This is a genomic window from Corynebacterium sp. MSK008, from assembly GCF_030232585.1.
GTDB lineage: Bacteria > Actinomycetota > Actinomycetes > Mycobacteriales > Mycobacteriaceae > Corynebacterium.
In genome coordinates, this window is the sequence record NZ_JASPJX010000005.1 from 113,511 (window position 1) to 168,564 (window position 55,054).

Annotated in this window: 61 protein-coding genes (2 of these 61 only partly in view); 40 read left to right on the plus strand and 21 right to left on the minus strand. The window is 66.0% G+C overall.

What is annotated here, in order from left to right; all coding sequences use genetic code 11:
* The 6 genes in view from hemB to QP996_RS05580 are tightly spaced (at most 11 nt apart) and all read left to right on the plus strand, a layout consistent with a single transcriptional unit that may run on beyond the window.
* Positions 1-976, plus strand: partial view of a porphobilinogen synthase gene (hemB, locus tag QP996_RS05555; RefSeq protein ID WP_502870116.1) — the 3' portion only. It extends 26 nt beyond the left edge of the window; the window shows 976 of its 1,002 coding nt (coding positions 27-1,002); its start codon lies beyond the left edge, outside the window; it ends in the stop codon at positions 974-976.
* 10 nt (positions 977-986) lie between these two features.
* Entirely contained in the window at positions 987-1,592 is a 606-nt protein-coding gene (locus QP996_RS05560; RefSeq protein WP_284871640.1) for a hypothetical protein, read from the plus strand.
* A gap of 3 nt (positions 1,593-1,595) precedes the next feature.
* Entirely contained in the window at positions 1,596-2,090 is a 495-nt protein-coding gene (locus tag QP996_RS05565) for a hypothetical protein (RefSeq protein WP_284871641.1), read from the plus strand.
* A complete protein-coding gene (locus QP996_RS05570; RefSeq protein ID WP_284871642.1) occupies positions 2,087-4,693 on the plus strand; it encodes a heavy metal translocating P-type ATPase in 2,607 nt (868 codons plus the stop codon). Before QP996_RS05565 ends, QP996_RS05570 begins: the two co-directional genes overlap by 4 nt.
* 11 nt (positions 4,694-4,704) lie before the next feature.
* Positions 4,705-5,754, plus strand: coding sequence for a uroporphyrinogen decarboxylase (gene hemE / locus QP996_RS05575; RefSeq protein ID WP_284871643.1), 1,050 nt, complete (start codon positions 4,705-4,707; stop codon positions 5,752-5,754).
* On the plus strand, positions 5,754-7,187 hold the full coding sequence (locus tag QP996_RS05580; protein ID WP_284871644.1) for a protoporphyrinogen oxidase: 1,434 nt from the start codon (positions 5,754-5,756) through the stop codon (positions 7,185-7,187). The genes hemE and QP996_RS05580 overlap by 1 nt, the downstream gene beginning before the upstream one ends.
* On the opposite strand, the gene QP996_RS05585 is transcribed toward QP996_RS05580, so the two are convergent.
* Together QP996_RS05585 and QP996_RS05590 are read right to left on the minus strand one after the other, a co-directional pair.
* On the minus strand, positions 7,184-7,600 hold the full coding sequence (locus QP996_RS05585; RefSeq protein ID WP_284871645.1) for a type II toxin-antitoxin system VapC family toxin: 417 nt from the start codon (positions 7,598-7,600) through the stop codon (positions 7,184-7,186). The genes QP996_RS05580 and QP996_RS05585 overlap by 4 nt on opposite strands.
* Positions 7,597-8,016 carry a FitA-like ribbon-helix-helix domain-containing protein gene (locus tag QP996_RS05590; RefSeq protein WP_284871646.1) on the minus strand — a complete coding sequence of 140 codons (420 nt, stop codon included), beginning with the start codon at positions 8,014-8,016 and terminating at the stop codon, positions 7,597-7,599. Before QP996_RS05590 ends, QP996_RS05585 begins: the two co-directional genes overlap by 4 nt.
* Positions 8,017-8,116: 100 nt before the next feature.
* Here QP996_RS05590 and QP996_RS05595 point away from each other — a divergent pair, with 100 nt between their 5' ends.
* Positions 8,117-8,899, plus strand: coding sequence for a DedA family protein (locus tag QP996_RS05595; protein WP_284871647.1), 783 nt, complete (start codon positions 8,117-8,119; stop codon positions 8,897-8,899).
* A gap of 196 nt (positions 8,900-9,095) precedes the next feature.
* Here the strand turns inward: QP996_RS05595 and QP996_RS05600 are convergent, their stop codons facing one another.
* Positions 9,096-9,932 carry an NAD(P)-dependent oxidoreductase gene (locus QP996_RS05600; protein WP_284871648.1) on the minus strand — a complete coding sequence of 279 codons (837 nt, stop codon included), beginning with the start codon at positions 9,930-9,932 and terminating at the stop codon, positions 9,096-9,098.
* 20 nt (positions 9,933-9,952) lie between these two features.
* On the opposite strand from QP996_RS05600, the gene hemL reads away from it, so the two are divergent.
* Genes hemL through QP996_RS05640 form a run of 8 tightly spaced genes read left to right on the plus strand, consistent with a single transcriptional unit; the run spans position 9,953 to position 17,167 of the window.
* A complete protein-coding gene (gene hemL / locus QP996_RS05605) occupies positions 9,953-11,278 on the plus strand; it encodes a glutamate-1-semialdehyde 2,1-aminomutase (RefSeq protein ID WP_284871649.1) in 1,326 nt (441 codons plus the stop codon).
* A complete protein-coding gene (locus tag QP996_RS05610) occupies positions 11,279-11,881 on the plus strand; it encodes a histidine phosphatase family protein (protein ID WP_284871650.1) in 603 nt (200 codons plus the stop codon). It begins immediately after the preceding gene.
* Positions 11,882-11,889: 8 nt separating this feature from the next.
* Positions 11,890-12,462, plus strand: a complete 573-nt coding sequence (locus tag QP996_RS05615) for a TlpA family protein disulfide reductase (protein WP_284871651.1) — start codon at positions 11,890-11,892, stop codon at positions 12,460-12,462.
* A complete protein-coding gene (locus tag QP996_RS05620) occupies positions 12,463-13,236 on the plus strand; it encodes a cytochrome c biogenesis CcdA family protein (RefSeq protein WP_284871652.1) in 774 nt (257 codons plus the stop codon).
* The gene (gene resB, locus QP996_RS05625; protein WP_284871653.1) at positions 13,237-14,886 is read left to right on the plus strand and encodes a cytochrome c biogenesis protein ResB; all 1,650 of its coding nucleotides are present in this window, start codon (positions 13,237-13,239) and stop codon (positions 14,884-14,886) included.
* A 30-nt stretch (positions 14,887-14,916) separates the two neighbouring features.
* On the plus strand, positions 14,917-15,894 hold the full coding sequence (gene ccsB, locus QP996_RS05630; protein ID WP_284871654.1) for a c-type cytochrome biogenesis protein CcsB: 978 nt from the start codon (positions 14,917-14,919) through the stop codon (positions 15,892-15,894).
* Complete coding sequence (galE, locus tag QP996_RS05635; protein ID WP_284871655.1) at positions 15,894-16,913, plus strand: UDP-glucose 4-epimerase GalE; 1,020 nt, start codon at positions 15,894-15,896, stop codon at positions 16,911-16,913. Before ccsB ends, galE begins: the two co-directional genes overlap by 1 nt.
* A complete protein-coding gene (locus QP996_RS05640; protein WP_038609455.1) occupies positions 16,910-17,167 on the plus strand; it encodes a helix-turn-helix domain-containing protein in 258 nt (85 codons plus the stop codon). The genes galE and QP996_RS05640 overlap by 4 nt, the downstream gene beginning before the upstream one ends.
* Positions 17,168-17,465: 298 nt before the next feature.
* Here the strand turns inward: QP996_RS05640 and QP996_RS05645 are convergent, their stop codons facing one another.
* Positions 17,466-17,741: a hypothetical protein gene (locus QP996_RS05645; protein WP_284871656.1), complete on the minus strand. Its 276-nt coding sequence runs from the start codon at positions 17,739-17,741 to the stop codon at positions 17,466-17,468.
* Between the two features lie 40 nt (positions 17,742-17,781).
* Between QP996_RS05645 and QP996_RS05650 the strand changes: the two genes are divergently transcribed.
* Positions 17,782-18,093 carry a DUF4229 domain-containing protein gene (locus tag QP996_RS05650; protein ID WP_284871657.1) on the plus strand — a complete coding sequence of 104 codons (312 nt, stop codon included), beginning with the start codon at positions 17,782-17,784 and terminating at the stop codon, positions 18,091-18,093.
* 5 nt (positions 18,094-18,098) lie between these two features.
* On the opposite strand, the gene QP996_RS05655 is transcribed toward QP996_RS05650, so the two are convergent.
* The 5 genes from QP996_RS05655 to QP996_RS05675 are packed head-to-tail and all read right to left on the minus strand — an operon-like array spanning position 18,099 to position 22,791.
* Positions 18,099-18,857, minus strand: a complete 759-nt coding sequence (locus tag QP996_RS05655) for an ATP-binding cassette domain-containing protein (RefSeq protein ID WP_284871658.1) — start codon at positions 18,855-18,857, stop codon at positions 18,099-18,101.
* Complete coding sequence (locus QP996_RS05660) at positions 18,858-19,874, minus strand: ABC transporter permease (protein ID WP_284871659.1); 1,017 nt, start codon at positions 19,872-19,874, stop codon at positions 18,858-18,860.
* Entirely contained in the window at positions 19,871-20,860 is a 990-nt protein-coding gene (locus tag QP996_RS05665; RefSeq protein ID WP_284871660.1) for a substrate-binding domain-containing protein, read from the minus strand. The genes QP996_RS05660 and QP996_RS05665 overlap by 4 nt, the downstream gene beginning before the upstream one ends.
* Positions 20,861-20,913: 53 nt before the next feature.
* Positions 20,914-21,816, minus strand: a complete 903-nt coding sequence (locus tag QP996_RS05670; protein ID WP_284871661.1) for an AEC family transporter — start codon at positions 21,814-21,816, stop codon at positions 20,914-20,916.
* A gap of 18 nt (positions 21,817-21,834) precedes the next feature.
* Positions 21,835-22,791, minus strand: a complete 957-nt coding sequence (locus QP996_RS05675) for a 1,4-dihydroxy-2-naphthoate polyprenyltransferase (protein ID WP_284871662.1) — start codon at positions 22,789-22,791, stop codon at positions 21,835-21,837.
* 39 nt (positions 22,792-22,830) lie between these two features.
* Here QP996_RS05675 and QP996_RS05680 point away from each other — a divergent pair, with 39 nt between their 5' ends.
* From QP996_RS05680 to QP996_RS05690, 3 genes are read left to right on the plus strand one after another with little or no spacing between them, the layout of a single operon-like run.
* Entirely contained in the window at positions 22,831-23,670 is an 840-nt protein-coding gene (locus QP996_RS05680; RefSeq protein WP_284871663.1) for a glycosyltransferase, read from the plus strand.
* A 10-nt stretch (positions 23,671-23,680) separates the two neighbouring features.
* The gene (locus tag QP996_RS05685) at positions 23,681-25,057 is read left to right on the plus strand and encodes a TrkH family potassium uptake protein (RefSeq protein WP_070844916.1); all 1,377 of its coding nucleotides are present in this window, start codon (positions 23,681-23,683) and stop codon (positions 25,055-25,057) included.
* Positions 25,050-25,736, plus strand: coding sequence for a potassium channel family protein (locus tag QP996_RS05690; RefSeq protein ID WP_284871664.1), 687 nt, complete (start codon positions 25,050-25,052; stop codon positions 25,734-25,736). The genes QP996_RS05685 and QP996_RS05690 overlap by 8 nt, the downstream gene beginning before the upstream one ends.
* Positions 25,737-25,797: 61 nt before the next feature.
* Here QP996_RS05690 and QP996_RS05695 read toward each other — a convergent pair whose 3' ends face one another.
* Complete coding sequence (locus QP996_RS05695; RefSeq protein ID WP_284871665.1) at positions 25,798-26,145, minus strand: ArsR/SmtB family transcription factor; 348 nt, start codon at positions 26,143-26,145, stop codon at positions 25,798-25,800.
* Between the two features lie 115 nt (positions 26,146-26,260).
* Here QP996_RS05695 and arsB point away from each other — a divergent pair, with 115 nt between their 5' ends.
* Entirely contained in the window at positions 26,261-27,316 is a 1,056-nt protein-coding gene (gene arsB / locus QP996_RS05700) for an ACR3 family arsenite efflux transporter (protein WP_284871666.1), read from the plus strand.
* Positions 27,313-27,741, plus strand: a complete 429-nt coding sequence (locus tag QP996_RS05705; protein WP_284871667.1) for an arsenate-mycothiol transferase ArsC — start codon at positions 27,313-27,315, stop codon at positions 27,739-27,741. The genes arsB and QP996_RS05705 overlap by 4 nt, the downstream gene beginning before the upstream one ends.
* On the opposite strand, the gene QP996_RS05710 is transcribed toward QP996_RS05705, so the two are convergent.
* Positions 27,738-28,307, minus strand: a complete 570-nt coding sequence (locus tag QP996_RS05710; RefSeq protein ID WP_284871668.1) for a TetR/AcrR family transcriptional regulator — start codon at positions 28,305-28,307, stop codon at positions 27,738-27,740. The genes QP996_RS05705 and QP996_RS05710 overlap by 4 nt on opposite strands.
* 88 nt (positions 28,308-28,395) lie before the next feature.
* Between QP996_RS05710 and QP996_RS05715 the strand changes: the two genes are divergently transcribed.
* The gene (locus QP996_RS05715) at positions 28,396-29,391 is read left to right on the plus strand and encodes an ABC transporter permease (protein ID WP_284871669.1); all 996 of its coding nucleotides are present in this window, start codon (positions 28,396-28,398) and stop codon (positions 29,389-29,391) included.
* A 28-nt stretch (positions 29,392-29,419) separates the two neighbouring features.
* On the opposite strand, the gene QP996_RS05720 is transcribed toward QP996_RS05715, so the two are convergent.
* Entirely contained in the window at positions 29,420-29,575 is a 156-nt protein-coding gene (locus tag QP996_RS05720; protein WP_158407438.1) for a hypothetical protein, read from the minus strand.
* A 77-nt stretch (positions 29,576-29,652) separates the two neighbouring features.
* Positions 29,653-30,306 (minus strand): hypothetical protein, encoded by a 654-nt coding sequence (locus QP996_RS05725; protein ID WP_141764948.1) that lies wholly within the window; start codon positions 30,304-30,306, stop codon positions 29,653-29,655.
* Between the two features lie 363 nt (positions 30,307-30,669).
* On the opposite strand from QP996_RS05725, the gene QP996_RS05730 reads away from it, so the two are divergent.
* On the plus strand, positions 30,670-30,978 hold the full coding sequence (locus tag QP996_RS05730; protein WP_284871670.1) for a hypothetical protein: 309 nt from the start codon (positions 30,670-30,672) through the stop codon (positions 30,976-30,978).
* Positions 30,979-30,989: 11 nt separating this feature from the next.
* Positions 30,990-31,850 carry a class I SAM-dependent methyltransferase gene (locus QP996_RS05735; protein WP_284871671.1) on the plus strand — a complete coding sequence of 287 codons (861 nt, stop codon included), beginning with the start codon at positions 30,990-30,992 and terminating at the stop codon, positions 31,848-31,850.
* A 314-nt stretch (positions 31,851-32,164) separates the two neighbouring features.
* Here the strand turns inward: QP996_RS05735 and QP996_RS05740 are convergent, their stop codons facing one another.
* A complete protein-coding gene (locus tag QP996_RS05740; RefSeq protein ID WP_284871672.1) occupies positions 32,165-32,656 on the minus strand; it encodes a hypothetical protein in 492 nt (163 codons plus the stop codon).
* A 242-nt stretch (positions 32,657-32,898) separates the two neighbouring features.
* Here QP996_RS05740 and QP996_RS05745 point away from each other — a divergent pair, with 242 nt between their 5' ends.
* Together QP996_RS05745 and QP996_RS05750 are read left to right on the plus strand one after the other, a co-directional pair.
* Positions 32,899-33,276: a hypothetical protein gene (locus QP996_RS05745; protein WP_085956866.1), complete on the plus strand. Its 378-nt coding sequence runs from the start codon at positions 32,899-32,901 to the stop codon at positions 33,274-33,276.
* 200 nt (positions 33,277-33,476) lie between these two features.
* Entirely contained in the window at positions 33,477-33,842 is a 366-nt protein-coding gene (locus tag QP996_RS05750) for a hypothetical protein (protein ID WP_085956865.1), read from the plus strand.
* Positions 33,843-33,883: 41 nt separating this feature from the next.
* Here QP996_RS05750 and menE read toward each other — a convergent pair whose 3' ends face one another.
* Both menE and QP996_RS05760 read right to left on the minus strand, forming a co-directional pair.
* Entirely contained in the window at positions 33,884-35,026 is a 1,143-nt protein-coding gene (gene menE, locus QP996_RS05755) for an o-succinylbenzoate--CoA ligase (RefSeq protein WP_085956864.1), read from the minus strand.
* Positions 35,023-35,832 carry a YhfC family glutamic-type intramembrane protease gene (locus tag QP996_RS05760; RefSeq protein ID WP_284871673.1) on the minus strand — a complete coding sequence of 270 codons (810 nt, stop codon included), beginning with the start codon at positions 35,830-35,832 and terminating at the stop codon, positions 35,023-35,025. The genes menE and QP996_RS05760 overlap by 4 nt, the downstream gene beginning before the upstream one ends.
* A 273-nt stretch (positions 35,833-36,105) precedes the next feature.
* Between QP996_RS05760 and QP996_RS05765 the strand changes: the two genes are divergently transcribed.
* From QP996_RS05765 to QP996_RS05785, 5 genes are all read left to right on the plus strand, one after another.
* Positions 36,106-37,095 (plus strand): hypothetical protein, encoded by a 990-nt coding sequence (locus tag QP996_RS05765; RefSeq protein WP_284871674.1) that lies wholly within the window; start codon positions 36,106-36,108, stop codon positions 37,093-37,095.
* A 55-nt stretch (positions 37,096-37,150) separates the two neighbouring features.
* Positions 37,151-38,260, plus strand: a complete 1,110-nt coding sequence (locus QP996_RS05770; protein WP_284871675.1) for a sensor histidine kinase — start codon at positions 37,151-37,153, stop codon at positions 38,258-38,260.
* Entirely contained in the window at positions 38,257-38,895 is a 639-nt protein-coding gene (locus QP996_RS05775; protein ID WP_085956860.1) for a response regulator, read from the plus strand. The genes QP996_RS05770 and QP996_RS05775 overlap by 4 nt, the downstream gene beginning before the upstream one ends.
* A 64-nt stretch (positions 38,896-38,959) precedes the next feature.
* Complete coding sequence (locus QP996_RS05780; RefSeq protein WP_239307138.1) at positions 38,960-39,661, plus strand: ATP-binding cassette domain-containing protein; 702 nt, start codon at positions 38,960-38,962, stop codon at positions 39,659-39,661.
* Positions 39,658-41,073: an ABC-2 family transporter permease gene (locus QP996_RS05785; protein WP_284871676.1), complete on the plus strand. Its 1,416-nt coding sequence runs from the start codon at positions 39,658-39,660 to the stop codon at positions 41,071-41,073. The genes QP996_RS05780 and QP996_RS05785 overlap by 4 nt, the downstream gene beginning before the upstream one ends.
* A 7-nt stretch (positions 41,074-41,080) precedes the next feature.
* On the opposite strand, the gene QP996_RS05790 is transcribed toward QP996_RS05785, so the two are convergent.
* Positions 41,081-42,118: a hypothetical protein gene (locus QP996_RS05790; RefSeq protein WP_284871677.1), complete on the minus strand. Its 1,038-nt coding sequence runs from the start codon at positions 42,116-42,118 to the stop codon at positions 41,081-41,083.
* 151 nt (positions 42,119-42,269) lie between these two features.
* On the opposite strand from QP996_RS05790, the gene QP996_RS05795 reads away from it, so the two are divergent.
* Positions 42,270-43,634: a M20 family metallopeptidase gene (locus QP996_RS05795; RefSeq protein WP_284871678.1), complete on the plus strand. Its 1,365-nt coding sequence runs from the start codon at positions 42,270-42,272 to the stop codon at positions 43,632-43,634.
* On the opposite strand, the gene QP996_RS05800 is transcribed toward QP996_RS05795, so the two are convergent.
* Positions 43,631-44,563: a 1,4-dihydroxy-2-naphthoyl-CoA synthase gene (locus tag QP996_RS05800; protein ID WP_284871679.1), complete on the minus strand. Its 933-nt coding sequence runs from the start codon at positions 44,561-44,563 to the stop codon at positions 43,631-43,633. The genes QP996_RS05795 and QP996_RS05800 overlap by 4 nt on opposite strands.
* A 76-nt stretch (positions 44,564-44,639) precedes the next feature.
* Between QP996_RS05800 and QP996_RS05805 the strand changes: the two genes are divergently transcribed.
* From QP996_RS05805 to QP996_RS05840, 8 genes are all read left to right on the plus strand, one after another.
* Positions 44,640-45,803, plus strand: coding sequence for an ATP-binding protein (locus QP996_RS05805; RefSeq protein WP_284871680.1), 1,164 nt, complete (start codon positions 44,640-44,642; stop codon positions 45,801-45,803).
* A 65-nt stretch (positions 45,804-45,868) separates the two neighbouring features.
* On the plus strand, positions 45,869-46,831 hold the full coding sequence (locus tag QP996_RS05810) for an o-succinylbenzoate synthase (RefSeq protein ID WP_284871681.1): 963 nt from the start codon (positions 45,869-45,871) through the stop codon (positions 46,829-46,831).
* A gap of 49 nt (positions 46,832-46,880) precedes the next feature.
* Positions 46,881-48,461 carry an SLC13 family permease gene (locus tag QP996_RS05815; RefSeq protein WP_284871682.1) on the plus strand — a complete coding sequence of 527 codons (1,581 nt, stop codon included), beginning with the start codon at positions 46,881-46,883 and terminating at the stop codon, positions 48,459-48,461.
* A gap of 68 nt (positions 48,462-48,529) precedes the next feature.
* The gene (locus QP996_RS05820) at positions 48,530-49,069 is read left to right on the plus strand and encodes a hypothetical protein (RefSeq protein WP_284871683.1); all 540 of its coding nucleotides are present in this window, start codon (positions 48,530-48,532) and stop codon (positions 49,067-49,069) included.
* The gene (gene menD, locus QP996_RS05825; RefSeq protein ID WP_284871684.1) at positions 49,070-50,686 is read left to right on the plus strand and encodes a 2-succinyl-5-enolpyruvyl-6-hydroxy-3-cyclohexene-1-carboxylic-acid synthase; all 1,617 of its coding nucleotides are present in this window, start codon (positions 49,070-49,072) and stop codon (positions 50,684-50,686) included.
* The gene (locus QP996_RS05830; RefSeq protein WP_284871685.1) at positions 50,683-51,093 is read left to right on the plus strand and encodes a DUF3592 domain-containing protein; all 411 of its coding nucleotides are present in this window, start codon (positions 50,683-50,685) and stop codon (positions 51,091-51,093) included. The genes menD and QP996_RS05830 overlap by 4 nt, the downstream gene beginning before the upstream one ends.
* 64 nt (positions 51,094-51,157) lie before the next feature.
* Positions 51,158-52,381: a glycosyltransferase family 4 protein gene (locus QP996_RS05835; protein ID WP_284871686.1), complete on the plus strand. Its 1,224-nt coding sequence runs from the start codon at positions 51,158-51,160 to the stop codon at positions 52,379-52,381.
* Positions 52,382-52,413: 32 nt separating this feature from the next.
* Positions 52,414-53,091: a metal-dependent transcriptional regulator gene (locus tag QP996_RS05840; RefSeq protein ID WP_070474791.1), complete on the plus strand. Its 678-nt coding sequence runs from the start codon at positions 52,414-52,416 to the stop codon at positions 53,089-53,091.
* On the opposite strand, the gene QP996_RS05845 is transcribed toward QP996_RS05840, so the two are convergent.
* The 3 genes in view from QP996_RS05845 to QP996_RS05855 are tightly spaced (each overlapping or abutting the next) and all read right to left on the minus strand, a layout consistent with a single transcriptional unit that may run on beyond the window.
* Positions 52,992-53,915, minus strand: a complete 924-nt coding sequence (locus tag QP996_RS05845) for a metal ABC transporter permease (RefSeq protein WP_051106251.1) — start codon at positions 53,913-53,915, stop codon at positions 52,992-52,994. The genes QP996_RS05840 and QP996_RS05845 overlap by 100 nt on opposite strands.
* On the minus strand, positions 53,912-54,637 hold the full coding sequence (locus QP996_RS05850; RefSeq protein WP_034997179.1) for a metal ABC transporter ATP-binding protein: 726 nt from the start codon (positions 54,635-54,637) through the stop codon (positions 53,912-53,914). The genes QP996_RS05845 and QP996_RS05850 overlap by 4 nt, the downstream gene beginning before the upstream one ends.
* Positions 54,634-55,054, minus strand: partial view of a metal ABC transporter substrate-binding protein gene (locus tag QP996_RS05855; RefSeq protein WP_284871687.1) — the 3' end only. 503 nt of this gene lie beyond the right edge of the window; the window shows 421 of its 924 coding nt (coding positions 504-924); its start codon lies beyond the right edge, outside the window — the gene reads right to left on this strand; it ends in the stop codon at positions 54,634-54,636. The genes QP996_RS05850 and QP996_RS05855 overlap by 4 nt, the downstream gene beginning before the upstream one ends.

The window sequence follows — 55,054 nt, forward strand, 5'->3', positions numbered from 1 at the left end:
CCCCCGCCGCTTGCGGCAAACCCCCGCTATCCGTGAGTTTGTCACGGAGACGCGCCTGCACCCGGCCGACTTCATCCTCCCGCTGTTCATCGCCGACGGCATCGACGCTCCGCGGGAGATCCCGTCCATGCCGGGCGTGTACCAGCACACCCCGGAGTCACTGGTGGAGATCTGCCGCGAGGCGCTCGCGCTCGGCGTGAAGTGCGTGGACCTGTTCGGCGTGCCGCGCGAGGAGGACAAGGACGCCACCGGCTCCGTTGCCGTTGCCGACGACGGCGTGCTCAACCGGGCGATTGCGCTGTTGCGCAAGGAGTTCGGCGACGAGCTGATCATCATGGCGGACACCTGCCTGGACGAGTTCACCGACCACGGCCACTGCGGTGTGCTCACCACTGACGCACACGGCAGGGAGGTGGTGGACAACGACCCCACCGTGGAGATCTACTGCGAGATGGCGGTGGCCCAGGCGCGCGCGGGCGCGCACATTGTCAGCCCGTCCGGCATGATGGACGGCCAGATTGAAAAGATTCGCGGGGCGCTTGATCGCGCGGGCTTTGCCGACGTTGCCATCATGGCCTACTCCGCGAAGTACGCCTCCAAGTTCTTCGGGCCGTTCCGCGACGCGGTCGGCTCCTCGCTGAAGGGCGACCGCCGCACCTACCAGCAGGACCCGGCGAACGTGCGCGAGTCGCTTCTGGAGACGGAGCTGGACATCGTCGAAGGCGCGGACTTTGTCATGGTCAAGCCCGCGCTGCCGTACCTGGACGTGCTGGCCAAGATCGCCGAAATGTCCCCGGTGCCAGTGGCCGCCTACCAAGTCTCCGGCGAGTACGCCATGCTCAACGCGGCCGGCCAGAATGGCTGGATCGACTACGAGGAGACAATGATGGAAGCGTTGGTGTCCATCAAGCGCGCCGGCGCAGACCAAATTTTCACCTACTACGCCATCGAGGCAGCAAAGAGGCTCAATGGTTAGCTTGCCGCCAATGAACCCGGGATCGCCGAGCAGGGTGGGACCGGAGGCCGTCGAGAAGCAAAAGGGCTCCATGCCCGAAGCCGTGCGCTACATGCTCGCGGCGTGGGCCGTGATGATCGGCGGGGAGCTTTTGCACCAGATCTTCGCCGTCGCGGCGAGCGTGATCGACCCGTCCGCGCTGCGCGAGGTGGCCAAGGAACGCGCCACCAACGGCGACGGCGAGGTCTCCGAGGCGCTGATGAACGCCAGCGTGTACGGCTCCATTTTCATCATGGCGCTGTTACAACTCGGCGTGATCCTGCTGTTCTTCTTCGCCCTCCGCGCCGTGCAAAAGCAGGCGAAATGGGCGGAAAACGCCCGCCGGCTGCTGCAGATCTTCTCCGTGTTCTTCGCGTTGCGCATGCTCACACTGTTCATGATGGTGCCGGCCTCCACCGCGGTGCCGACGGCGATGTTCGGCATAGATGGCGTGGTCCAGATCATCCTTGGTGTTGCGGGCGTGATGGGCGTGATCTATTCAGTGGATAAGGACTCCGTGGCGTGGACCAAGCCGCCCAAGGGCAAGTCCGGCAGTGCCACGGATTCGGCGGAGGCGCCGGAGGAAAAGGAGAACTAAGCGGTGGCAGGGATGTTCCCGACCATGGTGTCGGACCCGAACGACAGGAACCGGCGCTTCACCGGCGAGGTTGGCCCGGTGTGGCCGAAGCCGCTGAAAATCGGCTACTACCTGTGCCTAATCGCGGCGACGCTGATGTTCGTCATCGCGTTTTTGACCATGGTGGCGGATTCGCCCAAGGACCTGGACGCGGACGTGGAGGGCATCTTCGAGCGCAACCTGCGGATCTACACCTGGGGCAGCATCATCCTCGGCTCCTTGATCACCTCGTGCTGCGCCTACCTGCCAAAAGGCTCGAAGGTGGCGCGCAGCTGGCTGGCCGGGTTTATCGGCCTGGCGGTGTTTTTGCAGCTGGCCAGCTTCTTCGTCGGCGTGGCCGGCTGGGCCGCGTTCCTGGTGGTCGGTGTGCTCGTCTTTGCGCTGTTTTTCGTGTTCCGTCCGGCCGCCAACGCGTTTGTGGATAAGCGCAGCGGCGACGTTTGGGAAGGGGTGGAATGAGCAAGTACGAGGGCGAGGACCTGGAAAAGCTCAGCGCCACCGGGCGCGAAGGCGCCAAGTTGACCCAGCTGAGCGGCGAGGAACTCGACGATTACATTGAGGCCGCCCGCGACGCAGCCAGGGAAGCCGGGGTCGACCCGGCCACTGCCCGTCGTGACTTGGACGGCGAGCTCGTGCGCCCCAATGCCTCCTACGCCTTTGAACTACGCGGGGTGGAGGACGGCCCACAACTGACAGAGATCGAAGACGCCCTCGAATCCCTCGACGGCGTTTCCGCCCGCCTGGTGTACCCCACCCGTATGGCATGGGTGACGGCACCGGCGACCATGCCGCTGCCGCAGCTGATCAAGACCATCGAGGACTTCGGGGTGACCGCGGTGGTCACCGACTCCACCCTGCAGCGCCGCGCCCACGGCCGCTACTGGACGGAACACCCCATGCCGCGGCGCGCCAAGCACCACCGCAAGGAAGAAGCGGCGCACCTTTTGGCCCGCGCCCAGGGCTTCATCCAGAACAAGACCCGCGCGGAGCGCCGCAGCGGCGACGTGTTGTTTACCGCCCGCGACCTGGTCACCCCGGGCAGGCTGTGGCTGGCGGTGATGCTGACTATCCCGGTGCTGTTGCTGACCTACGTGCCCGCCCTCGGGTTCCCGGGCTGGCAGTGGGTGGCGTTCGCGCTGACCACCCCGGTGGCGCTGTGGTGCGCTTCCCCGTTCCACCGCGCGATGGCCGGTGGCGTGCGCCGCGGGCTCTCGGCGCTCGACGGTGCGAGCTCGATCGCCATCTTGGCGTCCTACCTGTGGTCGTTTGCCATGCTGCTGTTCACTGACGCCGGGCGCATCGGCTACCAGTCCAGCGGCACCTGGGTGCCGCTGGACATCGGCAGCGGCCCAGAGCTCTACCTCGAAGTCTCCTGCACGGTGACGACGTTGCTGCTGCTCGGCCGCTTCTTCTCCATGCGGGTGCGCACCAATCTGCTGGACGAGTTGGAGGCGCGCCGCCCGGGCGCGGACTCAATGTACGAGGTCACTCACCGCAAGAAAGGCGGCGGCAGGGAGGAGCTTCCGGCCACGGAGATTATGCGTGGCGACGACGTCCGCGTCCGCGCCGGCCAGGTCATCCCCGTCGACGGGGAAGTAGTCGGTGGATCCGGCGCGATCGGCTGGGAGCTGGTCAACACACACGCCAGCCCGCAGCTGAAGGTGGGCAAGCGCGTTGTGGCGGGCTCCGTGCTGCGCGAGGGCGACATCAAGGTCCGCGCGAGCCGCGTCGGCCACACCACGTTGTTGACCGCGGTGCAGCGCTGGCTGGAGGAGGCCTCGCGCCACCAAAACGCCGCCACGATGGTCTCCACCCGCTCTGCCAGCATGCTCATCCCGGCTGCTTACGCCATTGCTGTGCTGGATTTCGGCCTGTGGCTGCTATTTACCGGCAACATCAACACGGCGGCGTCGACAGCCTTGGCGATTTTGGTGGTGGTCGCCCCGTTCAGCCTCGCCATCTCGCCGGCGCTGGCCATCCGCCAGGGCATCGAGGCGGCGGTGCGAAACGGCGTGCTCATGCGCGACGGCAACGCGCTGCGGGTGCTCTCCCAAGTAGACACCGTCGTGTTCAACCGCGTGGGCACCCTGGTGCTGCCGGAGATGCACGTGGAAACGGTCACTGCCGCGGGCGGGGAGAGTAGCGAGCTGGTGCTTCGCATCGCTGGCGCGCTGTCTGCGGACTCGGACCACCCGGCATCCCGCGCCATTGTGAAGGCGGCCCGCGAGGCGCGCGACGCCCGCTCCGGCGACCCGCGCCTGCCGGACTGGATCGAGGTCGGCGACGACATCATCACCCCCGACGGCGAGTTCGGCGGACGCGTCACGGCCACCTGGGGCTCCGGCGAACACGCCCGCACGCAGACCTTCGACGCCTCGCTGTGGCGACCCACCAACCTGTCCCAGCTCAAGGGCAAGCTGTCGGTGGCAGCCACCACCGGCGGCACCCCGGTCGTGGTGCGTTGGGACGGCAAGGACCGCGGCGTGATCACCTTGTTCGACCCCGCCAAGGAAGACGCCATCCAGGCGGTGGACACCCTGGAATCCATGGGCGTGGAAACGGTGATGCTCTCGCGCGACACCTATCCGGTGGCGCGCCGCTTCGCGGACTTTCTGGGCATCTCCCATGTGCTCGCGGGCATCCGCTCCCAGGAGAAGCCCTCGGCGGTGCGCGCGCTGCACACCCAGGGCGGGATCGTGGCCATGGTGGGCGATTCCACCGTGCTGCCGGTGCTGCGCGTGGCTGACTCCGGCATCCTCTACGCCGGCGACGACCTCTACGGCACCAAGGCGCCCAATTGGAACAGCATCTGCGACGTCGTGCTCGTGCGCAACGACGTCATGGCCGTGCCCCAGGCAGTGGAGCACGCTCGCCGCGTCAACCGCATCGCCGACAGGAACCTGCGCTTCGCCGGCATCTACAACGCGGCCGCCATCATCCTCGCCGCCGCCGGCGTGCTGCCGCCGGTGGGCGCGACCTTGCTCATGCTGGGAAGTTCCCTGCTCGTGGAGTACAGCTCGCGGCGCGCCAGCCGGTTCCGGGTTCAGGGCCTGCGCCGGTAGGCTTGGGTGCCATGACCAGACGCGATCTCACCAACGCACCCCTGCTCGAGGCGGCCTACGGCCGCACCCCCTCGCGCACCCCGGTGTGGTTCATGCGCCAGGCCGGCCGCTCCCTGCCCGAATACCGCGAAGTGCGGGAAGGCATCCCCATGCTGGACTCGTGCTTCATGCCGGAGCTGCTCGCGGAGATCACGCTGCAGCCGGTGCGCCGCCACGACGTCGACGCCGCGATCCTGTTCTCCGACATCGTGGTCCCGCTCAAGGCGGCGGGCGTGGACGTGGAGATCGTGCCCGGCCGCGGCCCTGTGATGGGGGAGGCGGTGAGGTCGCGGAGTGACGTCGAGAAGCTGCCTTTGCTTGACGACGAAGTCGCTGCCGTGTCCGATGGCATCCGCATCATCCTCGACGAACTGAACGACACCCAAGCCCTGATCGGGTTCGTCGGCGCGCCGTTTACCCTGGCCAGCTACCTCATCGAGGGCGGGCCGAGCAAGAACCACGAGAAGACCAAGGCGATGATGCACGCCGAGCCGGAGACCTGGCACGCGCTCATGCGCCGCCTCGTGCCCACGATCATCGCGTTTCTGCGCACGCAGGTCGAAGCCGGCATCGACGCGATGCAGTTGTTCGACTCCTGGGCAGGTTTCCTCACCGAAGCCGACTACCGCGAATTCGTGCTGCCGTACTCCGTGGAAATCCTTGAATCCGTCGCGGGCGAGATCCCGCGCATCCACTTCGGCGTGGCCACCGGCGAGCTGCTCGGCGCAATGTCCGACGCAGGCAGCGAGGTGATGGGCGTGGATTGGCGCGTGCCGCTGGATACGGCCGCGACGCGGTTCGCCTCCCCGCGCGTGCTGCAAGGCAACCTGGACCCGGCAATGCTGTTCGCCGGCACCGGCGTGGTGCGCAGCGAGGTTGCGCGCATTAAGGCTGAGGCCGCGCGTGCCATTGCGGCTGGCGACGCCACCGGGCATATCTTCAACCTCGGCCACGGCGTGTTGCCCACTACCGATGCGGACGCGATCACCGAAGCAGTGCGCATCATCCACGAGGAGAACTAATGAACATCGCCATCATCGGCGCAGGCCTGGCAGGCCTGACCGCAGCGTACGAGCTCAGCGCGGACTTCGTCCATGCCGAAGGCAAGGACGACCTCAAGGTCGACGTCTACGAGGCCACCGACCGGCTTGGCGGCAAGCTCCACACCGTCGCCTTCGAGGCAGGCCCCACCGACATGGGCGCCGAGGCGTTCATGGCGCGCCGCCAGGACGCCGTGGAATTCTTCACCGAGCTCGGCCTCGCCGACTCCCTGGTCGAGCCCTCCGGCCTGCGCTCGTTGGTGTGGGTCGACGGCGAGGCGCGCGGGCTGCCCACCGGCGGCGTGATGGGCATCCCGTCCACGTCCGAGACCGTCAAGCACCTGGTCAGCGAGGACACCGCGAAGCGCATCGACACCGAGGCCGAGCGCGAAGGCTTCGACTGGGAAGTCGGCGGCGACGCCAACGTGGGCAAGCTTGTCCGCGAGCGCTACGGCGACGAAGTGGTGGACAACATCGTCTCCTCGCTGCTGGGCGGGGTGTACTCCTGCACCGCCGACGACCTCGGCGTGCGCGCGACCATCCCGCAGCTGGCGGAGGAGTTCGACCGCCTCGCCGCCGACGGGCCGGTTCATCTGTCTACCGCCGTGGCCAACCTGGAGCGCTCCCGCCGCGAGATGCCCACCGGCCAGGGCGCGGTGTTCAAGACGTTCCGCGACGGCTACCAGGAGGTCTACGAGACGCTCGCCGAGAAATCCGGCGCGGACATCTACATCGACGCGTTTATCTCTGCCATCAGCCTCGAGGGCTCGGCCGAAGCACCGAAGTACCGCCTCAAAGGCGGCGAGGACAAGGTCTACGACCACGTCATCCTCGCCGTGCCCGCTCCCACCGCGGCGCTGCTGCTCAAGGGGATCGCGCCCGAGGCCTCCGAGGCCCTCAAAACCGTGAAGCTGGCCAACTCCGCGGTGGTGGGCATGCGGTTCGCCACCGACGAGGGCCTGCCACAGAACTCCGGCGTTCTTGTCGCCGCCGGTGCCGAGGATGTCCACGCGAAGGCGTTCACGTTCTCTTCGCGCAAGTGGCCGCACCTCGCCGAGCGCGGCGGCGCCCTCGTGCGCGCCAGCTTCGGCCGCTTCGGCGACAACGTCGCCATCACCGCCACCGAGGATGACCTGGTGGACTGGGCCCTCGACGACCTCGAAACCATCACCGGCTTCGACGGCCGCGCCGCCGGCCTCGAGGAAATCTACGTCCAACGCTGGCTCGGCGGCCTGCCCCGCTTCGACGAAGGCCACCTCGCCACCGTGGCCAAGGTGCGCAGCCTGCTTAACGACGAACCAAAGGCCTCCCACATCTCCCTCACCGGCGCGTGGGCCGGTGGCGTCGGCGTGCCGGCAGTTATTGCCGATGCGAGGGCCGCGGCGGCAGCTGCCGTCGATAAGCAAAAGCCCTAATCCCACGGGTTGATGAGTTCCACCCCTGTATCCTCGAAATCCTTGACGTTGCGAGTGGCCAGGGGAGCGTTGTGGGTGCGACAAATAGCGGCGATCATCGCGTCTGCGTCCTGAATTGGCCTGCCAACCGCCTTGCGCGCGGCTTTGACCGGGCCGAACTCAGTGGCAGCGATGAAGTCGTAGTCCAAAACGGCGCCTCGCAGCAACAGCTCGTCGAGCGTCGCAGTAACAACCGCTGCGAGCCGTTCAGTTTTGCGACCCGGCGGGAGCAGAGCCACGCCGGCCATGAGCTCGCCCGCTGCGATTGAGGTTGTCCACTTCTCGTCCACGACCGTGTCTAGCCAGTCGACGCACTGCTTATCCGGCCGGGGCTTCAATAGCTCCGACAACACATTCGTATCCAGAATGATCATGAGAAGTCCGGGAGGTCACGGCTGCCGGTGCGCCCTGGGAGCTCAAAGTCATCGAAACCGCCGTATTCCCTTGAAAGCTCGTATATGATCCGGCCAGCGTCAACGGGGCGTGTTCCCCTGTCAAGGATCGCCCGAACTTCATCGACCACCGAATGCCCTCGTTGCTGAGCTTGATCCTCCAGCCGACGCTGGGTTTGATCGGACAAATGCAGCGCCGAGATGGGATCGCCCTTTGGGTATGCGACGAGGGCGTTGTTCTTGCTTGGAACTGCGGCGTCCTCAAGAATGCTCCTGGCCTGTGCCTCCATCGACCTGCCATTCTGCTTCGCCTGGCGCTGGATCTGATCCTTGACTGTGACATCCAGCCCCCGGATGGTCAGAGTGGCCGTTTTCCGTTCTTTCTGAGGTGCTGTCATTCTCGGCCTCCTTGACGGTTACATTTGCTAGCAAAACGCTAGCACACTGTCCTCCGCTTGGGTAGGGGGTGCGGGCGGATGTGCACTAGGTTGGTCACCTATGGAAGAACACGCGGATTCACGCGAGACAGCCGGTGTTGAGGCTGCCGAGCCTGCCGAGAAGGAATGGTGGGAAGAAGACGGCCTGCCCTGGAACGGCAAACCCACCAAAGCCGACTATTGGTGCCTGGGCTGGTTCGGCTTCGTCGGCATATTTGGCCTGGCCATGATCCCGCTGCGGGCGTGGCTTTTGGGCCTGGACCCGCCGATCTTGCTGGCGCTGACCGGCTCGCGCGTCGGCGCCGCGTCCACCGGTGCGCTCGCCGCGGTGGGGGAGGCGCCGCACTGGCTGTTGTTCCTGCTCATCGGCTCGATCGTGAACATCAAGTTCGACTGGATCTACTGGTGGGCCGGCAAACTCTGGGGCCGCGGGATCCTGGAGGTGCAGGCCGCGAACTCGCCGCGCGCCGCGAAAAACATCGCGCGCGTGGAGCAGTGGGCCGTCAAGCTGGGCTGGCTGGGCATCTTCCTCGCCTACGTGCCCATCCCGCTGCCGATCGCGTTCGTGGTGTTCGTGCTCATGGGCATGACCGGGATGCCATTGTGGAAGTTCATGGTCCTGGACTTCATCTCCAAAACCATCTGGTCCTTCCTCTACCTCGGCTTGGGTTGGTGGATCGGCGAACCCGTCGTGATGGTGCTGGAGCAGTACGCCAAGGTGGCCAACTGGATCGCGATCGCGCTGCTGGTGGTGGTGTTCTACGGCATCTTCCGCAACCAGGGCAAGAAGAAGCCAGCGGCGCAGCCCGAGGTGGTGGGCAACGAGCTCGAGGCCGGGCGGTAGGGCGGCCGGGCGGCGCCGAAAGTCGAGCGGCGGAGGTCGAGTTCGCCCTGTTTTAGGCCCGGACTCGACCTCCCGTACTCGACTTTCGCGGCGGTGGGCGAAAGGGGCCTGACAGATTCCGCCGGGCGTCTGCGGCGACCTGGGGTTTAGGGGCCGTCTGACAGGTTCCGCCACGAAGTGTCGGGCCCAGGCCCCGCTAGCGGTTGACCACGACGGTGGAGAAGTCCTCGTCGCCGCGGCCGGCGTCCTGCTGGGCCTCCAACGACGCCAGGGCAGCGCGCACGGCGGGCAGGTCCTGGTCCGAGGAAGCGAGCATCAGGCGGGCGTCCTTAGCAATGGCGTCGGCGGTGAAATCACCGGGCGAAGTAGAGCGCTCGCCCAAAAGGAACGGCGACTTCATGTTCACGATGAACTCCAGGCCGGTGGAGCCGAGCATGTCCACCACCTGCTCTTCCGACAGTCCCTGGGACTCGCCCAGCACCAGCGCCTCCTTGAACCCTTCGATGGTGACGGCCAGGGCGAGGTTGGCAAGCAGCTTGCCCACTGCGGCGCCGGCAGCCGTGTCCACTTCTTTCAAGCGCTCAGGGTTGGCGGCGGCCCAGGGGGCGACGACGTCGGCGACTTCAGAGCGTCGAGAGGCATCGGCGCCTCCGACGTACACGCCGAGCTTGCCGGCGCGCGCGGGCGGGAGCGATCCGACGACCGGGGTGTGCACGTAGCCGGGCACGGCATCGGCGAAAGCGGCGGCGTCGGCGGGGGAGATGGTGGTGGCATCGGCCCAGGTCACGCCGTCGGGGATCAGCGCGGGCTCGATCACCACCTCGCGGACGATGTCGGGGCCGAACAGGCAGGTGATCACCAGTTCGGCGCCCTCGACCGCCTGCGAAGCCGTCGAGGCAGCGGTAGCCCCGCGTGAGACCAGCGGTTCGGTCTTCTCCGCGGTGCGGTTCCATACGGTCAGTTCGTGGTCGTCGACGAGCTTGAGCGCGAGCTCCGTGCCCATGCGACCGAGGCCTAAAAACGCGATTTTCATATGGCCTAGGATAGACAACCATGACTGCGGAAAAGCCGACTTCAGCTAATACCCAGCGCTCGCACGAACTGTTCGAGCGGGCGCAGAAAACCACCCCGGGTGGGGTGAACTCGCCGGTGCGCGGCTTCGGCTCGGTGGGCGGGCAGACCCGCTTCATCCAGAGCGCGCACGGCTCGCAACTCATCGACGTGGACGGCAACTCGTATGTGGACCTGGTGTGCTCCTGGGGCCCGATGGTGCACGGCAACGCGCACCCGAAGATCGTCGAGGCGGTGGAGAAGGCTCTGCGCAACGGCCTGAGCTTCGGGGCGCCCACGGAGGCGGAGATCCAGATCGCGGAGCACATTGTCAAGCGCACGTCGGTGGAAGAGGTGCGCATGGTCAACTCCGGCACGGAGGCCACCATGTCCGCCGTCCGCCTGGCGCGCGGGTTCACGGGCCGGCCGAAGATCATCAAGTTCGAGGGCTGCTACCACGGCCACGTCGACGCGCTGCTGGCGTCCGCGGGTTCTGGCATTGCCACGTTCTCCCTGCCGGATTCCCCGGGTGTCACGGGCGCGCAGGCGCAGGACACCATCGTGGTGCCGTACAACGACATCGAGGCGGTGGAGCGCGCGTTCCGCGAGAACGAGGGCCAGATCGCCGCGGTCATCGCCGAGGCGGCCGCGGGCAACATGGGCACCGTCGCCCCGCAGAACGACTTCAACGCCAAGCTCAAGGAACTCGCGCACCTCAACGGCGCGCTGCTGATCCTGGACGAGGTGATGACCGGCTTCCGCACCTCGTATGCCGGCTGGTACGGCGTGGACAACGTCGCGGGCGACCTGACCACCTTTGGCAAGGTCGTCTCCGGCGGCTTGCCGGCTGCGGCGTTCGGCGGCCGCCGCGACATCATGGAGCACCTCGCACCGAACGGCCCCGTCTACCAGGCGGGCACCCTGTCCGGTAACCCGGTGGCGATGGCGTCCGGCCTGGCCTCGCTCGAGCTGGCCAGCGAGGACATCTACCCGACGCTGAACCGCAACGCGGACCTTCTGGAGCAATTGCTTCACGACGCCCTCACGGCCGAAGGCGTCACCCACCACATCCAACGCGCGGCGACCATGCTGTCCATCCGTTTCGGCGAGGGCGAGGGCCACAACTTCGCCGACATGCAGGCCGCCGACACGTTCCGTTACGCCCCGTTCTTCCACGCTCTGCTGGACGCTGGCGTGTACGCGCCGCCGAGCGCGTTTGAGACCTGGTTCGTCTCCACCGCGCTGACGGACGAGGACTTCGGCCGCATCGAGGACGCGCTGCGCGGCGCCGCGAAGGCCGCCGCGGCGGCGAAGCCCGCGGAGGCCTAGATGACGAAGACGACGGTGCACCTGGTGCGCCACGGCGAGGTGTACAACCCGAAGAAGATTCTCTACGGGCGCATGCCGGGCTACCACCTGTCTTCCCGCGGCAACTCCATGGCCGTGGCTACTTCGAAGTTCTTCCGTGGCCGTGACGTGGTCTACCTGGCTGCGAGCCCGCTGGAGCGCGCGCAGGAGACGGCGCGCCCGATCGCGGAGGTCACCGGCTGCGAGGTGGACACCCGCGAGGACATCCTGGAGGCGGGCAACACCTTTGAGGGCCTGCGCACGAAGGGGTGGCGCTCGCAGCTGATCAACCCGATCCGCTGGCGGCACATGACCAACCCGCTCGAGCCGAGCTGGGGCGAGCCCTACCAGGAGATCTTCGAGCGCATGTGGTCCGCGGTCGAGGACGCCCGCGACAAGGCCGAGGGCCACGAGGCCGTGATGGTCAGCCACCAGCTGCCGATTGTCACGGTGCAGCGCCACCTGCAGGGCAAGCGCCTGGCGCACGCGAGCCGCAACTGCGACCTGGCCAGCGTGACCTCACTTGTGTTTGCAGGCGACCGTGTTGTTGACTGGGCCTACAGCACTCCGGCCCAGCACATTTGAGAGGTACTATGCGCAAGCTTTTCGCCGCGCCGCTTTGCGCGGCCGCGCTTTTGCTGACCGCCTGCTCCGGCGCGGACAACGACGGCAACTTCGCGTTCCACTCGCCGGGCGGGCAGACTGAAATCTTCTACGAGGAGGCGGACCGCAAGCCCCTGGCCGGCTTCGAGGGCGAGTCGCTCACGGAGGAGGGCCAGTCCATCAGCTTGAGCGATTTCGAAGACCAGGTGGTCGTGCTCAACGCGTGGGGCCAGTGGTGCGCGCCGTGCCGCGCGGAGGTTGACGACTTGCAGCAGGTGCACGAGCATTTGCAAGAGCAGAACTCCGGCACGGTGCTGGGCATCAACGTACGCGACCCGAATCCGCAGATCGCGCGGGATTTCCTGGCGGATAACGGCGTGACCTACCCGTCGATCTACGACCCGCCGTTTAAGACCGCCGCCAACTTGGGCGGCGTGCCGTCCTCGGTGATCCCGACGACGATCGTGCTTGACAAGCAGCACCGCCCGGCTGCGGTGTTCCTCCGTGAGATCACCGCGGACGATCTGCTCGAGGTCATCGACCGTCTCGACGGGGAGGCCTAGGTGGGCTTCGCCGATCTTGTCGCCGACGGTCCGCTGCTGCTCGGCCTGCTGGCGGCGGCGCTGGCGGGACTGGTGTCCTTCGCCTCCCCGTGCGTGATTCCGCTGGTGCCGGGCTACATCTCCTACCTGACAGGCGTGGTCGGCGGGGAGATGACGCTGGATGAAAAGGGCGCACGCGTGTCCCGCAAACACTGGGCGGTTGCCGGTGCCGCCCTGCTGTTCATCGCCGGGTTCACCGTGGTGTTCCTGCTGGCCACCGTCACTGTGTTCGGCGCGGTCAGCGCCATCGCGCTCAACGCGCAGACGCTCACCCGCATAGGCGGGGTGGTCACCATCCTCATGGGCCTGGTGTTCATGGGCGCTGTGCCCGTCCTGCAGAAGGACACCCGCTTCCAGCCGAAAAAGTGGACCACCATCATCGGCGCGCCGCTGCTCGGCGGGATCTTCGCACTCGGCTGGACACCGTGCCTGGGGCCCACGCTGGCCGCCATCATTTCGGTGTCCGTGGGCACTCAGGGCTTCACCGCGGCGCGCGGCGTGGTGCTCGTCATCGCGTACTGCATCGGGCTGGGTTTGCCGTTTCTGCTTGTCGCGTTCGGCTCGTCGAAGGCCGTGCGCAGTATCGACGTGCTGCGCCGCCACTCCCGCGGCATCCAGATCGCCGGCGGCATCGCCATGATCGTTGTCGGCATCATGCTGCTCACCGGCGCCTGGGACGTGTTTATCGGTTGGTCGCGCCAACTCGTCGACGGATTCGGAGGGACGATCATCTAAATGAAGACGGCACAGACCTGGCTGAAAAAGGCGTGGCACTGGCTCACCAGCATGCGCACCGCCTTGATGCTGCTGTTCGTGCTGGCCGTGGCGTCCATCCCGGGCGCGCTCCTGCCGCAGCGCACCGTGTCGTCCTCGCTGGTGGACGACTACCTCAAGGCCAACCCCACCACCGGCCCCATCTACGACAGGCTCCAGCTTTTCGACGTCTTCCAGTCCACGTGGTTCCTTGCCATCATCCTGCTTCTGACCATCTCCCTGGTCGGCTGCATCATCCCGCGCTCCATCGACCACTGGCGCGCCTACAAGGCCAAGCCGACGCGCGCGCCCAAGTACCTGGGCCGCATGCCGCACCACGTGGAGGGGGAGGTTGCGGGGGCGCCGGAGGACGTCGAGAAGCAGTTGCGTAAGCAGCTGAAACGCTGGCACGTGGCGTCCTACACCCCGGACGAGGACCGGGCCGGGGCGTTCTCGATTTCCGCCGAGCGCGGCTACACCCGCGAGCTGATGAACCTGATTTTCCACATCGGCATCGTCGCCATGATCCTCACCTTCGTGGCCGGCCGCATGGTCTTCTACGAAGGCCAGGTCATCGTGGTCACCAACTCCGAGGCCGAATCCGCGGTGCCGGTGGCGCAGTCGCGGGTGTTCTGCAACACCAGCCCCGCCAACTTCGACGTCTTCCGGGCAGGCCCGCTTTTCGACGGCACCGGCCTGACCCCGTTTTGCTTCGAATCCCAGAACTTCTCGGCCACCTACCTGAATAACGGGCAGGCCAACGAGTTCTCCTCCGACATCACCTACACCGACGACCTGTCTGTCCCGCAGGATCAGTGGAAGCCCACGAGCCTGGCGGTGAACCACCCGCTGCGCTTAGGCGGCGACCGTGTTTACCTGCAGGGCCACGGCTTCGCCCCGCAGATCACCCTGACGTGGCCGAACGGGGAAACCCGCACCCAGATGATGCAGTTCCGGCCCACGGACGTGTTCACGTTCCTGTCCTCCGGCGTGATGCGCTTCGACCCGCCTGCCGGCATATACCCGGACCTGACGGAGCGCCGCCAGCACCAGATCGCCATCGAGGGCAACTTCGCGCCCACCGCCCGCTGGGCCGGGCCGAACGGCGACCAGCTGCAGTCCGCGTTCCCCTCCATGGACGACCCGGCGGTGTCCGTGGACGTCTACGTCGGCGACGCCGGCTTGGACACCGGCCGGCCGCAAAACATCTTCGTGCTGGACCAATCCCTGGTCGCCGACGGGCGCCTGGAGAAGGTCTCCCGCGTGCAGCTCACCCCCGGCTCCGAGGCCACCGTGGACACCGGCGACGGCGAGGTGAAGGTGCGTTTCGACGGCGCCGCCGAATACGCCAACTACCAGATCTCCCGCGACCCGACGCAGGTGTGGGCGCTGCTCGCGTCCACGGTCATGCTCGCGGGCCTGGCTGGCTCGCTGGCGATCAAGCGCCGGCGTATCTGGGTCAGGTTGCGGCCGGGGACCGCGGGGCACACCCAAGTCGAAATCGCCGGGCTCGCCCGCACCGACCGCGCCGGGTGGGGCCGCGAATTCGACGACATCGCCGCCGCCATCCTCGGACTCGACCCAGACGACGATGAGGTTGAGCAGGGGGAGTTCAACCCCTATGACCTTTGATTACGCCTGTTAGTGGAGTAGGTTAAGGGCATGCTCGTCAACACAACCATGGCGGAATTGTCTGACCTGACGTTCCGCACCGCATTCATCGTCTACATCGTGGCGCTGATCATGGCGTTCATCTACTACGGCCGCGTCAACAGCATCATCGAGGCGCGGCGCGAGGCCCTGGCCGAGAAGAAGGTGCTGGTTGGCGCGGGCGGACCGGAGGTCGTCGAGAAGCACAAGCCCGACGAGGACATGATCGCCAACGCCCGCAAATGGGCAGGCATGACTCAAGCCCTCGTCTGGGTCGGCGTGGCGCTGCACCTGGTGGCGTTTGTCACCCGCGGGCTCGCCGCCGGGCGGTTCCCGCTGGGCAACCTGTACGAGTACATCCTGTTCATGACCGCCGTGATCATGGTCGTCGCCGCCGTGGTGGTGCAGCGCAAGAACTGGCACACCGTGTGGCCGTGGCTGCTGTTCCCGATGGTCATCGCCATGTTCTTGAACTCCACGGTGTTCCACATGCAGGCCGCGCCCGTGGTGCCGGCGCTGCAGTCCTACTGGCTGCCGGTGCACGTGTCCTCGGTGTCCATCGGCGCGTCCGTGGGCCTGGTGTCCGGCGTGTTCGCACTGCTCTACCTGTTGCGTATGTGGCAGCCCCGCGGCGAGGAGCACGGCTTCTTCGGCGCGATTGCCCGCCCGCTGCCGGACGCGAAGACGCTGGACCAGATCGCGTACAAGACCGCGGTGGTGACGCTGCCGCTGTTCGGCATCGGCATCGTCTTCGGCGCGATTTGGGCCGAGGTCGCTTGGGGACGTTTCTGGGGCTGGGACGCCAAGGAGACCGTCTCCATGATCACCTGGATCCTCTACGCCGCCTACCTCCACGCGCGCGCGACGGCCGGCTGGAAGTCCACCGCCGCCGCCTGGATCAACGTGTTCGCCATGGCCATGACCATCTTTAACATGACCTACGTCAACACCGTCATCGCCGGCCTGCACTCCTACGCGGGGCTGAACTAATGAAAGTCCTGATCACCGGCGGCGCCGGCTACATCGGCTCTTCCATTGCGTCGTGCTGCGCGGACGCCGGAATCACCCCGGTGATTCTGGACGATTTCTCCACGGGCCTGCACGTCTTCGGCGAGCGCTTCGCCTGCTACGAGGGCGACATCGCGGACGTGGCGCTGCTCGAGCGCGTGTTCGCGGACCATCCCGACATCGACGCGGTGATCCACTGCGCCGCCAAAATCGTCGTGCCGGAGTCCGTTGAGCAGCCGCTGGCCTATTACGACAACAACGTGGGCAAAGCCATCACGCTTCTGTCGGTGATGGAGCGCTTCGGCGTACGCCGCTTTGTGCTGTCGTCGACGGCGTCGATGTACGAGCCGGGGCCGGACTACATGGTCGACGAAACCAGCGCGGTGGATCCGCAGAGCCCGTACGCGGCGTCGAAGTGGCTGCTGGAGCGGGTGTTGCGCGACACCGCCGCCACGGGATCCCTCGGGGTGGTGGCGCTGCGTTACTTCAACCCTATTGGCGCTGACCCGTCGCTGCGCACCGGTCTGCAGAACCCGCGCCCCACCCACGCGATGGGCAAGATGATCGAGGCCCACGCGGCCGGCGAGCCGTTCACCGTCACCGGCGTGGACTGGCCCACCCGCGACGGTTCCGGCCTGCGCGATTACATCCACGTCTGGGATCTGGCCCGCGCGCACGTCGCGGTTTTGGAGCGCTTCGACGCCGTGGTGGGGGATTCCGGCTACGACGTGATCAACCTCGGCACCGGCCAGGGCACCACCGTCTTCGAGCTCGCCGAGGCGTTCGGCGAAGCCACCGGCACGCCACTCGAGGTCCGCACCGGCCCCGCCCGCCCCGGCGACGTAGTCGGCAGCGCGTCGCGCACCGACAAGGCCCGGTCGGTCCTGGGGTGGTCCGCGGAGCGCTCGCTTGTCGACGGCGTCCGCGACGCCCTCGCCTGGGCCAAGAAACTGCCCGCAGTGCTCGCCGAGGAAGAGGACCGGAAGGAGGCGTCCCGATGAGCGACGCCCACCACAAACCCCGCAACAAACAGGGCAAACCCGCCAGCGACGACCCGGTGCTGATCGCCCTGGGGGAGCAGATCGCCTCCCGGCGCCGCTCCGCCGGCCGCCTCCAACAGGACGTCGCCGACGCCGCCGGGGTGTCCCGGTCCACCCTGCACACCATCGAGCACGGCGGCGCCGGCGTGCGCTGGGAGAAGGTCATCGCCGTGGCGGCCGAGCTCGGCCTGCGGGTGGGGTTCACCGAGGCGTAGGGGCGGGCCGCCGGCCGCCGCGCCTGGGCCTCCCGGCCGCGTTCCGCCCCCGCCGCTGACACTCCGCGGCGGAATCTGTCAGAGCGCCCCTATCTGCCCAGGTCGGCGCAAACGGCTGCCGTGATTTGTCAGGAACCCGGCGCCCGTTCGAAATTTGTTCACTCTCAGGCTCGTCCCGGGTGAACAAATTCCGGGCGACCGGGTAACGACCTGGGGGAATGGAGCTCGCCGCCCCGAGAAATAGGCCCAAAACCCGAATTTATTCACTGGGCTAGTGAACAAATTCGGGCGGGGCCGGCTAGCCGCTGTCGTCGCGGCGCCGGCGGCGTTCTTCTTCCTCCCGGCGCTTGCGCTCGGCCTCTTCGCGCGCCCGGCGTTCCTTGAACCGGTTCTTTTCGATGTTCCAGAGGAACTCTTCGTCGTCGTCCGGCCCCTTGATCACGGGTTTCTGCTCGACCTGGCGCTGTTGGCCGCCGCGCAGCGACCCGTAGCGCTCGGTGGAGCCGGGGCCGAACGCGCGCCAGAGCAGCGCGACGGCCAGGACAACCAATGCGAGGAGTAACAACCTTCCCATGGTTTTAAACATACTTGGCCACCGGATAGGGTGAACAACCGTGACTGATCAAGTTTCCCCGCAGGTAGACCCGGAGGCGAAGTCCCGGGCGAACAAGGCCGTGGCTATCTACGGCTTGGACCGCCTGCTGTTGTTCATCGCGCTGACGGTGGTGATCCAGCTGCTGGCGGTGCTCATCGGCGCGCCGGTGCCGGTGATCATGTCGGCGCTGCTGGCGCTGATTGTGGCGTTCCCGCTGTCGATGCTGCTGTTTAAGCGCCACCGCCTGGAGGCCAATGAGGCGGTCGCGGAGCTGAAGCGCCAGCGCCAGGCGCGCAAGGACTGGATTCAGTCGGAGCTCGCGGAGCGCTAGCTCGCCTATCGACGCAACTCGTGGCTCAACGCCTCGAGCTCGCCGCCGCCGGCCATCTGGTGGGTCAGCTCCTCGAGGGTGACCTCGGAGCGTGGTGCGTCGAGTTCCTGGTGGCCGAGCTTCAGGATGGTGAAGTGGTCGCCGACCAAGAAGGCGTGGTGGGGGTTGTGGGTGACTAATACGACGGCGATGCCGCGCTCGCGGGCGGCCGCGACCATGCGCAGCACCGCCCCGGACTGCTTCACGCCAAGGGCCGCCGTGGGCTCGTCGAGGATGAGCACGCGGGCGCCGAAGTAGACGGCACGCGCGATGGCGATGACTTGGCGTTGGCCGCCAGAGAGGTTGCCGGCTTCGACGTCCACGTCGGGGATGTCAATGCCCATCTCTAGAAGCTGCTCGGAGCAGATCCGCTTCATCTCCGCGTGGCGCAGCACACCGAGCGCCCCGGTGAGTTCTTGGCCGAGGAAGAAGTTGCGCCAGACGCTGAGCTCGTCGACGATCGCCAGCGTCTGGTGGACGGTGGCGATGCCGGCGCTGATGGCGTCGCGGGGGGAGGTGAGGGTGGCAGCGGAGCCGTCGATAAGCATGGTGCCCGAAGTGGGCTGATGCAGGCCCGACAGGATTTTGATCAGGGTGGATTTGCCGGCGCCGTTGTCGCCGAGCACGCAGGTGACTTCGCCTTCGCGCACGGCGAGGTTGACGCCGCGCAGCGCCTCGAAGCTGCCGTAGGACTTGGTGATGTTTTCCAGTTCGATGACAGCCACTTAGCGCCCCTTGGTGTATTTGGCGAAGGAGGTGTTTGCGAGCACCGCCACCAGCAGCGTCGCCCCGAGGAAGAACTTGAACCAGTCCGGGTTCCAGCCGGCGTAGACGATGCCCTGGTTGGTCATGCCGAAGATCAGCGCGCCGATGGCGGTGCCGACGGCGGTGCCGCGCCCGCCCGTCATGGCGCAGCCGCCGATGACCGCGGCGATGATGTAGAGGAACTCGTTGCCCACGCCCTGGCCGGCCTGGATGGAGTCGAAGGCGAACAGGGTGTGCATGCCCACGAACCACGCGGCGAAGCCGACGCCCATGAACAGCAGAATCTTCACGCGGCGCACCGGCACGCCGACGGCGCGGGCGGCGTCGGCGTTGCCTCCGACCGCGGTGATCCAGCCGCCGAGCTTGGTGCGAAACAGCACGAACGATGCCACGGCGACGAAGAAGATCCACCACAGGACGGTCACCGAGATGCGCACGTTGCCGATGTGGAAGCTGCCGGCGAACACGGCGTGAGCGGACGGGAAGCCCTCCATGTCCGCGATGGTGGGGGTGGCCACCTGGCCGGTGACCAGCTTCGTCACAGCCAGGTTCAGGCCCTGGAGCATGAGGAAGGCCGCCAGGGTGATCAGGAAGGAATCAATGCCGGTGCGGGTGACCAAAAAGCCGTTGAGCGCGCCGATGGCCAGCGAGATCCCCAGCGCGAGGAACGCGCCCACCCACGAGTTCAGGTGCAGGTTGTAGTTGAGCATCGTCGCGGCGAGCGCCGCAGTGGTCACGGCAACGCCGGAGGAGAGGTCGAACTCCCCGCCGATCATGAGCATGCCCACCGCCAGCGCCACAATGCCCAGGGTGGAGCTTGCGTACAGCGTGGTGGCCAGCGCCTCAAACGAGCGGAACGCCGGCGCCACGGAGAGGAAGAAGACGAAAATCGCGATGAAGCCGAGCAGGCTGGCAAACTCCGGGCGGCGGATCAGGCGGGCGAACCCGGTGCGGGTTTTCAGGCGGTCGTCCCTCATCGCATGCCCGCCTTCGCAGCGTCTTCGACCTTGTCCACGTTGCTTTGGTCCACGAAGCTCGGGCCCGTGTAGACGGGACGCCCGCCGCCGAGGGTGCCGCCGTTGCGTTTTGCGATCCACAGCGAGTCCACCGCCAGGTAGCCCTGCAGGTACGGCTGCTGGTCTACGGCCCACGCCACACGCCCGTCCGCGATGGCGCCGACGAGCTCCGCGTTGGTGTCGAAGGTGGCCACCTGCGCCTGCGCGCCGGACTGGTTCACGGATTCGACAGCGCGCATCGCCACAGGCGCCTGCAGCGCAAACACGGTGTCGAAGGAGCGGTCCTGGGACAGCTTCGAGGAAATGGTGGACTGCACCGAGGTGAGGTCCTGGCCGTTGACGTAGAGCAGCTCCACTTCGCTGCCGAGGCCGTCGCGCACGCCCGCGCAGCGCGCCTCCTGGGAGGAGTTGCCCTGCTCATGAATCACGCACAGCACCTTCTTCTTGCCCTCCTCTTTCAGACGTTCACCGGCGGCGCGGCCGGCGACGGTTTCGTCCTGGCCGAAGAAGCCGGTCATGCCGTAGTCCTGGTACGCGGTCATGCCGGCGTTGAGCCCCACGACGGGGATGCCGCGGTCCACGGCGTCGCGCGCCGCCGGGCCGATCGCCTCGGCGTTCGGCATGGTCACGGCGATGCCGTCCACGCCCGCGTCCACCGCGGAGCGCACGAGGTTCGCCTGGTTAGGCGCCTGCGGGTCAGAGGAGTAGCGCAGTTCGATGTTGTCTTTCTTCGCCGCGTCCTCGGCGCCCTTGCGCACGAGGTCCCAGTACGTGTCGCCGGGCGCGCCGTGGGTGACCATCGCCACCACGTACCGCGGGGTGTCCACGCCGCCCGCCGTGCCTCCGCCATTTTCATTGCGGGGGGCTCCGCCTGTCGACGAGCATCCGCCCAACACCGCCACCACCGCAAGCAACACGGCGGCCACTGTTTTCCGCGCCTTGTTCATTGCCAAAGTGTGAACCACTCCACTCGCTCCGTCAAGCGAAGGGAGTTTTTGGGCTAGAACACCCCGGCGATGAGCAGCATCGCGGGCAGCGCCAGGAAGGTGGTGAGGAAGACGGTGTCGCGGCAGATCACTTCGCCGGAGCGGTACGTCGCGGCGTAGTTGTACACGTTTTGTGCCGTGGGCAGCGCGCACAGGATCAGTGCGGCGTACATCTCTTGGCCTTCCAAGCCCAGCAGCGTGCCGACGACCCACGCCACCGCCGGCATGCCCACTAGCTTGAGCGCGGTGGCGGTGATGGTGGGGCCGCGGTGGCTCTGCAGCACCTTCTCGCCGGTGAGAGAGGCGCCGAAGCTCATGAGGATCAGCGGGATGGACGCCCCGCCGAGAATCTCCAGCGGCGCGAGTACCGGCTCCGGCACGGTCCACGACGACGCGGAGACGGCGAAGCCCGCGAACGCCGCCACCACCACGGGTGCAGTCAGGCCGGCCACCACAGACTTGCCGACGCCTTTCGCGCCCCGGTCCAGCCCCGCAATGACGATGGGGGAGAGCACCGCCATCTGGAGGACGAGGGCGGGCACGACGAAGGTGGCGTCGCCAAGCACATAGGTTGCAATGGGCAGGCCGATGTTGACGGAGTTGTAGTAGCTCGAGGACGCCGCGCCCGCCATCGTTTCGGCCGCGTCCTGGCGGAAGAACACCGCGCTGATCGCCCAGTAGATGAGCATGGTCGCCACCGTGGCGACGGCGATGACCAGGATGACTGGGGAGAAAAACGCGTCCGTGTCCGAAACCGCCACCGAGGAGAAGATCAGCGACGGGGTGGCCACGTAAAACGCGATGCGGTTGAGCTGGAGGCGCTCCTCGCCCGGCCCGATGACGCGCTTGTGGGCCAGCCACCACCCAGCCGCGATGACGGTGAAGATGATGGCGAAACCGGTGAGGACGTCAAGCATGCGGCTGAGTGTATCTACCTACGACAGTGGCGCGTACGGCACGGCAACACCCGCACCGGTCCAGAAGGACCAGCCGAACCACGCGAACGCCACCGCCGTAATCACTGCCCACGCCAGCATCGTCTTGCCGTTCAGCCCCAGCACAGGGATCAGCTCCTTACCCGACGCCCCGCCGCGCACCTTCAAAACGCTCGCCACCGCCAGCGGCAGCGCCAACAACGCGGCCAGTGCGGCGACCGTTGTCATCGACAACACCACTGAAATGAAGAACGGGAACAACGTCAGGACGGTGAAGAGGGTGCGCGCGTTGTCGTCGCCAAGCCGCACCGCGAGTGTGCGCTTACCCGCGGCCGCATCGGTGGGGATGTCGCGGATGTTGTTGGCCAGGTTCACCGACGCGGAGACCGCGCCGACGGCCAGCGCGCACAGGAAGCCTTCCCACGACACCATCCCGGACTGGGTGTACTCGGTGCCCATCACGGCGACCAGGCCGAAGAATACGAACACGGAGACCTCGCCGAGGCCGGAGTAGCCGTAAGGGCTGTTACCGCCGGTGTAGAACCACGCCGCGGCGATGCACAGCGCGCCGACCAGCACGAGCCACATCGCGCCCGCCACCGCGGACAGGATCACGCCGAACACCGCGGCGGCGCCGAACGCGATAAACGCCGCCAGCTTCACCTGCTCAGGCGCGGCCAGTCCGGAGCCGGTCAAGCGCGTCGGTCCGGTGCGGTCGTCGTCGGTGCCGCGGATGCCGTCGGAGTAGTCGTTTGCGTAATTGACGCCGATGATCAGCGCCCATGCCACCAGAAGCGCCAGCACGGCGCGGCCGGGGTGGGCCTGGAAGTACAACGCCGCCACACCGGTGCCGGCGATGACGGGGGCGAAAGCGTTGGGCCAGGTGTGGGGGCGGGCGGCTTCCCACCAGTCGCGGGGGGTGGCGGTGTGAGTCCCAGTGTCAGTCATGCCCTCCATCATGCACCCTCCCTCGCCGGTCGGCTAGGGTAATGCGCCATGTGGATTGACTACGCCGTGCGGCAGGGGTTCGTGGCCACCGGCGCATTCGTTCGTCTCCCGTTGCTGCTCAACGCGGCGCACAACTCGGATAAGCGTTTCCCGGAGGACGGTGAAACCGTCATTTCTTTGACCACCCACGGCACCCGTTTGCGCTCCGCGTCCGCGGCGATCGCGTCGCTTTTGGTGGGCACGGTGCGCCTGCCGGTGCACCTGTGGCTGGATCCCGTGGATTTTCACGCCCGGTGGCCGGACGCGCTGCGGGCGTTGGCGGATCGCGGCCTGCAGGTGCACGAGTCCACCGGCGGCTTGGGCCCGCACACCAAGTATTACGGCACGTTCCAGCAGTATCCGGACTGCAACGTCATCACCGTCGATGACGATGTGCTTTACCCGCGCACCTTCGCGCAGAAGCTTATCGACGCCCCTTCGGCCACCACCATCACCGCCTACCGCGCCCACAGAGTGGTGCTGGATGATAACGGCATCGCCCCGTATAAGAAGTGGAAGCCGGTGCGCAGCGCCGAGCCGTCGATTTTGCACTTCGCCACCGGCGTGGACGGCGTGCGCTACCCGAAGGAGATGGTGCGCTACGTCGCCGAGCGCGGCACGGAGTTTTTGGACCTCGCACCACGCGCCGACGATGTGTGGCTGAACCACTGCGCCCTGAGCGCCGGGTTCCCGGTGAAGCAGGTTTCGGAGCGCTCGGCGAACTTTCCGCTGGTCCCGGGCTCGCAGCGTGTGCGCCTGTCGCGGGTGAACCTCTCCGGCGGCAACGACGTCCAAATCGCGGCGACGTATTCAGCAGAAGACGTAGCCAAGCTGCGCGCCGCGGAGTAGCGTTTGGCCGGTGAATGACACAGCCTCCAAGAGGTGGCTCGGCCCCGCGCAACTAACTGCGCTGGGCTTTCTAGCTCTGATCCTCACCGGCACAGCGCTGCTTTCCATGCCGTTCGCCTCCGCTGACGGCGCGCCTACAGCGCTGATGAGCGCGCTGTTTACCGCCACGTCCGCGACCACTTTGACCGGCCTGGTCACCGAGGACACCGGCAGCCACTGGAGCCTGGCCGGACAGTTCATTGTGCTGGCGCTGATCCAGGCCGGCGGCCTGGGCATCATGAGCATTACCTCGCTTACCGGCATGCTGCTCACCGGCCGGGTGAAGCTGCGTTCGCGGTATGCCACGGCAGCTGAGGGGCGGCCAATTTTGGAAGGTGGGGTGAGGCGGACGCTCGTGGCAACGCTGCTGCTCACCTTCTTTTTTGAGGGGGTGGTAGCGGTGATCTTGGGCATTCGCTTCGCCACCGTCTACGGCATGGCGCCGGGGCGCGCCGCATACGAGGGCGTGTTCCACGCGATTTCCGGGTTCAACAACGCCGGCTTCGGACTGCGTCCGGACAGTCTGGTCTCCTACAACACGGACGGGTGGATCCTCATCCCGTTGGCGGGTGCGTTGATGATTGGCGGGCTGGGCTACCCGGTGCTTTCCGAGCTGGTGCGCCGCGGCCGCGAGCAGATGCGCGGGCTGGTCCACGGCGCGCCGGTGAGCTCGCGGCGGCTGTCCATCACCACCCGCATGACGCTGCAGGCGACCGCGTTTCTGGTGGTCAGCGCCACGCTTATCATCGCACTACTGGAGTGGCGCGGCTTCCTCGCCGGCATGCCAACCAGTGTCAAGTGCCTCAACGCGTTCTTTTCCGGGGTGACGCCGCGCACCGCGGGGTTCAACTCTGTCGATTACGCCGAGGCGCACCCGATCACGCTGATGGTCACGGACATTTACATGTTCATCGGCGGTGGGTCCGCGGGCACAGCCGGCGGCATCAAGATCACCACCGCGACCGTGCTGCTAGCGGCCATGCTGGCGGAATTCAAAGGCCGCGACGCCACCACCGTGGGCCACCGCACCGTGCCAAAAAGTGTGGTGCGCCAGGCCATGACGGTGGCCGCGGCGGGACTGGTAGCGGTGACCGCAGGCGTAGCTACGCTGCGTATTTGCGACCCCCAGTTCACCGCCGACCAGGTCAACTTCGAGGTCATCTCGGCGTTTGCCACCACGGGGCTTTCCACCGGCATCACCGCGGATTTGTCCACCCCGTCCCAGCTCGCGCTGTGCCTGCTGATGTACCTCGGGCGCATCGGCCCGTTCACACTCGTCGCAGCGCTGGCGCTGCGCACCGTTTCCCGCAGGTTCGACTACCCCACAGAAAGGCCGTTCATTGGTTAACTTCCCCCGTTTCACGTCCACGCAGCGTTTGAATATCCCGCCCGTGGTGGTCATTGGCCTGGGCCGTTTCGGCGGTGCGATCGCCCAGGAGCTCACCCGCTACGGCGTGGAGGTGATGGGCGTCGATGTGGATGAGCGGCTGGTGCGCGAGCATGCGCCTTTGCTTACCGACGCCACCGTCGCCGACACCACCGACCCCGAAGCCTTACGCCAGCTCGGTGTGCATGACGTCAAACGCGTGGTGCTCGGCATCGGCTCCGCGCTGGAGGCGTCCATCCTGACCGCCTCCAACCTGGTAGATCTAGGGGTGCCCGACATTTGGGCGAAGGCTGATTCGGAGTCCCACGCCCGCATTTTGCAACGCCTCGGCGTGCACCACGTGGTGCGCCCGGAGCACGACACCGGCCGCCGGGTGGCGCATCTGCTCGGCGGGAGGTTCCAGGATTTCGCAGAGTTGGCGGAGAACTACGGCGTGATCAAGATGGCCCCGCCGCGTGCGCTGCTGTCCGGTCCCTGCGACGCGGAAAAGCTGTGGGACAAGCACCGCGTGCAGGTGGTCTCCGTGCGCAACAGCAATGGCGAGTGGCAGCCGTTTGTGCCGGGCCAGGAGCTCTCCCCGTCGGACCTGATTGTGCTGGCCGGCGCTCCGGATGATCTGGAGCGTTTCTCCCAGCTGTAGGGGCATGTGGCAGTCTTTGGACCAGTTCTGCTGGGAGTGGTTCTGTCTCAGCTGGTGAGGCTCAGTCCATCTGCAGCACGGCGCGAAGCTCCGCGAACACCTCCGGGCGCAGCCGGTGTATAACCGACCTGCCCTGGCGGCTCTTTTCTAAGAGACCAGCCTCGGTCAGCTTTTTGAGGTGATGGGAGACTGTCGGTTGGCTTAGCCCAGAGCGTTGCGTGAGCTCGCTCACGCTCATCGGCTCGCAGCCTTCTTCGGCGAGCCTGGAGAGGAGTTGCAGCCGGCCGGGGTCGGCTAACACTTTGAACAGGGCTGCGTAACGCGTCGCGTCGTCTGTGGAGAGCAAGCCGGAGCCCAGCGAGCAGCAGTCGAGGCCAGTGTCTGCTGTCGTGGCGACGTAATCTTTCATGCTTCCTACCTTTTCATATTGACAGCGATCAATGTGCCTTTTAGTGTCCGTATTGATAATCGTCAATAGATAGGGATTCTAGATGGAAGACACAACCTCTCAGCCAGTAGAGCGCATGTCATTTCTTGACCGCTTCCTACCGGTGTGGATCATGCTCGCCATGGCGGCGGGCCTCGCCCTCGGCCGCGCAGTGCCGGGGCTTTCGGGCGCACTCGAGCGCCTTGAAGTCGGCGGGATCTCGCTGCCGATCGCGCTCGGCCTGCTTGTGATGATGTACCCGCCGCTGGCCAAGGTGCGCTACGACAAAACCCGCGAGATCGCCACCGACAAACGGCTCATGACCGTATCCATCATTTTGAACTGGATTCTTGGCCCCGCGTTCATGTTCGCGCTCGCGTGGATGTTCCTGCCTAACGAGCCGGAGCTGCGCACCGGCCTGATCATCGTCGGGTTGGCGCGCTGCATCGCCATGGTGCTGGTGTGGTCCGACCTCGCCTGCGCCGACCGGGAAGCCACCGCCGTGCTTGTGGCCATCAACTCGGTGTTCCAGGTGCTCATGTTCGGCGTGCTCGGCTGGTTCTACCTGCAGGTCCTTCCGTCTTGGCTGGGCCTGGAGACCACCTCGGTGGAGTTCTCCTTCTGGGCGATCGTCTCCTCCGTGCTCGTCTTTTTGGGCATCCCGCTGCTGGCCGGGCTGCTGTCCCGCATCATCGGCGAGCGCACCAAGGGCCGCGACTGGTACGAAAACACCTTCCTGCCCCGGATCTCCCCGCTGGCGCTGGTCGGCCTGCTGTACACGATCGTGCTGCTGTTTTCGCTGCAGGGCGACCAGATTCTGTCCAGGCCGTTGACCGTGGCCACGGTGGCGCTGCCGCTGCTGTGCTACTTCGTGGGCATGTTCGCTGTGGCTCTTGTAGTGGCAAAGCTGTCCGGCATGGACTACGCCCAGTCCGCCTCGGTGGCATTCACGGCCGCCGGCAACAACTTCGAGCTCGCCATCGCGGTGGCCATCGGCACCTTCGGCGCCACCTCCGCCCAGGCGCTGGCGGGCACAATCGGCCCGCTCATCGAGATCCCGGTGCTCGTCGGCTTGGTCTACCTCATGCGCGCCATCGGCCCGAAACTGTTCCCCGGTGACCCAACCCTGCCTAACCAAAGGAGCCTTACATGAAGCCCTCAGTCCTGTTCGTCTGCGTCGGCAACGGCGGCAAGTCCCAGATGGCGGCGGCGCTCGCCGAGAAGCACGCTGGTAGCAAGCTCGGCATCCACTCCGCGGGCACCAAACCCGGCACGAAGCTGAACCAGGAATCGGTCGAAGCGATCGCAGAGGCTGGCGCCGACATGTCGCACGGAACGCCCAAACCCATCGATCCGGAACTGCTGCGCAACGTCGATCGCGTCGTGGTGCTCGGCGAAGACGCGCAGGTGGAGATGCCTGACGGCGCCCGCGGCACGCTGGAGCGCTGGCGCACCGACGAACCCTCGCACCGCGGCATCGAGGGCATGGAGCGCATGGAGCGCATGCGCCTGGTGCGCGACGACATTGACGCCCGTGTGCGTTCGCTTATCGACGAGCTAGTAGGAGCCGTACATTAGCTCGCTTGCTGGGTGCGCAATCCATCAATGAACACGTCGACGAGCCAGGCGCGCCTGCCCGCGAACGCTTCCTCCGCGGGCTCGGGCAGCGGGCGTGAGAGCGCGATGATGGCGAAGTCGAACGACAGGTAGTCGAGGTCCGGGGGGCACAGTTCGTGCTGTTTGGCTTGCGCAAGTAGCGGGTCGTAGATGGCTTGCAGCTGCGCGGTGGCGACAGCCCTGTCTTCGTGCGACAACGTGGGTAGCAGTTTGGGCAGGATTTCCTGGCCGACGGCGGGGAAGTTCAAGTTCACCATCTCGCCGATCGCGGAACGCCAGGTGTCTTCGGGTGCGTCGGGGAAACGCAGGAGGTGCTTGTCCACCACGTCGCGCATGCTGTTCATGGTGTGTTCGAGCACCGCGCGGAAGAGCTCGTCCCTGTCGGGGAAGTGGCGGCTCGCGGTGGCCACGCCCACGCCTGCCTCCTTAGCGATGTTGCGCAGCGACACGCCAGGCCCCATCTGGGCGATGAGCGTGGAGGCGACCTCCACAATCGCTTGACGGTTTTCGGCACCATCTTTTCGCATGACCCGCAGCTTACCGTTGACGCGCCAGAAGTGGAACAGTATCATCCATTTGTGTAATTGAAACACACTGTTCCATTTGGAGGAGATTATGTCCACAACCGTGGCGCGCCCCGCACCCACGCAGGGCGCAACAAAGAAGGCACTCGCCATGATCCTTGGCATCCCCGTCGTCATCGGACTGTTGCTCTGGGCGTTTTTGGCCCCGGCATTCGCGTCCGGGCCGGACGGGGTGCCGGTTGCGGTGGCCGGTCCGGGGCCTGTCGTCGAGAAGCTCATTGCTCAAGCTGAACAGCAAGAGGAGCACCCGGACTTCATCACCGTGAGCTCGCCGGAGGAGGCGGAGACGATGGTGCGCGACCGCGAGGCGGTTGGCGCGATCGCGATCGGTGAAGGCGGCGCGACCGTGTATACCGCCTCCGGCAATGGCGCACCGTACGTGCAAATGCTGAGCGGTGTCGCTCAAAACATGGAGGCCAGCGGCATGCCTGTGGAAACGAAGGATCTCGCCCCCACCACCAAAGATGACCCGCAGGCCCAAGGCCTCGCGCTGCTCGGACTGCCGCTCGCGGTCGGCGGCTTGATCTCGGGCATCTTGCCGACGCTGCTGCTTCGCGGGAAGAAGTGGTCGAAGGCTGCCGTGATTGCTGGTGTTGCAATGATTGGCGCCGGTGTCGCGGTCTGGATGCTGCACGGCGTATACGGCACCCTCTCCGGCAGCGTGTTCATGGAATGGTTGGCTGTGACGCTCGGCCTCGCCGCGACGTCGTCGGTGACCGCGGGCCTCGGCGCGCTTATGGGTATGCCGGGTGCGGGCCTGGGCGCGGTGCTGACAATCTTCGTTGCCAACCCCTTGTCCGGCCTGGCCACGGGCCCGTGGTTGCTGCCGGCGGGTTGGTCCACGCTCGGCCAGCTGATGCCGATTGGCGCGACGGGCTTCCTCGTTCGCTCGCTAAGCTTTTTCGATGGTGCCGGGTCCACGCAGCCCTGGATAGTGTTGTGCTGCTGGATTCTCCTCGGCCTACTCCTGCTGGCCTTCGATCGCTCGAAGGCACCGACTGCTGAAACAACAACTGAAACTGCCTAACCCCTACGCCCGGCCCAAACGTGCACTATCACCTGGCCGGGATCATCGGGATTCGCTGTTTGTTGCGGAACCTCGACGCCTGCATGCGCGCCGGCGAGGTGCCGCGGTAGTGGGTGGTGGAGGGGGAGGTTGCGTACTTCGGATTCGTGGACGGTTTGCGGGAGCGTAGCTTCTCGTGCCTCACACCACCGCATTGTGGCACGAATTACACGATTGTGCTTTGCGAGCAATTGCTTTGCGACGATCCTCCGGTAGCAGTCCTTATTCTGGTCCTTCGACCCTGTACCCGCTCTCTTCCAGAAGGGCCACCGCCCGGGAAAGATTTCCGTGGATCACCCGATCCACCTCCGCGTCGTGGTAGAGGGTGCGGTGAAAATCGAGCCACTCTTCCCATCCTGTCTCGGGCGCAGCACCGAACTCTCGGATAAGCAGTTCGACGACATCCGTGAGTTGCAAACGGAATTGAGGTCCGCCCATCGGGAAATGGATGTCCTGCTGCTGGGCTGCGGTGTCATACCTTCCCGCACGGGCAAGCAGTAGTCCTAGTGGCACCGAGTCAGCGTGGAACTGGAAATGCGAAGCGGGTTTGTTCCTGGCTTGCGATTCGTACTCGAACCGGACGACCGGGACGGGCTTCTTTCTCGCCCTGAACTCGATTTTGAAGGTGCTTTTCTCTATTTCGACATCGTCGTTGACATCGTCATATCTGAGTAGATACTCATAGCGGAGGACTAGGCGGTCGCTCCCAGAGTGGGCAATAATGACCGGATGAGTACCCTCGACGAATGCTCGTTGTCCGTCAGCCAGAATCTCCGCGTCGATCGGCGATGAGCCCTCAAGGGTCCTCTCGAGCAATTGCACCGTCAGCAGCATGAAGGCGCGCACTGCGTTTTCGAGGCCCCGTGATGAAGTCACGCCACTCCGTATCGGAGCCACATACAGGCCTCGTACCGCTCCAAGAGTCGCTCTTCCGCATACTCAATCGCACCAGCATCCCGTAAGCGACGAAGGTGCTCGACGGTGAGAGGTGCCATTTGGGCTTTCAAACTGGCGAGTTCTTCATCCAATTCCTCCACAGTTCTCCGAACTGGGGTCAGAGACTTTCTCATGGCACCTCCGTTCTTAGTTTTTAAGATGGGGAAGATAATTACGCATTTTAGACAGCTAAATGGGTAGGTTTCTACTCTCGCGCAAGCTAGTCTCGCCAGCGGGTGATAAAAATGCCGACCAAGTGTGCGCGGTCCAAGAAATCACGCAATTCCGGAGGAAGGGGCAACGATGAACGAGCAGCAGTTGGAAAAACTACGTTCCTATTACGACAACACCGACACCTCCGATCTCATGAAAGATGCCCAACCAGGCGACCTGGGCAATGTCGCAGACCCCGAAGCTAGCGTTGCGTTTACTGTCACCATGCCTAATCGGGTTCTCCGCACCGCGCGGGGAATGGCCGCAGCCGAGGGAGTTTCTACCAACGATGTGCTCCGGCGGTTCATTGAAGCCGGAGTGGATGACCGGGCTGGGGCCGAGGCCTCAATTCCAGTGAGTAAGCTCCTTCGCCTCATCGACGAAGCCCGCGGCGCGTAACATCTGCCACCATGAGCGACGAGCAGACCAACGCACCGCAGTCCGAAACAGCATCCTGGTTCGCGGACAACCAAGCCAACTGGGATTCACGGGCCCACGCCCACATGTTCGGCAACTACGGCGGCAAGGACGAGCTGATCGCGGACAAGACCGCAATCAGCAGCGTCCTCGCGGTGGACATCGACCGCTTCGGCGACCTCACCGGAAAGTCCGTGTGCCACCTGCAGTGCCACGTGGGCACGGACACCATCGGGTTCGCCCGCCGCGGGGCGTCCCGAGTCGTCGGCGTGGATCTGTCCGCCGAGTCGATCAACTACGCTCGCGACTTCGCTGCCCAGGCCGACGCGGACGTCGAGTTCATCCAGAGCAACGTCTACGACGCTCGCGACGCTGTCGACGGCGAATTCGACCTCGTCTACACCTCCGCCGGCGTGCTGTGTTGGCTGCCGCAGGTGCGGGGGTGGGCGGAGGTCGTCGCAAAGCTACTTGCTCCCGGCGGTACCTTCTTCATCCGCGACGACCACCCAATGTTCATGGCCATCGGCGAGGACGTGTCCCACGGCCTGCGTATCGAGCAGCCGTATTTCGAAATGCCCGACCCGCTGACCTGGGAGGACGAGGACAGCTACGTCACCACCCCGGGCGCGCCGAAGCTGGCTAGCCCGCGCAACCACCAGTGGAACCACTCACTCGGCGAGATTGTCACCGCGCTCATCGACGCCGGCCTGACCATCACCGCCCTCGAAGAAACCCCCTACTCCGCGTGGCGCCCCTGGCCCGAGCTGATGGTGGCAGACTCCCGCGGATTCATCCTCCGCGACAACCCCGAGCGCCTGCCGCTCCAATTCGCCATTACCGCGACGAAGTCTTAGGGGCCTTTGCCTATGGACGGGCCTTCGGTGGGCCACGCAAAGCGCAAGGTCCGGAACGCGATGGTCCAGATCGGGATCCGAGCCTTAGGCGGGCTACTGAGCTGGCCAGATAGCTAGTCTCGTCAAGCCCTCGCCCTGCCTCTGAAGCGGTGCGGAGGCCTAACGATTTGTGCCAGCGTAACCGTCAAATTGGCATATCGCAGAACGATATATAATCGTTGGCGGCCCCTAGGTCATATTCCTTTCTCCTTGGGGTCAAGCCTCCGCAAATGGCATTGCAGTGTCGCGGGGGCATTCTCTTTTTGCTTACCCGGCTACTTTCCTCGGAACAAGTTAAACAGCGCCATCACTCCAGAAATCGCTGCGGTGAGGCCTCCGAAGAAGAAGCCGATTGCGAACACCCCGGCGATGAACGACTCGGCGTCTGGGTCGAAGGTCTCGATGCACAGGCCGAAAAGAAAGAAGCACAACACGCCGAGGCCCGCGGACCACTTGAACACCTTGGCGGCCTTCGGGCGCTTGACCGGCGCGGGAGTGGGTTCCGTCGGAGCTGGGGCGTTCCAAGACGAGGGCACCGGCGCAGGGGTGTAGTGCGGAGTGTTCGCAGCGGTGAGGAGCTCTTCGGGGGTCGGGTCGGAAGGCGCGGGTTGCTGGGGTTCGGCGACGGGGCGGCTGGTTGCCGGCTGGAGAGGCTGTGTAGTCAGATCCAGCTGAGCACCGTGGGGAGGCAAGGGCTCCGGAACTCGGCTGAATACGTTGCTCTGCGGATCGCCTGGCTGTCCCGTGCGGGTTGTCTTCTGGTCCATCGCTTCTCCCTCCGGCGTTGCGGTGCGTCTCGTCTCCGAGAGTAGAGCAGGAAACGGTCCACTGCGCTGCTTCTTTGGGTATCGGCAGGGTTGGCGTGGTTGGGCTGTCAGCTGACTGTCAATCTGCGGTTGACAGATATATGCCGGGGCAGGTTGAACTATTAATCGTTATGCAGTAATCAGGAGGTTGGAGCGGAAGCGCGTGACTCGGAAGCGCGTGAATTAGGAAAAGGGTGGTGGCGATGAAGGCGTTCACGGTGACTGCAGAGCGTGGGCCGAGTGGCGCATGGGTGCTGGAATGTGACGAACTGGGAGTGGTCTCGCAGACTCGAAGGCTCGACCGCGCGGAGGATGAGGCCGCGGAGGCGATCGCGTTTCAGTCCGGGTTGCAGCCGGGCGAGTTTAAGATCGAGGTCGTGCCTATCCTGCCTGCTGAGGTTGAGACGCTGCGGCAGCGTGCCGACGACCTCGGTGTGAAGGCGAAAGCCGCGTCGGAAAAAGCTGCGGCCGCGAGGTTTGCGTTGGCGCGCAAGATGAAAGACGAGGGGTTCACGCTCCGCGAGATGGGGCAGGTGCTGGGGGTGTCGTACCAGCGGGCGTCGGAGTTGACGGCGGGGTAGGGGGCTCGTGCCCCGTGACTTCGAGTCGATTCCCCTTAGTTTCCGAGCAACTTCGCTTAGAGCACTACCAATACGGGTGATAGGTTGGCCCGGCGCCTCGTTCCCAACGCAAGGACTACTGATGAGTAAAGGCGTTGCAATGTACGTTAGTTGGGGTTCACGCCGGTTAAACCGAAGATTGAATGAGAAGGATGTGCGCTATGCAAAAGATGCTGGGATTGCGGTTTTGGAGTCCGCCGCTAGTAGGCGGCGTTGCTCTTGCGCTACACCACAACCTCGATGATGGCACCTATGCAGATGCACCTGTGGTTATCGGTGTGTTGTTTGCAGTCATGGCCGTTGCGGCACTGTGCTTCGTTGCTGTGGCCGCGTTGAAAGCGGACGGGACCCAGCAATCAGCTCAATCACTTCTTATTCGAGACTCGATAGCGGCGCTTGCGATATTCGGTATGGCACTCATCGAGTGGTCAGGCACTGTGCTGGTGATTCTTTTCTGTGTTGCTGTTTGGGGTGTTGCCGCTTACATGCAGGCCCCCGAAAAACCGTCCCTCCATTCCAACCGGTAAGTCGGCGGTGACCGCATCTCATACGTCGACGGGCGGCTAAATTAGTCGAATAACTCCAGCACGGCCGTGCGGTTCACTTTGCCCGGCCCGAGCTGCGGCAGCGCCGCCACCGACTTGAGCTCCTTCGGGATCTGCCAGTGCGCGATGCGGCCGGCATCTTCCGCATCAGCCAGCGCGTCCAGGATGTCCGGCACTGCCGCGGAGCCGGTGTAGGCGGCGCAGATGCGCTGGCCAAAGCGGGCATCTTGCTTGCCGACGACGCAAGCGGCGGTCACGCCGTCGATACGCAAAAGCTCCTCTTCCAGCACCTCGGGGTGAAGCTTGAGGCCGCCCGAGGAGATGACGTTGTCCGTGCGGCCGAGGACGGTGAGCACACCGTTTTCCAGGGAGCCGGCGTCGGAGGTGCGGAACCAGCCGTCTTGGAGGTCGGGGGAGTCGAGATGGTGGTAGCCGCGGGCGACCATGGGGCCGCCGAGGTGGATGCGCCCGTCGACGATTTTCACGTGCGCGCCCGCGATGGGGCGGCCGTTGTAGACACAGCCGCCGGAGGTTTCGCTGGAGCCGTAGGTGGTGACCACGTTGATGCGCAGCTTCTTAGCCGAGTCGAGCAGGCGCGGGTTGGTTGCTGCGCCACCGACGAGGACTGCGGAGAACGTGCGCAGGGCGTCGATGCCCTTGAGTGTGGACGTGGCCTTGGCCAGCTGCATCGGGGTCAGGGCGGTGTAAGTGCGCTCGCCAGTTTGCGCGAGCTCGTGGGCGCGGGCAGCGAACTCGGCGACGTTGAAGCCGCGGGAAAGGTCGACGTATGCGGGTTCGACGCCGGCGACCATGCTGCGGACGAGGACTTGCAGGCCAGCGATGTACGCGGCGGGCATGGCCAGCAGCCACTGGCCCTCGCCGCCGAGCGCCTGGTGGGTGGCGTCTGCGCTGGAAATCAGGTTCGCGGTGGTGAGCATCGCGCCTTTCGGTTTTCCTGTGGAGCCGGAGGTGGACACGACCAGGGCGATGTTGTCGTCGATGGGCGCGCCGGGGTTGAGCGTGTTGCGCAGCAGGTTCGTGCGCGCCGGGTCGTTAGCAGGCACGGGCAACAGCGTGCGCTGGCCGGTCAGGGCCTCCTCGAGCGCGGGCATGATGGCCAGCGGGTTGGCGGGGTCGACGGGGAGAAGTTCCAGCAGGTGGGTCACTTGGCGGGCGTTTCGTTCTCGAGAGGGTTCGTAGGGGCGGTGCGGGCGAAGGCATTGCGCGACAACGGGCCGTCGATAGTCGCCCACAGCCCCGCGACTGTGAGTGCGGTGAGCAGCACGTACATCACCGGCACACTGTGGGGTGCGATGAGCACGGCAACGGCGTTGAATCCGATGTGGCACACCACAGCCAGCGCCCAGAGCTGCCAGCGGCGCTCGCGCACCGCGCGCAGCACGATCAGGGTGAACACCACGTGTGCGGCGATCGCGAGCGCGCGCTCGTACCAGCTCGCGGCGATCATTCCCATGCCGATGTTCTGCAGCGCCTCAATCTGCTCTGCAATGGCCTGCGCGGTGGCGGGGTCTTCGTTTCCGGTGGCCTGCGCCTTGATTGCGTCGCCGGTGGTCAGCAGCATGATGTTGCCGATGAACAGGTTGGTGAAGAGCAGCAGCGCCTCTATGCCGCCGTGGCCCAGGCCGAAGCCGACGCCGTCGTTCCACTCGCGGGTGTTCTTGTCCCAGAAACGCAGCACGATCCAGCGGGCGGTCTCCTCGAACAGGCCCGAGGTGACCAGGAACAGTGCAGTGGTCAGGGCGGTGGCCGTCGCTGGATCGAATGTCTTGCTGAACAGGAACTGCAGCGGAATAACCAGCGCGAACCTGGCCACCTGGGACAGTGGGAACGCCAGTGTGCCCCAGCCGAGCGACGCCCACCTGAAGCCGAGCCTGCGCCTCCCCACGAACCACGCGGCCAGCACGAGAGCGGCCAAGCCGACGAATTGCAGAATGAGAAGGTCCATCGTCATGGCAGAAACGATACCGGTGCGGTCGTGGCGGGTCGCGGTGGGCGGTGGAGCGGGCGGTGCGACGGGGCGGATAAACGGGCGTTTGCGGCGAGGTCGATATCTCGATGTCGATAGTTGCTGGTCACAGCGTTTCGTCGAATTTTGGCCGAAAATACTCCCGACGCGCTGACCTGGAACTATCGACCTGGAAGTATCGGCATCGAGCTATCGACCTGGCTGCCCCGCTCCTAGTCACCTGTAACGCAGGTCTCACTTGCCACCGATAAAACAGACATGAGGAAGATCATCGCACCGGCCGTCGCTGCGGCGACCGCCCTTTCACTCACCGTCCCTGCCACTGCTACCGCCGCCACCTTGACCCCGTTCACCAAGGACGGAACCAACTACTGCCGCGTCACGCTCAACGACGTCGAGCGCGGCCCCGCCAACCAAGCCGAACGCGCCGCGAAAACGCTCACGCACGGCATGTACGCCACCTCGGTCGTCGAGGCGTTCGAGGCCACATTCCCGGAGCTGAAGAAGCTTGGCGACGATTACGTGGCCGAGCCGGACGTCGTCAAGCATTTGCGCCTGCTGCGGGACGACAAAACGCCCGAGGGCGACGTCCGCGCCGACGTCCGCGCCGCCGCGAAGGAGAAGCTGGCGCCGCTGGGCCTGCACACCACCGACGCCGACTTCTACCTGGACATGAAGGAAAGCGCCCAGATCCCGCTGGGGCCGGCCGGCCGCGCGCTGAAGGGCAACGCCGACTGGTTCGTGGGCATCGACGGCGGGGTGCCGAAAGTGCAGCCGCTTGGCGACGATTACGCGTTCGGCCACACCGGCCAGAACACCGCGCAGTGGCTGCGCCACGTGGAGGGCTGGCAGCGCGACGCGTTCGCCGCGAACATGAAGGCAACCTACTTCGGCCAGGTCCAGGACACGCTGGAAAGCTCGTATTACTACGCGCTCGAGGAGGCCAAGACCTGCCACGACGGCACCAGCCACGTCATCTTCCCCACGCAGGATTTGAAGCTGCCGGAGACGCCGAAGCTGGAAAACGCCGACCTGGGCGACACCGCGCCTGAGCCGGGCCCCGCACCGAAGGACCCGGTGGAGACACCGGACGAAAAGGCACCGGAGACCTTCGACGCCAAGCTGGCGCAGATCATCGGCATCGTCGCCGCGGTGCTCGCCGCCCTGGGCGCGCTGTTCGCGCTGCTGCAGAACGCGGGCGTCAAGGGCCTGCCCACAATCCCGCAGATCCCGGGGTTGACCAAGTAGGTCTCCTCCTTGGGGAGGAGGTGGGGACGCGGAGCCGTCGATAAGCTAGGCGCCCGTGCATGTGAAAACGGGTGACGCAGTGCTCGCGGTGGCGGCGGCGGTGCTTGCCGCCGTCTACACCGTGAGTGCGATCAGCGACCCGGGCGCCGCCGCCTGGGCGCAGGCGCTGCTGTCCTGGGGGTTCGTCGCTGCGTTCGCGGTGCTCACCGGCAAGCCGCGGGCGGCGTCGGCCGCGTTAGTGGTGCTCAACACCGCCTGGGCGCTGGTGTGGCTGGCTGCGCCGGTGAATCTGGGGTATTCGCTGTGGGTGCTGGCAGTGCCGGTGGCGGTGTTCGTCGCCGGCAGGTACGCCGGCAAACGCTTCGCACTTGGGGTGCTGGCGGCGGCGTGCGGGTGGGCGTTGCTCTCCCCGTTCATGTGGACGTGGGACGAGCAACTCGTGTTGTTCTACCGCCGTGGCGCAGACGGCGCGCTCACGCTGGCGCTGCATTGGGCAGCGTTCGCAGTGGCGTACCTTCTGGGTGCGAATCTGGCAGGGGAGGAGGCCGCCCGCCGCAGGGCCGCGGAAGCGAAGGAGCAACGCCTGGCGGCGGCGCGGGTGGACGAGCGCCAGGCCATCGCGCGGGACATCCACGACGTGCTCGGGCACTCGTTGACCCTGATCAAGGCGCAGGCCAACGCGGGGCTCGCGTCCGGGCGCGAGCGGGAGGCGCTGCAGCGAATCAACGCTGCCGCGGGTGAGTCGCTGGCGGAGATCCGCCTGCTCGTGCGCGGCCTGCGCGAAAGCGATCGCGGGTTCGCGCCGGTGGCGGGGATCGCGGAGCTGCCCGCGCTGGTGCAGCGCTTCCGCGACGCCGGCATGCAGGTCACACTCGACGCCCCGCCTATCGACGTCCCTCCGGTGACCTCCCTTGCCATCCACCGCATCGTGGCTGAAGCGCTGACCAACGCGGCCCGCCACCAAGTGGACCCGGTCGTCTCTGTAAAAGTGACACCGGGGCAGACTGTTGTGGTGGAGGTGGTCTCCACCGGGCGGGTGTGCCCGCAGCCCGGCACCGGCGTCGGCTTGGAAGGCCTGCGCGAGCGCGCCGCGAGCGCCGGCGGCACGCTCGAAGCATGGCAGGCAGGCGAGGCATTCACCGTGCGGGCGGAGTTGGCGGCATGATCCGGATTTTGCTTGCGGACGACCAACCGTTGCTGCTCAGCGCACTCGAAACCATCCTGGGCGCGCAAGACGACATCACCGTCGCGGCCACAGCCGCCGATGGGGCGGAGGCGGTGGAGAAGGCGCGGGCGCACCGCATCGACGTCGCCGTGCTCGACATCCGCATGCCGGTGCTCGATGGCATCGGCGCCGCCCGCACAATCATGGAGCTGGGCCCGCGGGTGATCATGCTGACCACGTTCGACGACGACGCGCTCATCCACGCAGCCATCGCCGCTGGCGTCCACGGATTTTTGCTCAAGGACGCAGAGCCGGACGTGCTCGCGGGAGCGGTGCGCGCGGTAGCCAGCGGCGAATCCGTCCTCGCGCCCGGCGTGACCGGCAGGGTGATGGAGTGGGTGCGCGAAGGTCCAGGTAGCCCGGCGTCGGCCACTGCGCTGGAGGGGCTGACCACCCGCGAGCGTGACGTGCTCGCCGAGATCGGCCGCGGAGCGACCAACGCAGAGATCGCCGCCGCGCTGTACATCGCGGAAACCACAGTGAAAACGCACGTATCCAGCCTGCTAGCCAAACTCGGCGCGCGCGACCGGGTGGCGCTGGCGCTGATCGCGCAACGCGCCGGCATCTCCTCCTAGAGGAGGAGGGATAGTGGTCCCGCCGGCCGATGTGTAAGGCTTGCTCACCGCGGACGATAGGGGCATGACCGATACACAACTCGCCTGCCGCGGTGTCGCAGTTTCGTTCGGCGGGCACCAGGTGCTGCGCGATATTTCACTGACAACCACCCCGGGCCGCGTCCACGCGTTGTTGGGGCCCAACGGCGCGGGGAAATCGACGCTGATGTCAGTGCTGCTTGGCCTGATCCAACCCGACGCGGGCGAGGTGACACTAATGGGCCAGCCGTTCACCCGCGAGGCGCTGCGGCACGTGGGCGCCTCGATCAATGACCCCGCCTTCTACAGCCACCTGAGCGCGCGCAACAATCTGCGCGTGCACACGACGCTGCTCGGCCTGCCCGACTCGGAGGCTGACCGGGTGCTCCAACTCGTCGGCCTGCAGGGCGCAGGCAAGAAGAAGGCGGGCACCTTCTCCACCGGAATGAAAGGCAGGTTGGCGCTGGCGCAGGCGCTCATCGGCGAGCCGGAGGTGCTCATTTTGGACGAGCCCCAAAACGGCCTCGACCCCGAGGGCATCGCCCACCTGCGCGCCTACCTGAAGGACTACGCCCGCGCCGGGCGCACTGTGCTGGTCAGCTCCCATCAGTTGGGCGAGGTACTGCACATGGCGGACGACGCCACCGTCATCGCCGGCGGCGACGTCCGCTTCGCCGGAGAACTTGCGGAGCTGGGCCCGAACCTGGAGGAATCCTTCTTCCGCTTGACCGCAGGGGGCAGGAAATGAGTCTGCTTCGCGCCGAATGGATCCGCGCCAAAGGCTCAACGCTGTGGTGGCTCGCAGGAGCGGGGCTGCTTCTTGGCCTGCTGCTGACTGCTTTTTCGCTGGTCGGTGATGTTGGCTCCGCGAAGTCCCTGCTGTATCCCCAGGGGCTTTTGGTCACCGGCATGGCCGCTCCCGTTGCGGCGCTGTTTGCGGGACTGGCTGAAAACCGCGAGCGCGACACCCGCGCCGGGGGCACACTCTGGCGGCCCGTCTCTTACACGGGCACCCGCGCCGCCCGCATCACAGTGGTGTGGCTGGCCCTGGCCGTGTTCGTCATTTTGGACTTCGTGGTGCCCGTTGCGGCGGCGCTAGTGTTCGGCCTGGACGGCGCTGCGCAAGTCGCGCTCGTCGGTGCGTTTGTGTGGCTCGGCATGCTGGGCCCCGCGGGCCTGGCAGCCGCGGCCACCCGCCGTGTTGGGCTGTTGCCGACGCTCGTAGCCGCATTCGTGTTCACCATCGAGCTCGGGTACTTCGTGGAGCGAAGCTGGTGGTGGTGCAACCCCGGTGCCTGGCCCGCGCGCTTGGCGTTGCCCACGATGGGACTGCACTTCAACCTGTTGCCGCTGGAGGAGACCTCGCCCATGGCTGGTGAGTCGCCGTTTCCTGCGCTCGCGCTCACCTTGCTTCTAGCCACGGCCGGATTCGCCGCTGCCGTGCTCACCCCGCGCCGCACGCGACCCATTTTTAGGCGCCGCACCACCCACGAAGTCGTTGCGCCCGCGCCTGCTGGGCCGGCCATGCCGAGGCCCGCGCACACCGGGTTTGTGTCCGCGTGGAAGGGGGTTGCGAGGGCGGGGCGGATGCCGTCGTTAAGCATGGTGCTTGTGCTCACCGCACTGGTGCTGCTGTTCGCCATACGTTATCCGGCGGACGTGCGCCAGGCGCTGTTCGCGTACGCGATCCTCCCGGTAGGCGCGGGCGTGTTGCCCACGCTTGTGTGGCCGCGGATCCGCCCGGCATGGGCGCTGATGCAAGTGGAGCACCCGCGAGTCGGCGTCGCGTTGATGAGCTGGTTTACCAGCATCGTTGCGCTTGTGTGCCTGCTCGCGGGTGTGGTGGCTGGGAGCGCGCGTTTTGGTGTGCTCGCCGCAATTGCCGGCACCGTCCTCACCCTCGCCGCGCTCGCTGTGACCGTGCGCTTCGGCGTGATGTGGACGCTGGCGGCGACAATCCTGGTCACGATTGTCTCTGTCACCATCGGCGGCGACGTGCTGGCGGAGTCCTTCCTGTGGATCGCCGCGGTGCCCGCCTGGCCCGTCACCGCCACCGGCCCGCGGGTGTGGGTTGCGCTCGCGGTTGGCGCAATCCTGCTAGCCGCGGTGGTGGTTGTGCTGCTCCGGGTACTGCGCGGGATGCGCCCGGTCCGGCGCTGAGCCGCGCTTAACCCGCGCGGTTGAGCGGGCCTTCCGCGTGGTAGCGCCCGGTGGGGGCGTTGTAGGTGGCGCGCTCGCGGGAGTCGTTAATGGAGAAGTGCCAGGTGCCGCCGTTGTCGCAGGTGCCTTCCGTGATGTTCTCGCGGAAACCGTCCTGGATCTCCTCACCGGCGGAGGCGTGCACCGGCTCGAGGAGACCGGCGCAGCCGAGATCCGGGTAGGTCACCGGGATGCGGCCGCCGCGGTCGCGGGTGCCGAACTGCACGCGGTAGGACTGGTCGTTGAGCTCCGGGATGTCCGAGACCTGCTTCATGGTGCCTTCGCGCGGCACGTTCAGCGGGTCGGGCTGGTCCATCTCTGCCAGTTGCGCGGTGTCCGTGGTGGGCGTCCAGTGGATCAGGGTCACGTCGTCCAGCGGGTTGCCCACGACGGTCTCCTCCGGGCCGAACGCCTTGACCAGGCGGTTGCCGTGCAGTTCGAACTGGGTCGCGGTCAGCGTCGTGCCGTCCGTTTCGTATTGCGTCAGTCCCGGCTGCACGCCGGCGGTGAACACGGTGGGGTAGGTGCCGGCGGCGTCAACCAGGTAGTCGGCGGTGGCCGTGAGGGTGCCGTCGAAAAGCTGCAGCACGCGCACCGGTGCCGGGCCTTCCTTACCGGCGCGCAGGAGCAGCTCGAGCTCGGTGTCGCCGTCGACATCGATGAGGTCGTAGGTGAACGTGCCGTCGAGGCCGTCCTGGTCGGCGAAGTATTGCGCCGGGTCCGCAAGTGCTGCGGCGTACGCGTCGCGCTTGTTGGGTACCGCCGACGATGGCGGGGGCGCGGGGAGGTTGTCTTCGTCCGCAACCGGCGCGACAGGGTCGGCAGCGGGATCGTCGGCGGGCGGGGTCGCAGGCTCAGCAGGGGCGGGGGCATCAGCAGGCGGTGCCGCCTCCGCGGAGGTATCGGCGGCATCAGCGGCGGTCGGGGTGTCTGGAATGTTTCCGTCGCACGCGGCCAGAGTCAGCGAGGCGGCGACGATTGTGGCTGTCATCGTTCGTCTCAACATGCCCGGAGCGTAACCCGCGGACCTTGAAGCGCCCTGAAATACCCGTACAGGTGTCTAATAGTAGCGGGGGAATTGGCTCCGACGTGGTGCGCGGGCTTTTTGTTACCGTCGGCCGAAATGTCCTTTTCGACAAGATCACTGCTGAGCACCAATGTCTACTTTCGACCCACCCGCCCGACCGACCGCCCCCTCCAGCGCGTTCTTGGAGCGCATGGATGAAGCCGTCCAGGACCGGCTCGCGGAGGCGGAGGCGGACTTTAACCTTGGGACCAGAAGCCCTGAGCACCTGCAGTCCTGGGAGGACGCGGAGGCGCGGGTGGAAAAGGTCCGCGCGGACCTCGACCACATCGTTCGCGACCTGCACGCCCACCCGGAAGAGGCGTTTGAAGAGCACCACGCGCAAGCGGTGATCGCCGGGGTTCTTGAACGCCACGGGTTCCAGGTGGAACGCGGTGCACATGGCGTATCGACGTCAGTGCGGGCCGAATGGTCCAGCGCCGATTACGACTCGACGGTGCATCCCACGGTCGCCGTGCTGGCCGAGTACGATGCGCTTCCCGGCATCGGCCACGCCTGCGGGCACAACGTCATTGCGGCCGCTGGGGTGGGGGCCTTCCTCGGTGCCGTGGGAAGCGGCAGCGGCCGGATCGTGTTCCTGGGCACCCCCGCGGAGGAGGGGCACACCGGCAAGGAGTACATGATCCGCGGCGGGATGCTGGACGGCGTCGATTGCGCGGTGATGGTCCACCCGTTTTCCTACGACCTTGTCTCCCACGTGTGGGTGGGGCGCCGCACCCTGACCGCGACGTTTACCGGCGTGCCCGCGCACGCCTCGATGCAGCCGTACATGGGGCGAAACGCCCTCGACGCGGCCACGCTCGCCTATCAAGCGTGCGGGTTGCTGCGCCAGCAGATGCCGCCTTCGGACAGGTTGCATGCAGTGCTTTCCGACGGCGGAGCCCGCGCCTCGATCATCCCCGAGACCGCCACCCTGCAGATGTACGTCCGCTCGCTCTACACCGAGACGCTGATGGACTTAAGCCAGCGCGTGGAGGACATCCTCAAAGGCGCGGCCCTGATGACGGGCACGACCGTAGATGCGCAGTGGGACGAACATCCGATGTCGCTGCCTGTCCGCAACAACGCGACGCTTGCTCGGCGGTGGGGTGCGACGCAAGCGTCACGCGGAAGAGACGTGCTTCCGGCGGGCACCCTGCCGGATTCGCAGGCCGCGTCGACCGATTTCGGCAACGTGTCCCATCTGGTTCCGGGCATCCATCCGCTGGTGAAGATCGCGCCGGAGGGCACCGCGCTGCACACCACCGATTTCGCCGCGGCGGCGATCTCGGACCAGGCGTTTGAGGGCGCGTTCGACGCCGCGGTCGGGCTGGCGCAAACCATCGCGGACATCCTCAACGACCCGCAATTGTTAGCCGACGCGCAGGAAGAGTTCGACGCCGCCGGCGGCGCGATCTCCGTCGAGGAGCTGCTCGCCGGCGCGGCCGAGCAGCCCTAGTAGTAGAAGGGGAATTCCTCCCAGTTCGGCGGACGCTTCTCTAAGAACGAGTCGCGGCCCTCGACGGCCTCGTCGGTCATGTACGCCAAGCGGGTAGCCTCGCCGGCGAAGACTTGCTGGCCCATCAGGCCGTCGTCGACAAGGTTGAACGCGAATTTCAGCATGCGCTGCGCGGTGGGGGACTTGCCGTTGATTTCGCGGGCGACCTGGATCGCCTCGTCCTCAAGCGAGGCATGCGGGGCGACGATGTTCACCGCGCCCATGCGCTGCATCTCTTCCGCCGTGTAGGTCCGGCCCAAAAAGAAGATTTCGCGGGCGAACTTCTGGCCCACCATCTTGGCCAGGTACGCCGAGCCGTAGCCGGCGTCGAAGGAGCCCACGTCCGCGTCGGTCTGCTTAAACCGCGCCTCTTCCTTCGATGCGATGGTCATGTCGCACACCACGTGCAGCGAGTGCCCGCCGCCGGCTGCCCAGCCGTTCACCACGGCGATGACCGCCTTGGGCATCGTGCGGATCAACCGCTGCACCTCCAGGATGTGCAGGCGCCCGCCCTCGGCCTTCACGCGCGCTTCGTCGACGGTTTCTGCGGTCTCGCCGCCCGCGTACTGGTAGCCGGAGCGCCCGCGGATGCGCTGGTCGCCGCCGGAGCAAAACGCCCAGCCGCCGTCCTTTTCCGAAGGCCCGTTGCCGGTCAGAAGCACCACGCCCACCGACGGGTCGCGCCGGGCGTGGTCGAGCGCCTGGTAGAGCTCGTCCACGGTGTGGGGGCGAAACGCGTTGCGCACCTCGGGGCGGTCGAACGCGATGCGCACGGTGCCGTCGGCACGCGTGTCGCCCACGTGGCGGTGGTAGGTGATGTCGGTGAAATCGAAGCCCTCGACCTCGCGCCATTGGGAGGGGTCGAAGGGCTGGACGGTGGAGTACTGCATGGGGGTAATCGTACTTACGCGTCCGCTTTATAGCTCTTTATAACTACCCCAACCTATAAAGAGGTATAAAGAGGCTATGGTTCAGCGCAGTCCGTACACCCCTGGCGTGGTGGCCTCCACCATTTATGGCAGAGACCAACTTCTTAGGGAAGCGAAGCGCGAGCTTTTCTTTATGGCTCATGATCCTGGGCTGATGGGCCAGGTGAAGGTCTATGTGGGGCCCCGCGGCATCGGTAAGACCAGCTTGCTTCGAGCAATTGAAACAGAAGCTAAGTCTGAAGGCTTTGAAACCGCCTGGATCACAGCGGGGGACAGGCCACTTTTCAGTGCCCTTTTGGACAAAATCAGCGAGATTGCTCGCAGCTGGAAGGATGAGGCGGGAGAAAAGCTACTCGGGCTGTTGTCGTCGCTGCGGGTTGAAGCGTTTGGAGTTTCGGTTGGAGGATCTCAGCCCGTTGAAGGCCCGAGGTCAGATGTATCGGGTTATGGCGACCAAATGCAGCGTGCGCTTGTTGATGCAGCGGAAGCCATCCGGGGCCGGTCTAGTGGAATGGTTGTTTGTATCGACGAGATTCAGTCGGCTGATGCGGATGGTCTGCGCTCGCTTGCGTACGCGTGGCAGCAGATGCAGGCGGAAAATGCCGAGCTCCCTCTAGCCATCTTTGCAGCTGGGCTCAGTCATAGTCAGGATGTGATTACCGATGCTGTGAGTTTTGCGGAGCGCTTTAGCTATGTGCATCTTGAATCGCTGGACCGAGAACACGCTGAGGAAGCATTGTTGCAACCGGCTAAGAAGAAGGGCGTGAGTTGGTCTCCTGCCACGCTCCGGGATGCTGTCGGTTTGGCAGGTGGTTACCCGTATTTCATTCAGGTTGTAGGCGATCTGGTGTGGGAAGCGGCCGATTTCCCGGACCCTGGTACTTCTATTGGCCTGGCAAACCTCCAACATGTAGCGGATCGATTCCAAGAAACTCGGTTGACCATGTTCCGCTCCCGGTGGCACAAAGCTACCGACGTGGAGAGGGAATTTATTAGTGCAATGGCCGAGGACCTTGAGCCACAAGTGAAGCGAGGCGATATCGCCGAGCGAATGGGGCGACCTACCACCGGAATCAGCATGGTCCGTAGATCTTTGCTTGACAAGGGATTAATCGAGGAAAGTGGCTTCGGCTACCTGAGGTTCACTGTTCCGGGGTTCGCCGAATTCGTGAGAAACGAGCGGGGCGGGGCGGAAGCGTGAGGTTCGTCGTTAACGCTTATACCTCTTTATAACTACCCCAACCTATAAAGAGGTATAAAGCACCCATGCTGCCTTCTGCCGACGAGATCCTCGAGCGCGCCCACGTTGTCGCGCTGCCCATGGCCGTGAAATTCCGCGGTATCACCACCCGCGAGGCCCTGCTCATCGACGGCCCCGCCGGCTGGGGCGAATTCTCCCCCTTCGTCGAATACAGCCCGCAGGAGTCCGCCGCCTGGCTCGCCTCCGGCATCGAAGCCGCGTTCAAGGGCCTGCCCGAAGCGCACGGAGAAGTCGAGGTCAACGGCACCATCCCGGCGGTCGCAGACGTCGAGCCGGTGCTCGCGCGCTACCCCGGCGTCACCACCTTCAAAATCAAAGTCGCCGAGAAGGGGCAATCGCTTGACGACGACCTCCGGCGCGTCGCCGCCGTCCGCAAGCTTCGCCCCGGCGCGACACTTCGCGTGGACGCCAACCGCGGCTGGAGCGTCGACGAGGCCGTCGAGGCCGCGGAGAAACTGGGGGAGCTGGAGTACATCGAACAGCCTTGCGCCACCGTGGAGGAACTCGCGGAGGTTCGGCGACGCACCCAGACCCCGATCGCTGCGGACGAGTCCATCCGCCGCGCCGCGGACCCGTACCGCGTGGCCGAGCTCGGGGCGGCAGATGTGGCGGTGTGCAAGGTCGCGCCGTTAGGTGGCGTCGATAAGCTTCTGCGAATTGCCCGCGACTTGGACCTCGATGTGACCGTGGCCAGCGCGTTGGATACCGCCGTCGGGATGGACGCGGGGCTGGTGGCCGCGAAACTTGCGGGCTCGCGCGCGGCTGGGCTGGCCACGCAGCGGCTGTTTGTTGAAGACGTCGCGGAGCCCCGGGAGATCACAAACGGGCGCATGGCAGTAACTCGCACCACCCCCGATCCGGACAGGCTGCACGCGCTGCGGGCGCCGGCGGACCGCCGCGACTGGTGGTTCGACCGCGTCCGCGCCTGCGTAGAGGTGCTAAATCAGCGCCCCCGAATCCGGGTGTAATTTCGGAAACGGGTGTGGGAATCAGGGGGTGTCCGCTAACCTTTCGCCCATGTCGACTCCCGTGATCCACGATTCCGCCGCCCTTTCCGACGGCGACCTCGCCAAAGCACCCGAACCCGGCGAGTGGCGCCGCCAACTCATCGGCCTGATCACCGGCGTGATCCTCGCCGCGCTCGTCTACTTCTTCTTCCCCTCCGGCGCGGCCGATACCGTCGCCCAGTCCTCCGGCGCGAAGGAAGGCGTGGAGTACTCCGCCGACACCATGCGCATCGTCGCCGCCACCACCGTCCTCATGGGCGCGTGGTGGATGACCGAGGCGATCCCGCTGGCCGCCACCGCGCTGCTGCCCATTGCCGTGTTCCCGCTGGCGGGTGTCGCGCCGTTTAAGGACGTCTCCTCGCCGTACGCCTCCGCGACGATCTTTTTGTTCATGGGCGGCTTCCTCATGGCCCTGGGCCTGCAGCGCTGGAACCTGCACCGCCGCCTGGCGCTGATGGTGGTCAAGGTGGTGGGCACCAGCCCGAAGCGCATCATTTTGGGCTTCATGCTCGCCACCGGCTTTATGTCCATGTGGGTGTCCAACACCGCAACCGCCGTGGTGATGCTGCCCATCGGCACCTCCGTGCTCATGCTCACCGCGGACACCGTCGGCGGGATGAAAAACCAGAAGAAGTTCGCTACCGCGCTCATGCTGGCGATCGCGTACTCGGCGTCGATTGGATCGCTGGCAACGCTCATCGGCACCCCGCCGAACGCGCTGCTGAAGGGCTACATGGAAGAGGCTCACGGCATCGTCATCGGTTTCGGCGAGTGGATGCTGGTGGGCCTGCCGGTGGCCGTGGTGTTCACCTTCATCGCCTGGTGGGTGCTCATCACCGTGTTCAAGCCTGAGGTGGACACCATCCCGGGCGGGCGCGAGCTCATCGACGCCGAGCTGAAAAAGCTCGGCCCCTGGACCTTCCCCCAGGTCGCAGTCGGTGTGATTTTCCTCGTGGCCGCATTGGCGTGGATCTTCATCCCGCTTGGCCGCAGCCAGTTCGGCTGGGACTTCCCGTACGACGACGCGATTGTGGGCATCATCGCCGGCCTGCTCATGTTCATCGTGCCCGGCACCTCCAACGGCAAGCGTCTGTTGGACTGGGAGACGGCCAACGAGATGCCGTGGGACGTGCTGCTGCTGTTCGGCGGCGGGCTTTCCCTGTCCGCCATGTTCACCGCTACCGGCCTGTCCCTGTGGATCGGCGAGAAGGCCAAGGGGCTGGCGTCGCTGCCGATGATCCTGCTTATCTTCGCAGTCGCCGCGCTCGTGCTGATCTTGACGGAGCTGACCTCTAACACCGCCACGGCCGCGACGTTCCTGCCCATCATGGGCGGCGTCGCAGTGGGCATCGGGCTTACCGACGCCACGGAGATGAACGTCATGCTGCTCGCCATCCCGGTAGCACTGGCCGCCACCTGTGCGTTCATGCTGCCGGTGGCGACCCCGCCGAACGCGATCGCGTACTCCTCCGGCTACGTCACCATGGGCGAGATGATCAAGGGCGGCGTCTGGCTCAACGTGATCGCCATGGTGCTGATTACGCTGGCGACCTACTTCATCGCGGTGCCAGTGTTCGGGCTCGTGCTCTAAAGCCTCTAAAGCCCGACACCTTCGCGCCCCGTCAAGAGCTTTTGGCGGGGCGCGCTAGTGTATTTCGCATGGATAACGAGACGAGACAGTACGGCCCCCAGGGTGGCGAGCCGCGCCGCGAGCGGCCCCGGCAGTACTTCCCGGACCAGTCCCAAAACCAGTACCAGCAGCAGGCGCAGCCGCGCTACGAGGAGCACTACGCCCAGCCACAGTACGAGTACGAACAGCCGTACTACGACAATGGTTACGAGCCGGAAGCCGAGAAGGGCACGTCGGCAGGCGCGATCGCACTTGGCGTGTTCGCGGCGCTGAGCTTCATCGCCGCGGTGGTGCTGGCCGTGCTGTGGCGCAGCGCGGCGGCGGAGGCGGACAAGCCGCCGGTGACGGAGACCAGCACGGTTACCCAGACCACCACGGAAACGAAGACGGAGACCACCACCAAGTTCCCGTCCATTTTCCGGGACCGGGACAACCCCACCGCCACGCTGGAGCCGGAGCCGGTGCCGGCGCCGGATCCGAACGAGATCGAGCGCGAAATCCGCGACGGCGCCCGCGACATTCTGGACCAGCTGCGCGGCGGCGCGGACGAGTACCTACAGGAGCAGTAGATGGCAGCTATGGAGATTGCGGCGGCGGTGGCGGAGCTCGTCGCGAAGCATTGCACCGATGTGGTCATGAGCCCGGGCTCGCGCAACTCGCCGCTGGCCTACGCGCTTTTGGCGCGCCGCGACGTGACGGTGCACATGCGTATCGACGAGCGCTCCGCCGCCTTCACCGCCCTCGGTTTGGCACGAGTGCAGCGCCGGCACGTCGGCGTGGTGATGACCTCCGGCACCGCCGTGGCCAACGCGTACCCGGCGGTGATTGAGGCGCACATGTCGCACACCCCGATCGCGGTGATCAGCGCGGACCGCCCGGAGCGCCTCGTCGGCACAGGCGCGTCGCAGACCATCTGGCAGCAGGGCATCTTCGGCCGTTACGCCGAAACGCAGCAGGTGCAATCGCTTGACGACGTCCACGCGGCCTCCTTCGCCGCCAGCCAGGTCCACATCAACGTGGCCCTGGACGCCCCGCTGGTACCGGAAGCGTTGCCGGAGCCGGTGGGCGCGCCGCGCCGTGTCGGCCCGGGAGCGCTCGAGGGGGCTCGCGGGTACGTGGACAACGGCGCCGTTGATGTCGACCTGACCCGCAACACCCTGGTCATCGCCGGCGACGAGGCCTGGGAGGTGCCGGGACTCGAGCACGTGCCCACCATCGCCGAGCCCACCGCCCCCACGCCGTTCCACCAGGTGCACCCGCTGGCCGCGCGCTTCTTTGCGCAGTCCGAGGTGGCCATCTCCCACGACGGGGGCGACTTCGCCGCCGACACCAAACCGGGGCAGGTCATCGTGGTGGGCCACCCGACGCTGCACCGCGACGTGATGGCCCTTTTGGCGGACCCGGACATCGAGGTCATCGGCATCTCGCGCACCGAGACGTTCACCGGCCAGCCCGACAAGCGCGGCTCGCGCGTCAACGCCGCCGGCCAGCCCACGGACACGTGGTTGAAGATCTGCGAGGCTGCCGGCGACGTCGGTGCCGACACCGTGCGCCAAGCGCTCACGGAAGATGAGTTCGGCTTCACCGGCCTGCACGTCGCCGCCGCAGTCTGCGACACGCTCGGTGTCGGCGACACGCTGGTGCTCGGCTCGTCCAACCCGGTGCGCGACGCGTCGTTTGTGGGCATGCCGTTCGACGGAGTGTCCACCTACGCCGCCCGCGGCGCCGCGGGAATCGACGGCACCGTCTCCCAGACCGTGGGCGTGGCGCTTGCCACCCAGGCGCTGCGGCCCGACGAGATCCGCGCCCCGCGCACGGTCGCACTCATGGGGGATCTGACCTTTATCCACGACGCCAACGGCCTACTCATCGGGCCCGATGAGCCGCGCCCGGGCAACCTCACCATCGTGGTGGCCAACGACGACGGCGGCGGCATCTTCGAGGCCCTCGAACCAGGCGCAGACCACCTCCGCGGCGCGTTTGAGCGGGTGTTTGGCACGCCGCACGGCGTGGACGTCGAGAAGCTGGCGGAAGCGTACGGGGCCGACTACCGCCGCGCCGACACCCTCGCCGAGCTCAACGAGGTGCTGCTGGAGCTCGAATCCCAGCCGAACCCGATCACCGTCGTGGAAGCCGCCACCACACGCGCCACCCGACGGGCGCTGGCGGCGCGCCTGAACCGATGAGGTGGCGCCGCCGCGGACACCAGGTGGTGCTCGCGCTCTACGCCTTTGCCACGCTCGGCAGCGCGGCAATGGTCGCCGGCCCCGCGCTCAACGACGCCCGCATCCAGGCCAACCCCGGCCGCGGCACCGCCACCGTCACCGAAGCCGGACCCATGCGCACGTTCGTGGAGTACCAGACCGAAGACGGCCAGTTGGTCTCCCCGCCGCGCGGGCTGTTGTACCCGACCGGCCTGGGGGAAGGGCAGCACGTGTGGGTGACCTACGCGAAGTCCGACCCCGACCTGGTCAAGGTGGAAGGCCGCGGCTGGGCGCTTGCGCTTCTGCCTGCGCTGTCGACGTGGGCGGTGGCCACGCTCGTCGCCGCCGCAGCGTGGTTCGCTAGCGGACGGTGGGTGCCGGAGGGGTAAAAATTCATGTTTGGTTCAACCAAAATTGGCGGCAAATTTGGATTGCAGTGGGAGAGTGCCTGATATGCGAGTGGGAATCGTGGCGGAGTCTTTCCTGCCCAACGTCAACGGAGTGACCAATTCGGTGCTGCGCGTGCTCGAGCACCTCAAGCGCGAAGGGCACGAGGCCATGGTGGTCGCCCCCGGCGCGCGCGACTTCCAGGACGAGATCCCGGACTACCTCGGCTTCAACATCGTCCGCGTGCCCACCGTGATGGTCCCGCTGGTGGATTCCCTGCCCATCGGCGTGCCCACCACCACCGTCGCCGCGGCGCTTTCCGAGTTCAAGCCGGACATCATCCACCTGGCCAGCCCGTTCGTCCTCGGCGGGGCGGGCGCGTTCGCGGCCCGTCAGCTCGGGGTGCCGGCGGTGGCGCTCTACCAGACGGACGTCGCGGGCTTCGCCACCAAGTACCATCTGCCCATGGTGGCGAATTTGGCGTGGGACTGGACGCGCACGATTCACAATATGAGTGAGATGACGCTGGCGCCGTCGTCAAGCTATATCCGCATGCTCGAATCCCACGGCATCAACAACGTGCGCCACTGGGGCCGCGGCGTGGACACCGAGCTGTTCAACCCGGACAAGCGCTCCGACGTGCTGCGCCGCTCCTGGGACCCCACGGGGGCGAAGAAGATCGTGGGCTTCGTGGGCAGGCTCGCCGCGGAGAAGTCGGTGCACCGCCTCGCCCCGCTTATTAGCGACCCTGCGGTCCAACTCGTCATCGTCGGCGACGGCCCGGAGCGGGATTGCCTTGCGGAGACTCTGCCTTCCGCCGTGTTCACCGGGGCGCTGTCCGGCGAGGAGCTCGCCCGCGCGTACGCCTCGCTGGACCTGTTCGTGCACACCGGCGAGTTTGAGACGTTCTGCCAGGCCATCCAGGAGGCGCAGGCCTCGGGCGTGCCGACAATCGGCCCGCGCGCGGGCGGCCCCATCGACCTGATCAAACACGGCGACAACGGGCTTTTGCTCGAGGTGGGCACCTTCGAAGACGAGCTGCCGGACGCCGCGCGCTGGATCCTCGACGACGCCCGCCACGCCACACTGCAAGCCACCGCACGCGAGTCCGTGGCGGACAAGACCTGGGCCGCGCTGGGCGATCAGCTGCTGGGCTACTACACCGAGGTGCTGGAGAGCTACGAGCGCAACGTGGTGCACCTGTTCGGCCGCGACGTGGCCCTGCCGCGCTGGGCGCCGGCACGCCTGGGCCAATCCCGCAGGCAAGCGCGGCGCGGCGACACCGCGTAGGCGCATGCGCGCCGCCAAGTAGAGTGGCGAGCATGTCCGTCGGCGACCTGTCCACCAGCACCCAGAACTACCTCAAAGGCATCTGGGCGCTTTCGGAGTGGTCAGATACGCCGGTGACGCCGTCGTCGGTGGCCAAGCACCTTGGACTGCGCAAATCCACCGTCTCCGACGGGGTGCGCAAGCTCGGCGAGCAGGGCCTGGTGGAACATAAGCCCTACGGCGCCGTCGAGCTGACCGACACAGGCCGCACGTACGCGGTGGCGATGATCCGCCGCCACCGCCTGATTGAAACGTTTTTGGTGGAGGCGTTGGGCTACACCTGGGACCAGGTGCACGACGAGGCCGAAAACCTCGAACACTCGGTGAGCGACTTCATGGTCGACCGTATCGACGCGTTTTTGGACTACCCCAGCCGCGACCCCCACGGCGACCCCATCCCCTCAGCCAGCGGCCGTGTCGACACCCCCGCGGCGGTGCCGCTGACCGGTGTGCAACCCGGGCACACGGCCACGATCGAGCGCATCGCGGACGACGACCCGAAGCTGCTGAAGTTCCTTGACAGCCATGGGCTCGTCGTCGGCGCAACCCTCGAGGTGGGAGAGGGTGCCCCTTACTCCGGCGCGGTCGCGGTCCGGCTTGCCGGCGCGGCGGAGGCGGTGCCGCTCGGCGAGGAAGCCACGGATTCCGTCTTCGTGCGCGTGGATGCGTAACGACGACCCCGCAGCACCCCATGCGGGCCGAACAGGTACACCACACCAAACACCACACCTTGGGCGAGCACAATCATGCCGCCAGAGGCTGTGTCCAGGTAGTAGGAGCAGTACAACCCCACGATTGCACACGCTGCCGACATGGTCGGGGCGATGACCAGCATCGTGCCGAACTTGTTGGTGAGCAGGTAGGCGGTCGCACCCGGGATGATCAGCATCGCCACCACCAGGATCACGCCAACGGCCTGGAGTGCCACCACTGACGTCAGCGCCAGCAGTGCCAGCAGGGCCGCACCGAGCAGGCGCGGATTCAACCCAATCGCGTGTGCATGGGTGGGATCGAACGCGTAGAGGGTGAAGTCGCGCCGCTTGAGCACCAGCACGCTCAACACGATCGCTCCCAGGATGGCCACCTGCAGCAGGTCCCCACGGGACACACCAAGCAGATTGCCGAAGATGATGTGGTTCAGATCCGTGTGCGAAGGGGTTACCGAAATGAGCACGAGCCCCAGCGCGAACATGGTGGTGAACACAATGCCAATGGCCGCATCCTCCTTCACCCGGGACGTATCGCGCACCAGCCCGATCAGTGCCACCGCAAGGAACCCGAACACCACCGCGCCGACGGCAAACGGCACGCCCAGAATGTAGGCCAGCACCACGCCGGGCAGGACAGCGTGGCTTACCGCATCGCCCATCAGCGACCAGCCAACCAACACCAGCCAGCACGACAACAGCGCGCAGACAATCGACGCCACCAGCGAGGTCGCAAGCGCACGCATCATGAACTCGTACCCAAACGGCTCCGTAAGCAGCGCAATCATGCTGACACCCCCATACCGAAGCCCTGTACCAAATTGTCCGGCTCTAACACCACTTCAGTCGGGGCGTGCATCAACACCCGGCGGTTCAACAGCACTGTCTCCGGCGCGAGCTGGGGCAAGGCAACCAGGTCGTGCGTCACCACAAAAATAGTGGTGCCTTCTGCCGCGAGGTCACGCAGCAGCTCAGTGATGGTGGCCTCGGAATGTTTGTCCACGCCGGCGAAGGGTTCGTCGAGAAGCATGATGCTCGCACCCTGAGCGATACCGCGGGCGATGAAGGCACGCTTCTTCTGGCCACCCGAAAGCTGACCGATCTGGCGGTCTGCGAACGACTCAAGGTGGGTGCGCTCAAGCGCGCGATCCACAGCCGCAATGTCCTCCGCACGCGCGTGGCGGGTAAAGCCCATGTGGCCGTAGCGGCCCATCATGACCACATCACGCACTGTGACCGGGAACTGCCAGTCCACGTCCTCGCTCTGCGGGACGTAGCCCAGCACCTGCGTCTTGCGGGCGCGCATGGGGTCGATGCCGTTGATACGAACCGTGCCGCGATCCGGCTTGACCAACCCCATGATCGCCTTGAGTAGCGTGGATTTGCCCGCGCCGTTCATCCCGATCAGCCCACAGATACGGCCTGGTTGGACGCTCAAAGTTGCGCCGTCGAGCGCGACGACGTCGCCGTAGCGCACCGCAACATCGTCAACCGCGATTGCGGGGATCACTGCTTGCCCCCGTTCAAACCGTCGATGATCACCTTCGTGTCGTGGCGAATCAGATCCAGGTAGGTCGGCACCGGGCCGTTTTCCTCAGAAAGCGAATCGACGTAGAGGGTGCCGCCGTACTCCGCGCCGGTGGCCTTCACGACCTGCATCATCGGCGCGTTAGAGACCGTGGATTCACAGAACACAGACGGGACGTTGTTTTCCTTCACAAACTCGATCGCGCCGGCGATCTGCTGCGGGGTGGCTTCCTGCTCAGCGTTGACCGGCCAGATGTAGCGCTCGGTCAACTTCGCGTCGCGAGCCAGATAGGAGAACGCACCTTCGCAGGTGACCAAGGCGCGCTGCTTGTCGGGGACAGCGGCGAGCTTGGTTTCCAGCTCGTCTTGCACAGCCTGCAGTTCCTGCTTGTATGTTTCG

Coding starts and splice junctions, on each gene's coding strand:
- QP996_RS05560 (WP_284871640.1), top strand. CDS start 987: ATGAACCCGGGATCGCCGAGCAGGGTGGGACCGGAGGCCGTCGAGAAG.
- QP996_RS05570 (WP_284871642.1), top strand. CDS start 2,087: ATGAGCAAGTACGAGGGCGAGGACCTGGAAAAGCTCAGCGCCACCGGG.
- hemE (WP_284871643.1), top strand. CDS start 4,705: ATGACCAGACGCGATCTCACCAACGCACCCCTGCTCGAGGCGGCCTAC.
- QP996_RS05580 (WP_284871644.1), top strand. CDS start 5,754: ATGAACATCGCCATCATCGGCGCAGGCCTGGCAGGCCTGACCGCAGCG.
- QP996_RS05585 (WP_284871645.1), bottom strand. CDS start 7,600: ATGATCATTCTGGATACGAATGTGTTGTCGGAGCTATTGAAGCCCCGG.
- QP996_RS05590 (WP_284871646.1), bottom strand. CDS start 8,016: ATGACAGCACCTCAGAAAGAACGGAAAACGGCCACTCTGACCATCCGG.
- QP996_RS05595 (WP_284871647.1), top strand. CDS start 8,117: ATGGAAGAACACGCGGATTCACGCGAGACAGCCGGTGTTGAGGCTGCC.
- QP996_RS05600 (WP_284871648.1), bottom strand. CDS start 9,932: ATGAAAATCGCGTTTTTAGGCCTCGGTCGCATGGGCACGGAGCTCGCG.
- hemL (WP_284871649.1), top strand. CDS start 9,953: ATGACTGCGGAAAAGCCGACTTCAGCTAATACCCAGCGCTCGCACGAA.
- QP996_RS05610 (WP_284871650.1), top strand. CDS start 11,279: ATGACGAAGACGACGGTGCACCTGGTGCGCCACGGCGAGGTGTACAAC.
- QP996_RS05615 (WP_284871651.1), top strand. CDS start 11,890: ATGCGCAAGCTTTTCGCCGCGCCGCTTTGCGCGGCCGCGCTTTTGCTG.
- resB (WP_284871653.1), top strand. CDS start 13,237: ATGAAGACGGCACAGACCTGGCTGAAAAAGGCGTGGCACTGGCTCACC.
- ccsB (WP_284871654.1), top strand. CDS start 14,917: ATGCTCGTCAACACAACCATGGCGGAATTGTCTGACCTGACGTTCCGC.
- galE (WP_284871655.1), top strand. CDS start 15,894: ATGAAAGTCCTGATCACCGGCGGCGCCGGCTACATCGGCTCTTCCATT.
- QP996_RS05640 (WP_038609455.1), top strand. CDS start 16,910: ATGAGCGACGCCCACCACAAACCCCGCAACAAACAGGGCAAACCCGCC.
- QP996_RS05645 (WP_284871656.1), bottom strand. CDS start 17,741: ATGGGAAGGTTGTTACTCCTCGCATTGGTTGTCCTGGCCGTCGCGCTG.
- QP996_RS05660 (WP_284871659.1), bottom strand. CDS start 19,874: ATGAGGGACGACCGCCTGAAAACCCGCACCGGGTTCGCCCGCCTGATC.
- QP996_RS05665 (WP_284871660.1), bottom strand. CDS start 20,860: ATGAACAAGGCGCGGAAAACAGTGGCCGCCGTGTTGCTTGCGGTGGTG.
- QP996_RS05670 (WP_284871661.1), bottom strand. CDS start 21,816: ATGCTTGACGTCCTCACCGGTTTCGCCATCATCTTCACCGTCATCGCG.
- QP996_RS05675 (WP_284871662.1), bottom strand. CDS start 22,791: ATGGAGGGCATGACTGACACTGGGACTCACACCGCCACCCCCCGCGAC.
- QP996_RS05680 (WP_284871663.1), top strand. CDS start 22,831: ATGTGGATTGACTACGCCGTGCGGCAGGGGTTCGTGGCCACCGGCGCA.
- QP996_RS05695 (WP_284871665.1), bottom strand. CDS start 26,145: ATGAAAGATTACGTCGCCACGACAGCAGACACTGGCCTCGACTGCTGC.
- arsB (WP_284871666.1), top strand. CDS start 26,261: ATGTCATTTCTTGACCGCTTCCTACCGGTGTGGATCATGCTCGCCATG.
- QP996_RS05705 (WP_284871667.1), top strand. CDS start 27,313: ATGAAGCCCTCAGTCCTGTTCGTCTGCGTCGGCAACGGCGGCAAGTCC.
- QP996_RS05710 (WP_284871668.1), bottom strand. CDS start 28,307: ATGCGAAAAGATGGTGCCGAAAACCGTCAAGCGATTGTGGAGGTCGCC.
- QP996_RS05715 (WP_284871669.1), top strand. CDS start 28,396: ATGTCCACAACCGTGGCGCGCCCCGCACCCACGCAGGGCGCAACAAAG.
- QP996_RS05730 (WP_284871670.1), top strand. CDS start 30,670: ATGAACGAGCAGCAGTTGGAAAAACTACGTTCCTATTACGACAACACC.
- QP996_RS05735 (WP_284871671.1), top strand. CDS start 30,990: ATGAGCGACGAGCAGACCAACGCACCGCAGTCCGAAACAGCATCCTGG.
- QP996_RS05740 (WP_284871672.1), bottom strand. CDS start 32,656: ATGGACCAGAAGACAACCCGCACGGGACAGCCAGGCGATCCGCAGAGC.
- QP996_RS05745 (WP_085956866.1), top strand. CDS start 32,899: ATGAAGGCGTTCACGGTGACTGCAGAGCGTGGGCCGAGTGGCGCATGG.
- QP996_RS05750 (WP_085956865.1), top strand. CDS start 33,477: ATGCAAAAGATGCTGGGATTGCGGTTTTGGAGTCCGCCGCTAGTAGGC.
- QP996_RS05760 (WP_284871673.1), bottom strand. CDS start 35,832: ATGACGATGGACCTTCTCATTCTGCAATTCGTCGGCTTGGCCGCTCTC.
- QP996_RS05765 (WP_284871674.1), top strand. CDS start 36,106: ATGAGGAAGATCATCGCACCGGCCGTCGCTGCGGCGACCGCCCTTTCA.
- QP996_RS05775 (WP_085956860.1), top strand. CDS start 38,257: ATGATCCGGATTTTGCTTGCGGACGACCAACCGTTGCTGCTCAGCGCA.
- QP996_RS05780 (WP_239307138.1), top strand. CDS start 38,960: ATGACCGATACACAACTCGCCTGCCGCGGTGTCGCAGTTTCGTTCGGC.
- QP996_RS05785 (WP_284871676.1), top strand. CDS start 39,658: ATGAGTCTGCTTCGCGCCGAATGGATCCGCGCCAAAGGCTCAACGCTG.
- QP996_RS05790 (WP_284871677.1), bottom strand. CDS start 42,118: ATGTTGAGACGAACGATGACAGCCACAATCGTCGCCGCCTCGCTGACT.
- QP996_RS05795 (WP_284871678.1), top strand. CDS start 42,270: ATGTCTACTTTCGACCCACCCGCCCGACCGACCGCCCCCTCCAGCGCG.
- QP996_RS05800 (WP_284871679.1), bottom strand. CDS start 44,563: ATGCAGTACTCCACCGTCCAGCCCTTCGACCCCTCCCAATGGCGCGAG.
- QP996_RS05805 (WP_284871680.1), top strand. CDS start 44,640: ATGGTTCAGCGCAGTCCGTACACCCCTGGCGTGGTGGCCTCCACCATT.
- QP996_RS05810 (WP_284871681.1), top strand. CDS start 45,869: ATGCTGCCTTCTGCCGACGAGATCCTCGAGCGCGCCCACGTTGTCGCG.
- QP996_RS05815 (WP_284871682.1), top strand. CDS start 46,881: ATGTCGACTCCCGTGATCCACGATTCCGCCGCCCTTTCCGACGGCGAC.
- QP996_RS05820 (WP_284871683.1), top strand. CDS start 48,530: ATGGATAACGAGACGAGACAGTACGGCCCCCAGGGTGGCGAGCCGCGC.
- menD (WP_284871684.1), top strand. CDS start 49,070: ATGGCAGCTATGGAGATTGCGGCGGCGGTGGCGGAGCTCGTCGCGAAG.
- QP996_RS05830 (WP_284871685.1), top strand. CDS start 50,683: ATGAGGTGGCGCCGCCGCGGACACCAGGTGGTGCTCGCGCTCTACGCC.
- QP996_RS05835 (WP_284871686.1), top strand. CDS start 51,158: ATGCGAGTGGGAATCGTGGCGGAGTCTTTCCTGCCCAACGTCAACGGA.
- QP996_RS05840 (WP_070474791.1), top strand. CDS start 52,414: ATGTCCGTCGGCGACCTGTCCACCAGCACCCAGAACTACCTCAAAGGC.
- QP996_RS05845 (WP_051106251.1), bottom strand. CDS start 53,915: ATGATTGCGCTGCTTACGGAGCCGTTTGGGTACGAGTTCATGATGCGT.